This is a genomic window from Microcoleus sp. B4-C1, assembly GCF_036705285.1.
Classification (GTDB): domain Bacteria; phylum Cyanobacteriota; class Cyanobacteriia; order Cyanobacteriales; family Microcoleaceae; genus Microcoleus.
On record NZ_JAUBUC010000009.1, the window covers coordinates 1 to 57,671 of the forward strand.

The 57,671-nt window shown below is 45.5% G+C and carries 54 protein-coding genes and 1 pseudogene (1 of these 55 running past the window's edge); 26 read left to right on the top strand and 29 right to left on the bottom strand.

The genetic code is table 11. The features are described from left to right. Positions 1-448: 448 nt before the first annotated feature. The 3 genes from QUB26_RS05355 to QUB26_RS05365 form a co-directional block, all read right to left on the bottom strand. Positions 449-2,197, bottom strand: a complete 1,749-nt coding sequence (locus QUB26_RS05355) for an NFACT RNA binding domain-containing protein (protein ID WP_333317043.1) — start codon at positions 2,195-2,197, stop codon at positions 449-451. 238 nt (positions 2,198-2,435) lie between these two features. Beyond that, positions 2,436-3,989 carry an NAD(P)/FAD-dependent oxidoreductase gene (locus QUB26_RS05360; protein WP_333317093.1) on the bottom strand — a complete coding sequence of 518 codons (1,554 nt, stop codon included), beginning with the start codon at positions 3,987-3,989 and terminating at the stop codon, positions 2,436-2,438. Positions 3,990-4,018: 29 nt separating this feature from the next. Beyond that, on the bottom strand, positions 4,019-4,156 hold the full coding sequence (locus QUB26_RS05365) for a hypothetical protein (protein WP_333317045.1): 138 nt from the start codon (positions 4,154-4,156) through the stop codon (positions 4,019-4,021). Between the two features lie 59 nt (positions 4,157-4,215). On the opposite strand from QUB26_RS05365, the gene QUB26_RS05370 reads away from it, so the two are divergent. Continuing rightward, positions 4,216-4,848: a hypothetical protein gene (locus QUB26_RS05370; RefSeq protein WP_333317047.1), complete on the top strand. Its 633-nt coding sequence runs from the start codon at positions 4,216-4,218 to the stop codon at positions 4,846-4,848. 158 nt (positions 4,849-5,006) lie between these two features. Here QUB26_RS05370 and QUB26_RS05375 read toward each other — a convergent pair whose 3' ends face one another. After that, on the bottom strand, positions 5,007-8,186 hold the full coding sequence (locus QUB26_RS05375; protein WP_333302956.1) for a tetratricopeptide repeat protein: 3,180 nt from the start codon (positions 8,184-8,186) through the stop codon (positions 5,007-5,009). Positions 8,187-8,371: 185 nt separating this feature from the next. Here QUB26_RS05375 and QUB26_RS05380 point away from each other — a divergent pair, with 185 nt between their 5' ends. Then, positions 8,372-8,584: a hypothetical protein gene (locus QUB26_RS05380; RefSeq protein ID WP_333302958.1), complete on the top strand. Its 213-nt coding sequence runs from the start codon at positions 8,372-8,374 to the stop codon at positions 8,582-8,584. A 650-nt stretch (positions 8,585-9,234) separates the two neighbouring features. Here QUB26_RS05380 and QUB26_RS05385 read toward each other — a convergent pair. After that, positions 9,235-9,720 carry a hypothetical protein gene (locus QUB26_RS05385; protein WP_333237502.1) on the bottom strand — a complete coding sequence of 162 codons (486 nt, stop codon included), beginning with the start codon at positions 9,718-9,720 and terminating at the stop codon, positions 9,235-9,237. A gap of 213 nt (positions 9,721-9,933) precedes the next feature. Here QUB26_RS05385 and QUB26_RS05390 point away from each other — a divergent pair, with 213 nt between their 5' ends. Then, on the top strand, positions 9,934-10,119 hold the full coding sequence (locus QUB26_RS05390) for a ribbon-helix-helix domain-containing protein (protein ID WP_333128561.1): 186 nt from the start codon (positions 9,934-9,936) through the stop codon (positions 10,117-10,119). A 310-nt stretch (positions 10,120-10,429) separates the two neighbouring features. On the opposite strand, the gene QUB26_RS05395 is transcribed toward QUB26_RS05390, so the two are convergent. The 3 genes from QUB26_RS05395 to QUB26_RS05405 form a co-directional block, all read right to left on the bottom strand. Further along, positions 10,430-12,226 (bottom strand): HAMP domain-containing sensor histidine kinase, encoded by a 1,797-nt coding sequence (locus QUB26_RS05395; RefSeq protein ID WP_333237504.1) that lies wholly within the window; start codon positions 12,224-12,226, stop codon positions 10,430-10,432. 348 nt (positions 12,227-12,574) lie between these two features. After that, positions 12,575-12,880 carry a hypothetical protein gene (locus QUB26_RS05400; RefSeq protein ID WP_333237506.1) on the bottom strand — a complete coding sequence of 102 codons (306 nt, stop codon included), beginning with the start codon at positions 12,878-12,880 and terminating at the stop codon, positions 12,575-12,577. Between the two features lie 246 nt (positions 12,881-13,126). Continuing rightward, complete coding sequence (locus tag QUB26_RS05405; RefSeq protein WP_333317049.1) at positions 13,127-15,043, bottom strand: HEAT repeat domain-containing protein; 1,917 nt, start codon at positions 15,041-15,043, stop codon at positions 13,127-13,129. Between the two features lie 334 nt (positions 15,044-15,377). Between QUB26_RS05405 and QUB26_RS05410 the strand changes: the two genes are divergently transcribed. Continuing rightward, complete coding sequence (locus tag QUB26_RS05410) at positions 15,378-15,539, top strand: hypothetical protein (protein ID WP_333302960.1); 162 nt, start codon at positions 15,378-15,380, stop codon at positions 15,537-15,539. A gap of 54 nt (positions 15,540-15,593) precedes the next feature. On the opposite strand, the gene QUB26_RS05415 is transcribed toward QUB26_RS05410, so the two are convergent. After that, on the bottom strand, positions 15,594-16,766 hold the full coding sequence (locus QUB26_RS05415) for a family 10 glycosylhydrolase (RefSeq protein ID WP_333317050.1): 1,173 nt from the start codon (positions 16,764-16,766) through the stop codon (positions 15,594-15,596). A gap of 203 nt (positions 16,767-16,969) precedes the next feature. Further along, complete coding sequence (metK, locus tag QUB26_RS05420; RefSeq protein WP_333317052.1) at positions 16,970-18,232, bottom strand: methionine adenosyltransferase; 1,263 nt, start codon at positions 18,230-18,232, stop codon at positions 16,970-16,972. A 313-nt stretch (positions 18,233-18,545) separates the two neighbouring features. Between metK and QUB26_RS05425 the strand changes: the two genes are divergently transcribed. The 3 genes from QUB26_RS05425 to QUB26_RS05430 all read left to right on the top strand — a co-directional run bounded on the left by QUB26_RS05425 (position 18,546) and on the right by QUB26_RS05430 (position 19,532). Next, positions 18,546-19,016: an AAA-like domain-containing protein gene (locus QUB26_RS05425; RefSeq protein ID WP_333237516.1), complete on the top strand. Its 471-nt coding sequence runs from the start codon at positions 18,546-18,548 to the stop codon at positions 19,014-19,016. A 162-nt stretch (positions 19,017-19,178) separates the two neighbouring features. Beyond that, complete coding sequence (locus QUB26_RS31945) at positions 19,179-19,280, top strand: AAA-like domain-containing protein (protein WP_445299588.1); 102 nt, start codon at positions 19,179-19,181, stop codon at positions 19,278-19,280. Between the two features lie 12 nt (positions 19,281-19,292). Continuing rightward, positions 19,293-19,532: a hypothetical protein gene (locus QUB26_RS05430; protein ID WP_333237519.1), complete on the top strand. Its 240-nt coding sequence runs from the start codon at positions 19,293-19,295 to the stop codon at positions 19,530-19,532. 450 nt (positions 19,533-19,982) lie between these two features. On the opposite strand, the gene QUB26_RS05435 is transcribed toward QUB26_RS05430, so the two are convergent. Together QUB26_RS05435 and QUB26_RS05440 are read right to left on the bottom strand one after the other, a co-directional pair. Then, the gene (locus QUB26_RS05435; protein WP_333317055.1) at positions 19,983-20,330 is read right to left on the bottom strand and encodes a rhodanese-like domain-containing protein; all 348 of its coding nucleotides are present in this window, start codon (positions 20,328-20,330) and stop codon (positions 19,983-19,985) included. Between the two features lie 138 nt (positions 20,331-20,468). Continuing rightward, entirely contained in the window at positions 20,469-21,095 is a 627-nt protein-coding gene (locus QUB26_RS05440; protein WP_333317057.1) for a hypothetical protein, read from the bottom strand. 196 nt (positions 21,096-21,291) lie between these two features. On the opposite strand from QUB26_RS05440, the gene rpsD reads away from it, so the two are divergent. Then, the gene (rpsD, locus tag QUB26_RS05445) at positions 21,292-21,900 is read left to right on the top strand and encodes a 30S ribosomal protein S4 (protein ID WP_172190738.1); all 609 of its coding nucleotides are present in this window, start codon (positions 21,292-21,294) and stop codon (positions 21,898-21,900) included. Positions 21,901-22,401: 501 nt separating this feature from the next. On the opposite strand, the gene QUB26_RS05450 is transcribed toward rpsD, so the two are convergent. From QUB26_RS05450 to QUB26_RS05465, 4 genes are all read right to left on the bottom strand, one after another. Then, a complete protein-coding gene (locus tag QUB26_RS05450) occupies positions 22,402-23,604 on the bottom strand; it encodes a catalase (RefSeq protein WP_333237527.1) in 1,203 nt (400 codons plus the stop codon). A gap of 346 nt (positions 23,605-23,950) precedes the next feature. Then, on the bottom strand, positions 23,951-25,597 hold the full coding sequence (locus QUB26_RS05455; RefSeq protein WP_333237530.1) for a peroxidase family protein: 1,647 nt from the start codon (positions 25,595-25,597) through the stop codon (positions 23,951-23,953). Positions 25,598-25,681: 84 nt separating this feature from the next. After that, positions 25,682-26,725 carry a DUF2235 domain-containing protein gene (locus tag QUB26_RS05460; RefSeq protein WP_333302621.1) on the bottom strand — a complete coding sequence of 348 codons (1,044 nt, stop codon included), beginning with the start codon at positions 26,723-26,725 and terminating at the stop codon, positions 25,682-25,684. A 630-nt stretch (positions 26,726-27,355) separates the two neighbouring features. Next, positions 27,356-28,798, bottom strand: a complete 1,443-nt coding sequence (locus QUB26_RS05465) for an MFS transporter (protein ID WP_333237536.1) — start codon at positions 28,796-28,798, stop codon at positions 27,356-27,358. Positions 28,799-29,516: 718 nt separating this feature from the next. Between QUB26_RS05465 and cbiD the strand changes: the two genes are divergently transcribed. The 3 genes from cbiD (at position 29,517) to QUB26_RS05480 (ending at position 33,315) form a co-directional block, all read left to right on the top strand. Next, positions 29,517-30,638, top strand: a complete 1,122-nt coding sequence (gene cbiD / locus QUB26_RS05470) for a cobalt-precorrin-5B (C(1))-methyltransferase CbiD (RefSeq protein ID WP_333237651.1) — start codon at positions 29,517-29,519, stop codon at positions 30,636-30,638. A gap of 347 nt (positions 30,639-30,985) precedes the next feature. Further along, a complete protein-coding gene (guaA, locus tag QUB26_RS05475) occupies positions 30,986-32,587 on the top strand; it encodes a glutamine-hydrolyzing GMP synthase (RefSeq protein WP_445299589.1) in 1,602 nt (533 codons plus the stop codon). Positions 32,588-33,099: 512 nt separating this feature from the next. After that, positions 33,100-33,315: a hypothetical protein gene (locus QUB26_RS05480; protein ID WP_006631949.1), complete on the top strand. Its 216-nt coding sequence runs from the start codon at positions 33,100-33,102 to the stop codon at positions 33,313-33,315. Between the two features lie 462 nt (positions 33,316-33,777). Here QUB26_RS05480 and QUB26_RS05485 read toward each other — a convergent pair whose 3' ends face one another. The 6 genes from QUB26_RS05485 to QUB26_RS05510 form a co-directional block, all read right to left on the bottom strand. Next, positions 33,778-34,353 (bottom strand): TIGR04376 family protein, encoded by a 576-nt coding sequence (locus tag QUB26_RS05485; protein ID WP_333054634.1) that lies wholly within the window; start codon positions 34,351-34,353, stop codon positions 33,778-33,780. A 368-nt stretch (positions 34,354-34,721) separates the two neighbouring features. Beyond that, complete coding sequence (locus tag QUB26_RS05490; RefSeq protein ID WP_333237542.1) at positions 34,722-35,960, bottom strand: hypothetical protein; 1,239 nt, start codon at positions 35,958-35,960, stop codon at positions 34,722-34,724. A gap of 450 nt (positions 35,961-36,410) precedes the next feature. Then, the gene (locus tag QUB26_RS05495; protein ID WP_333237544.1) at positions 36,411-36,968 is read right to left on the bottom strand and encodes a hypothetical protein; all 558 of its coding nucleotides are present in this window, start codon (positions 36,966-36,968) and stop codon (positions 36,411-36,413) included. Further along, positions 36,955-38,073, bottom strand: a complete 1,119-nt coding sequence (locus QUB26_RS05500) for an AAA family ATPase (protein WP_333237547.1) — start codon at positions 38,071-38,073, stop codon at positions 36,955-36,957. The genes QUB26_RS05495 and QUB26_RS05500 overlap by 14 nt, the downstream gene beginning before the upstream one ends. Positions 38,074-38,150: 77 nt before the next feature. Next, positions 38,151-40,073, bottom strand: coding sequence for an ABC-F family ATP-binding cassette domain-containing protein (locus tag QUB26_RS05505; protein WP_333237549.1), 1,923 nt, complete (start codon positions 40,071-40,073; stop codon positions 38,151-38,153). Positions 40,074-40,103: 30 nt separating this feature from the next. Beyond that, positions 40,104-40,268, bottom strand: a complete 165-nt coding sequence (locus QUB26_RS05510; protein ID WP_333237551.1) for a hypothetical protein — start codon at positions 40,266-40,268, stop codon at positions 40,104-40,106. Between the two features lie 321 nt (positions 40,269-40,589). Between QUB26_RS05510 and QUB26_RS05515 the strand changes: the two genes are divergently transcribed. Together QUB26_RS05515 and QUB26_RS05520 are read left to right on the top strand one after the other, a co-directional pair. Further along, a complete protein-coding gene (locus QUB26_RS05515; protein ID WP_333237553.1) occupies positions 40,590-40,844 on the top strand; it encodes a hypothetical protein in 255 nt (84 codons plus the stop codon). After that, entirely contained in the window at positions 40,837-41,100 is a 264-nt protein-coding gene (locus QUB26_RS05520; RefSeq protein WP_333237555.1) for a type II toxin-antitoxin system RelE/ParE family toxin, read from the top strand. Before QUB26_RS05515 ends, QUB26_RS05520 begins: the two co-directional genes overlap by 8 nt. Positions 41,101-41,150: 50 nt before the next feature. On the opposite strand, the pseudogene QUB26_RS05525 reads toward QUB26_RS05520, so the two are convergent. Further along, positions 41,151-41,315, bottom strand: a pseudogene (locus QUB26_RS05525) (ATP-binding cassette domain-containing protein); the annotation flags it as partial. Between the two features lie 97 nt (positions 41,316-41,412). Here QUB26_RS05525 and QUB26_RS05530 point away from each other — a divergent pair. The 7 genes from QUB26_RS05530 to QUB26_RS05560 all read left to right on the top strand — a co-directional run bounded on the left by QUB26_RS05530 (position 41,413) and on the right by QUB26_RS05560 (position 44,830). After that, the gene (locus QUB26_RS05530; RefSeq protein WP_333237559.1) at positions 41,413-42,165 is read left to right on the top strand and encodes a hypothetical protein; all 753 of its coding nucleotides are present in this window, start codon (positions 41,413-41,415) and stop codon (positions 42,163-42,165) included. A gap of 93 nt (positions 42,166-42,258) precedes the next feature. Next, positions 42,259-42,642 (top strand): hypothetical protein, encoded by a 384-nt coding sequence (locus tag QUB26_RS05535; RefSeq protein WP_333237561.1) that lies wholly within the window; start codon positions 42,259-42,261, stop codon positions 42,640-42,642. Positions 42,643-42,650: 8 nt separating this feature from the next. Continuing rightward, positions 42,651-42,986, top strand: coding sequence for a hypothetical protein (locus tag QUB26_RS05540; protein ID WP_333237564.1), 336 nt, complete (start codon positions 42,651-42,653; stop codon positions 42,984-42,986). Positions 42,987-43,048: 62 nt separating this feature from the next. Continuing rightward, on the top strand, positions 43,049-43,432 hold the full coding sequence (locus tag QUB26_RS05545; RefSeq protein ID WP_333237567.1) for a hypothetical protein: 384 nt from the start codon (positions 43,049-43,051) through the stop codon (positions 43,430-43,432). Beyond that, the gene (locus QUB26_RS05550; RefSeq protein ID WP_333302625.1) at positions 43,410-43,769 is read left to right on the top strand and encodes a DUF5615 family PIN-like protein; all 360 of its coding nucleotides are present in this window, start codon (positions 43,410-43,412) and stop codon (positions 43,767-43,769) included. Before QUB26_RS05545 ends, QUB26_RS05550 begins: the two co-directional genes overlap by 23 nt. Positions 43,770-43,836: 67 nt before the next feature. Next, entirely contained in the window at positions 43,837-43,977 is a 141-nt protein-coding gene (locus QUB26_RS05555; protein WP_333237572.1) for a nucleotidyltransferase domain-containing protein, read from the top strand. A gap of 481 nt (positions 43,978-44,458) precedes the next feature. Next, positions 44,459-44,830, top strand: coding sequence for a DUF4342 domain-containing protein (locus tag QUB26_RS05560; RefSeq protein WP_333166918.1), 372 nt, complete (start codon positions 44,459-44,461; stop codon positions 44,828-44,830). A gap of 86 nt (positions 44,831-44,916) precedes the next feature. Here QUB26_RS05560 and QUB26_RS05565 read toward each other — a convergent pair whose 3' ends face one another. The 3 genes from QUB26_RS05565 to QUB26_RS05575 all read right to left on the bottom strand — a co-directional run bounded on the left by QUB26_RS05565 (position 44,917) and on the right by QUB26_RS05575 (position 46,241). Then, a complete protein-coding gene (locus tag QUB26_RS05565; RefSeq protein WP_333237575.1) occupies positions 44,917-45,384 on the bottom strand; it encodes a serine hydrolase in 468 nt (155 codons plus the stop codon). Between the two features lie 319 nt (positions 45,385-45,703). Then, on the bottom strand, positions 45,704-46,036 hold the full coding sequence (locus QUB26_RS05570) for a hypothetical protein (protein ID WP_333054618.1): 333 nt from the start codon (positions 46,034-46,036) through the stop codon (positions 45,704-45,706). Between the two features lie 31 nt (positions 46,037-46,067). Then, on the bottom strand, positions 46,068-46,241 hold the full coding sequence (locus QUB26_RS05575; protein ID WP_333237577.1) for a hypothetical protein: 174 nt from the start codon (positions 46,239-46,241) through the stop codon (positions 46,068-46,070). Positions 46,242-46,517: 276 nt separating this feature from the next. On the opposite strand from QUB26_RS05575, the gene QUB26_RS05580 reads away from it, so the two are divergent. The 3 genes from QUB26_RS05580 (at position 46,518) to QUB26_RS05590 (ending at position 50,674) form a co-directional block, all read left to right on the top strand. Further along, a complete protein-coding gene (locus QUB26_RS05580; protein WP_333237579.1) occupies positions 46,518-48,383 on the top strand; it encodes an AAA-like domain-containing protein in 1,866 nt (621 codons plus the stop codon). Between the two features lie 121 nt (positions 48,384-48,504). After that, positions 48,505-49,455, top strand: a complete 951-nt coding sequence (locus tag QUB26_RS05585) for a phytanoyl-CoA dioxygenase family protein (protein ID WP_333237581.1) — start codon at positions 48,505-48,507, stop codon at positions 49,453-49,455. Between the two features lie 619 nt (positions 49,456-50,074). Next, positions 50,075-50,674: a Uma2 family endonuclease gene (locus QUB26_RS05590; protein WP_333237583.1), complete on the top strand. Its 600-nt coding sequence runs from the start codon at positions 50,075-50,077 to the stop codon at positions 50,672-50,674. Between the two features lie 153 nt (positions 50,675-50,827). Here the strand turns inward: QUB26_RS05590 and QUB26_RS05595 are convergent, their stop codons facing one another. Together QUB26_RS05595 and QUB26_RS05600 are read right to left on the bottom strand one after the other, a co-directional pair. Further along, positions 50,828-51,346 carry an O-acetyl-ADP-ribose deacetylase gene (locus QUB26_RS05595; RefSeq protein WP_333237584.1) on the bottom strand — a complete coding sequence of 173 codons (519 nt, stop codon included), beginning with the start codon at positions 51,344-51,346 and terminating at the stop codon, positions 50,828-50,830. Positions 51,347-51,396: 50 nt separating this feature from the next. Then, positions 51,397-52,143, bottom strand: a complete 747-nt coding sequence (locus QUB26_RS05600) for a 5-formyltetrahydrofolate cyclo-ligase (protein ID WP_333237586.1) — start codon at positions 52,141-52,143, stop codon at positions 51,397-51,399. A gap of 148 nt (positions 52,144-52,291) precedes the next feature. On the opposite strand from QUB26_RS05600, the gene QUB26_RS05605 reads away from it, so the two are divergent. After that, on the top strand, positions 52,292-55,066 hold the full coding sequence (locus QUB26_RS05605) for an AAA-like domain-containing protein (protein WP_333237588.1): 2,775 nt from the start codon (positions 52,292-52,294) through the stop codon (positions 55,064-55,066). A 253-nt stretch (positions 55,067-55,319) separates the two neighbouring features. On the opposite strand, the gene QUB26_RS05610 is transcribed toward QUB26_RS05605, so the two are convergent. After that, positions 55,320-55,784: a COP23 domain-containing protein gene (locus QUB26_RS05610; protein WP_333054612.1), complete on the bottom strand. Its 465-nt coding sequence runs from the start codon at positions 55,782-55,784 to the stop codon at positions 55,320-55,322. A 345-nt stretch (positions 55,785-56,129) separates the two neighbouring features. On the opposite strand from QUB26_RS05610, the gene QUB26_RS05615 reads away from it, so the two are divergent. Continuing rightward, entirely contained in the window at positions 56,130-56,627 is a 498-nt protein-coding gene (locus QUB26_RS05615; protein ID WP_006633674.1) for an HNH endonuclease, read from the top strand. 238 nt (positions 56,628-56,865) lie between these two features. Next, a protein-coding gene (locus tag QUB26_RS05620) for a bifunctional oligoribonuclease/PAP phosphatase NrnA (RefSeq protein ID WP_333237592.1) crosses the window boundary here: on the top strand, positions 56,866-57,671 show its 5' portion. Its footprint extends 469 nt past the window's final position; 806 of the gene's 1,275 nt are visible here — the first part of the coding sequence; it begins with the start codon at positions 56,866-56,868; its stop codon lies beyond the right edge, outside the window.

Consider the following 57,671-nt stretch of genomic DNA (forward strand, 5'->3'; position numbering starts at 1 on the left):
CCGTCCTTTTTGGACGGGCGGGACGCCCATCCCACAATAACAATTAAAATTGTAAGTTATTTAATTCGCGATCCTAAGAGCGGGTTTAATGTTTCAACAAAAACGACCAGCTTTAGCTAAAGCTGGTCTGCACAAATAGTTAAATCCGTTGTGTTCCCACAGTGTTTTTCTCACAGTGAGGAAACCCAAGTTGCACGTTTCTTTGCAAATGGTTCTCAAACAAATATCATCTCTCTTAAGTGGTATTTAAACAACAAAATTTAATTTTTTGTAATAAAACTTTACATTACAGTGGAATATTAATTGTTAGGGGCATCGCACTTTTTCTTACTTTGTATAAAGTAAGAAGGCTTCAAAAACCCGGTTTTCGTGTAGGTTTCTGGCTACCAAACCTGTTATTTTGCCTAAAAACGCTGCTCAACCCTATTGCTCACTCACTTTGTATAAATCATGCCGGAGCTTGCTGCGGTCTTCCCCAGACAATCCGCTCCTGCTTGTATACAACCATACCAGGTTTAGCACCTTTCGGCTTGTATACATATTTCGGTTCTGTATAAACTACGGGGACTTGTTCGCTGTGGCGCGCGCGACTGTAGTAAGCAGTCATGTCAGCGGCAAATTGCAAATCGGTTTCTTCAGCAACTGTACCGGGTTTGAGACGCAGCAAAGCGTGGCTTCCGGGAATCTCTAGGGTGTGGAACCATAAGTCGTAGTCGTTGGCGGTGCGAAAAGTGAGTTGGTCGTTTTGGCGGTTGTTGCGCCCGATTAACAATTCAAAGCCGCTGGGGGTTTGGTAGCGGTGAAATTCGATCGCAGCATTTTTGTCCGTACTGCGGTAATCTGGTACGTCTAGATATTTTTGCTGGATTAGTTCTTCGCGGATTTCGGCGAGGGTTTGCAAATCTTGGGTGTTGCGGTAGGTTTCCAATACCGAAAGTGCGGCTTCAACTTGTTCTAAATAGTCGATTTCTTCCTGTACGGCGGCTAACAAAGGTTCTACTGCAATCCGAGCTCTTTTAAGTTTTTGGTGTTTTTTGTAGAGGGCTTGAGCGTTTTGAACGGCGTTTTTTTCCGGGTTTAAGGAAATGATCACTGGTTTCTCGGTTTCAAAGTCGGGGAGAGAAATTGATTTCATTCCCGGTTCCCAATGCTGCAAATTTGCCATCAGCAAATCGGCTTGGGATTTGTGGGTGTCGGCGTCTGCTGATTGCTGTAAACGTTCTTTAAATGTGTTGGCTTTGAGGCGCAGTTTGGCTAGGACGTTGTTGAGTTTTTGGGTAAGCTGATGCCGCAGTTGCGCGAATACTTCTTGATTGATTTCGCCTGTGTAGTAGCTGTTAAGTAATTCTTGAACCGAAGAAGAATCAGAGGGGGGGCACGACACCGCCCCTATATTTTCTGGTGTCGGCCAATCGATGACGGTGTAGCCTTCGGGGGTAAAACTTGGGTGAAATTTGGAGTTTTCTAGGCATTGCAGCCAGTATAGCCAGCGTTGGAATAGTTGCTGCCAGTCGTCGGGATTGAGGCTGTCGGTGGATTGTTCGGGGTCTAAAGAAGCCGATCGAATCATTGACAAAACTAAGGCTTTACTCATCCCTCGGTAATTCTTCAACAGATTGCCCTTTAATTGCCCAGGAACCAGGCTAATTCGTGATTGCCAGCGGTTTTGAGATTCGCTCAGACTCGGCACTGCATCGGTCAAAGACGGGGGCATTTCGTAGGGTTGCCCGGTTTGGATGGGGCGGACGGTGGACTGTTTGGCGCTGACTTGGTGGGCGCAGGTGACAACGAGGTTGTCTTGGGCGGTGAGGATGACGTTGCTGTACTTGCCCATGATTTCGGCGTACAGGTGCCAGAGGGCTGGTTCTCCGGGGCGTTTGGCGAATTGCAAGTCGATGACTCTTTCCCAAGATGAAACAGGGGCGATGGAAACTAAGGCTAAACCGCTGAGTTGATGCCGCAGTTGTTCGCTGAAGGTGAAGGTATCGGGAATGCGGGGCGGGGGGTCGCCGACGCAGATGCGGGCGGCCACAGGATGCCAGGAAAGGTCAATCCAGCCGCGCCCTTTCATGGTGCGGAGGGCTAGGGACACGGTAAATCGATCGCGCTGGTAGACTTGTTCTAAGCGCGCTGGCAGCCATTGGGCTCGCAGTTCGCTGCAAGCTGCGGTTAAAGTTGTAAAGTCTACGGGTTGCACGGTGGCCTCTTTGCGATCGAACTATCTATTTCTATGCTGACAGATTTAGGTCACATTTTACTAACTAATATCAAATTATTGTTTACTCTTGGGTTCGCATCCTTCGCTAGGAAAGCCCTTCAATAATCCCGTTAACAAATAACAAATAACAAATAACTAATAGACATCTCCTAAAAAGCAGGTTTTGAACAGGCAGGATGCCTGTTCCACAATAATTATGGGAGATATCTAATAACAACTAACTAATAACTTCCCGAATCAATTGCAAATGTTTGTCCAAAGGTGCGATCGTATTGGCGGCGATCGCCCCGCTAGCAGCAACCGCCGGCAAACCAATTCCCGGAAATGTCGAATCTCCGCAGCAAAACAGCCCCGCTAAAGGTGTTGTCGGGCCGGGAAACAAGCCGCTACCCGCCCGAATTCCGGGCCCGTAGGAACCGCGATGGCGGCGCAAAAACCGTTCGTGGGTGAGGGGTGTCCCAACTAAGGTGACTTCTGCGCGCGATCGAATATTGGGGATAATTCTCTCTAAGGCTTCCCACATTACCTCGGCGCGCGCTTGTTTTTGCAGCTTGTACTCTTGGCTGGTGCGATTGAGCTTTTGCCACAAATCGTAAGGCTCGTTTCCGGGCGTATATGCGTGAATGACGTGCTTTCCCGGAGGCGCGAGGTGGGGGTCGAGGAGGGAGGGAATCGAGACGAGAACGACGTTCTGAGGGGCGGAAACGCCCATTTCCCAGTCTTTGACGAAGATGTAGTGACAAGCCAAGTCCGATCGCACTCCGGCTGCATCTATTCCCAGATGCAGGTGCATGAAGCTGTCGCACTCGGGCGTCGCCTGCCTCTGTTGCCGAAACCTTTGCGGGACTGAGGTTTCAGGCAACAGTTTCAGGGTATCCCAAACGGAAGCGTTGGAGACGACGGCTTTGTGCGATCGAATTATTTTCCCCGATCGCAGCCGCACGCCTGCAGCCCGGTTGTTTTCCACCAAAACTTCTGCAACGTGGGAATTTAGCAGCAACTGCCCTCCGTGGCGCTCTAAACCGCGTACCAGGGCGTTTACCAAGGCTGCACTACCGCCGATCGGATAGTCCAAAACTGCATTGGGGCGATACCAGTCGGCGAACATGAAAGCGACTTCGGCTGCGATCGTTCCGTCGGCGGGAAGTCCAGACAGTAGGAAGCACAACAAATTCAGCCAATTTCGGACAAAGGGATCTTTGACATTTTTGTCCATTATTTTGCTGAAAGGGCCTGCAAGTGCGATCGCGTCGCCAGCACTTTTCAGGAAAGCCGGCGCAAATTGGCCGAGGGAAAAAACAGCGCCCAAATCGAAGCGCAAAGCCAGGGAGGGCAAGGCTGTGGCAGCTTTGGCGTAGGGCTCCATGATGCGCTGGAGTTGCCGCCATTCGGCGACTGCTGCCGCGCCGCGCAGTTGTGCGAGCACTTCGCCAAATTGACTCGCACCAACGGATGTGTCGAAATCGCCTTCTGGCAAACAGCAACCCCAGGTATCGTAGGTGATGCAGGGGAGTTTTTCGCCGATGGCATCCAAAACTTGCCGCAGCGGATTGGCAGACGGGCTGTAGGATAATCCTGAGTAAAGGGAGGGCCCGGAGTCGAAGCTAAATCCGTCGCGTTCAAAACCGTGTGCGGCGCCGCCCGCGATCGAATGGCTTTCGCAAACCACAACGTCAAAGCCATAGCGGGCAAGCATTGCAGCGCAAGTCAAGCCGCCAATCCCGCTGCCGATGATGATGATTTCTGTGTCTGTGGGGGCGATCGCAACCATGTTTTTTTCCGCTACTTCAGCTAATATTATCAATCACTCGGCCGCAGGCTTTCCGGCCTGCCCCACAGTCTCTCTGCTGGTGGAACAGGCCGGAAAGCCTGTTGCCCATCAGAGGCAGGCTTTCCGGCCTGCCCCACAAGCAATCTCTCTGCTGGTGGAACAGGCATCTTGCCTGTCCATTAAAATTTTGCATCAAGCCTAGTAAATTCCTGTTATTGTTAGTTCAATGGAAAACATATCAATTCTAGAACAAGCCGCTAAATCGAATACAAAACCATCTTCCAACGCCGTAGTCGCCGCCCTCCTAGAAGCTGAGAAAAACGCGAAAAAAAATAAAATTCGCTATTCTTTCGAGCAATTAATCGGCAACTGGCAACTCTGCTTTATCACCGGCACCAAAAAGACTCGACAAAAAGCGGGGATTGTGTTGGGTGCCGGACGTTACATCCCTGAGTGGATTGCGAAAATTCAAATTGCTTATTCGGCCCAAGCTGTTGCTGGAGGGGAAGAGAATAGCGAAACCGGCAGGGTGGAGAATTCGGTGCAAGTTGGGGCGATCAAACTAACTCTTTCGGGGCCGACTAAGTTTTTGGTTAATAAAAATATTTTAGCTTTTGATTTTACCAGAATTACCGTGAAATTGTTGGGTAAAACTGTGTATCAAGGATTTATTCGCGGTGGAGAAGCGCGGGAGGCGGAATTTTTTAGTTTGAGTGTGGGGAAGCAGGCATTTTTTGCATATTTTCTGGTAGAAGATGGGATAATTGCGGCTAGGGGAAGGGGCGGCGGATTGGCTTTGTGGGGGCTTGTAGGGGCGGGTTCACCAACAATTTATAATTCCCACAAACAATCTACATAAACCCGCCCCACCCAACGACAGAATGCGATCGCGTGCAATTCAACGAATATTATAAGGTGCGTCGCTATGAAATTGTCCATTTTTCATTTGGGATTTTTAATAGCGACACACCCTACAGCTACTATCAACTGTCAACTATCAATTGTCAACTTCTATAACTACCGCGCATCCCCAATTAAAATAAACGGCGACCAATAAAACGGATGCCGCTCAATTTGACTCAACTTAGCTTGCCGCAAAGCATCATTTTTACTCATCCCTTTATTGATATTTTGATAAAATTCAACCATCAAATCTTTAGTAGCGGAATCATCAACACTCCACAAACTCGCCATCACAGCTTGCGCGCCGGCACGCTCAAATATATAGGCCATTCCCGATATTTCTTCACCGTTGGAATTCGCTTGTATGGCAGTTTCACAAGCACTTAAAGTGATGAGTCTGGTGTTTCGCAATCCTAATAACGCGGCATCGCGAATATTGAACTGACTGTCAGCAAACAGCAATGTATTTTCCTCCATGCCCAAATTTTGACAGCCTCCCGGTTGGAAACAGCCGTGAGTTGCGAGGTGTAAAAAGGGAAAGCGGGGCGCTTGAGTTTTGAATCGATCGAGGGTGGCGTCATTGCCGATATAAGCTGAACTTCCTGACAATAATTGAGCGATATTTCTGACTTCTGCTTCGGAACCGGGTAGATTTTGGGGTGGACGAGGGACGGGATTTCCTAATGCTAAGACTCCACCTTTTGAAGTTGAATCGGGAATTGTTCTGGTGGAAATGCGGGTGAGATAGTTGACGGGATATTTCTGGATGAGGAATTCATTTGTTTGTTTGTCATACAGGGTTTCAAAGGGGATGTAGCGTAGTTTTTCCGTGGCGATGATGCTCAATTGTTTGGGGGAAATAGCTTTAATTTGGTCTTCGATCGGACGAATCAGGATTTCGTAAAGTTTGCTGCCTGTTACGGTGAAGTTTGTTTCGCCAATATCTTGCACTTCTTTGCGGTATTGAGTGAGGAGATTGTCGAATTCTTCGGGAGCGATCGGAACTTTTTTAACACTTAAACTGTCTTTTGTCAAGACAAATAGGGCGACGGTATTGGGGACACCTGAGATATTTGTCAGCAAGACGGGTTGAATGACAGCGGTATCTGGCGCGATATTTGCTTTCAGTTGGGCGATGTCTTTGGGTGTGGTTTCAAATAGTTCGGCGACTTCTGGGAAACTGCGGGAAATTTGTTCTGCTTGGCGGTTGACTTCTGTTTCTAATTCTCGCATTTGTCGGGAGAGATTTTCGGAGAAATTGTCTTCGAGTTGGCGGCGAAGCGTTTGGAGTTGTTGATTTTTTTGATTCCACTCGTCAATGGCTTTTTGTGCTTGGAGGTTGGCTACTTTGGCGTCAATTAAGCGGGTGTAGTCGGCGAGATCGGCGGTGGTGGCGATGTTCACCCATTGAAAAGCGCGATCGGCTTGGTTTTGATCGATGAGGATGTCAACAAGTGCAACGGCGCTTCCTCTTTCACCTTCTAAAAACTTTTGGCGGTTTTCTCGCTGTAAACCCTTTCGTATTTTTAAGGTAATTTGGACAGATTGCTGAAAATTTTCGATCGCTTGAGTTGGTTGCATCGTATCTTGATAAACTGCACCAATATTACTCAAAATAGTAGCTTCCATCATCCGATCGCCCACTTCCCGTTTAATTAGTAAAGCTTGGTTATAGTATTTTAATGCTTCTTCTGGTTGTCCAATACTGTGGTACACTCCACCAATATTATTCAATGTAGTAGCTTCCCCCGCACGATCGTCCACTTCCCGTTTAATTGGTAAAGCTTGGTTATAGTATTTCAATGCTGATTGCGGTTGTCCAATTCTGAGGTACACTCTACCTATATTATTCAATGTAGTAGATTCCCCATTGCGATCGCCAACTTGCAGCAGAATTGGTACGGCTTGGTTATAGTATTTTAACGCTTCCTGTGGTTGTCCAATGTTGGCGTATACTGCACCAATATTATTCAATGTAGTAGCTTCCCCCGCACGATCGTTCACTTCCCGTTTAATTGGTAAAGCTTGGTTATAGTATTTCAATGCTGATTGCGGTTGTCCAATGCTGAGGTACACTCCACCTATATTATTCAATGTAGTAGCTTCTATCATCCGATCGCCCACTTCCTGCAGAATTGGTAAAGCTTGGTTATAGTATTTCAATGCTGATTGCGGTTGTCCAATGTTGGCGTACACTCCACCTATATTATTCAAAGTACGAGCTTCTATCATCCGATCGCCCACAGCCAGCAAAATTGGTAAAGCTTGGTTATAGTATTTTAATGCTTCTTCTGGTTGTCCAATGCTGAGGTACACTCCACCTATATTATTCAAAGTACGAGCTTCCCCATTGCGATCGCCCAGCTTCTGCCAAATAGGTAAAGATCGGTTATAGTATTTTAATGCTGATTGCGGTTCTCCAATGGTGCTGTATACTCCACCAATATTAGTCAAAGTAGTAGCTTCCCCCTTGCGATCGCCCACTGACTGCCTAATTGGTAAAATTTGGTTATAGTATTTTAATGCTGATTGCGGCTGTCCAATACTGTGGTACACTAAACCCATATTATTCAAAGTAGTAGCTTCCCCCGCGCGATCGCCCATTTTCCGCCAGATTGGTAAAGCTTGGTTATAGTATTTCAATGCTTCTTGCGGTTTTCCAATACTGTGGTATGTTCCACCAATATTACTCAAAGTAACAGCTTCGCCGTTGCGATCGCCCACTTGCCGCCAGATTGGTAAAGCTTGGTTAAAATATTTCAACGCTGATTGCGGTTGCGAGATCGTTTTGTACACTGTACCAATATTAGTCAAAGTACGAGCTTCAATCGCCCGATAGTTTACTGCCCACAAAATTGCGAAAGCTTGCTTCAAGTATTTCAATGCTTCTTGCAGTTGTCCAATGCTTTTGTAAAGTTCACCAATATTATTCAAAGTAATAGCTTCCGAGTTGAGATCGCCCACTTCCCACCAAATTGATAAAGCTTGTTTGTAGTATTTCAATGCTTCTTGCACTTGTCCTATACCGGCGTACATTGCACCAATATTATTGAGTGCTAGAGCTTCATGTTGTCTCTCTTTAAATTGTCGTGCAGTGGCTAAAACCTGCTGCCATGTTTCTATTGCTTGTCGCGGTTGCTGTTGCCTTGCTTGCTCTATGAGTTGCTTTAATTTTTCAAGCTGTGAATTTTGACTTTGCGCCCAACTCGGTTGCACCATCACCGGCAGAGTCAGAGGAGTCAGACACACACCCAAAACCAAAACACTGCTAATAATTCGTTTCATTCTTTTCATGATTTACCACTGACGATTAATAGAATAGGCATCTGAATTTGGACTTAGGCGTATTATACTTTTACTTGCTGTTCTTGAATGCTTTGATATTGCCAAAATAATTGTTATAATTAAATAACCAAGTTGCTGTTATGTCAATTCATATTATTCAGAAGCTGTATTCATAAAAGTCATGATTTAAAGCTATGAGGTTCATCAGTCTGACGTTCTTTTTCAATTTTCGCAATAATTTCATCTATTTCAGCAAAGACTTTAGTCAATTCTTTAGCTTTTTCAAGCGATCGACCAACGGTGATGGCAAGAATTCCAACGGTTCGTCAAAATCATCAGAAATTGTAATTAGTCCTTTGTCGCTGCCAAAGCTGCTGTATTTAGGTGAGTATTATTCAATTTTATAGACAGTTTCTGGTTCTATTCCTGGTTTGATATCTTTGATTTTACTTTGTTTAGATTGCATTTTTTGTCTGAGATAAATTGCCGATATTAGGTCAGACAAAGTAAATTTTTCAGGCAGTCGATCGATTAAGTTGCGGACTTATTATTGAAGATTGATGGTTTCCATCGGTTTTAGTAAAGAGAGTTTGCTTTTTAATTGTAGTAGAAGCGAACTAGGAGCGATCGGGCTTTTTGCAAAAGTCTGGCTCCTCCCGCAGTCTGGCAGGGAATTAATTCCCTGCCTCATAGCGAAAGTCCTCGCTTCCGAGGACTGCAAGATCGATCGAGAATGATGCAAGGTATGAATTGAAACAGACAGAAATTACGCGCTCCCACCAAAGAAACCGGGTTTTTATCGAATCTGCCGACTGCAACGAATATTGTCGTAAAAAACCCGGTTTCTAGCCCCCCGCGCACAAATCTTAACTCTCCTCTTCAGTCCTCGGAAGCGAGGACTTTCGCTATGAGGCGGGGGTTTTTAACCCCCGACGGACTTAATGCGGAGTCGCTACAATTGTCACCGTCATTTTTGTTGATTAGAGCTCTCCAGAAAAGCCAGTCTTGAACAGGCTTTCCGGCCTGTTCCACAATAATTATTGGAGAGGTATATTGATTAGGTACGATCGCACATAACAACTTCAAACACACCCCCTGGAATAAACCGACACAAAGCCCTCCGCCGATCGTCCGCATCTTGGCGATTGACAAAACGCGCAATTGTATAGTGCTCAGCATTCGGTAAAATTCGGACGATCGCCCAACAATTGATCTCGCCCCCCTTTGACTTTTCAGGTGTTTTCGAGATCGAATTTGAGTTGAGTTCGATCGCGGGGCGATCGGCGATCGTCGGAGAATTTGCTTTTCTCAGAGTGTTGAGGTAGCGGGCGATCGTACTACCTTTGAGAGTCGCCCCGACGCGCAGAATCAGAAACACCGCAAAGCTTTCGATCTCTGGCCCAGTCATGCGCGCGCGATCGGCATCAAAATCCTCATCAGAGTAGCTGCGGATACCCGACAGCAGTTGCATAATGCCAAAATCATTCAAAGCTTGTTGATAGCCGCGGTTATATTCGCTGCCGTCGCTCACAGGCTTTACCATAGTAATAGTCTCCTTTTATGTGGATTGTCTCCTTGTATTTGGGGAACCATTAGCCAGCGCGGGCCCTGCAAAAGTTCAGCGCTGGCTTTTGACTCTCTAAGATTATACCACTTAAACGTTACATATGTGTGTCGAAAATGACGTGAACTCGACAAGATAGCGCAGATACAGCACAATGACGATTACCGTAGACAAGAAAATACTGAGCCTCTGATGACCAAACGCTTAACCACTTATTTGGCTGATGGAATCCATGACATCCTTGAAGAGTGGGCAAGTCAAGAACGCCGTTCAGTCAGCAGCTTGTCAGCATTCATTTTGGAGCAAGCAGCCAGAGAACGGCAAAAGGAAATGAAACAACAGCCCCAGCCATCGGATGACAAGCAGGAGAAAAGTTGAGTGGACGCATTAAAGCCGAAGAAACCGGGTTTTTTGCGGTTTTTGCCGGCTGTAACGAAGTATTTGGCAAAAAAACCCGGTTTCTGACCACCCGTGCGTCCACTATATGAAATTTATCGGAATCGATTTAGGTTGGATCTCAGCAGCAAGGGGTTTGTGCTATTTGAATTGGCAAAATAACCAATTAGAATTAATAAAGTGCGATCGCCCTCACTGACAAGACTAAAACATTTCGACATAAAGCCAGAGGTTTGAAACATAAATTTTCGCCCCTCTGCCTACCCCCTAAATCTCTCGCCCCAAAATCACATCACCCGTTTCCTGCTGGTATCCGCACAGTGAAAATAGACCCTTTTCCCTCTTCGCTTTCTACCAAAATTTCCCCACCCATCATCTGACAGTAGTAGCGGCTAAGTGTCAGCCCCAATCCGGCGCCGTCGTAAGGTCGCGCCGCTGAAGAGTCAGCTTGCACAAAAGCTTCAAACAATTTGTGTTGTTGTTCTTCCGACATTCCAATTCCGGTATCTTTAACCGATAAACAAATCCAATCGGTGTCTTGAACATTCAGCAGGGGACAAGCGATCGCCCCAGAAGGAATTTCATCGGCAGCCATTGAATCGTCAATCGCCTCACGCCCTGCTGCATTCAATTTTCCACTTCCTGCAATGCGCCTCACAGTCACTTTCACCCTACCGTTTTTGGTGAACTTCGCAGCATTACTAAGCAGATGTATCAAAACCTGGCGCACTTTTTTGAAATCTGCGTGCATTATGCCCACAGTTCGATCGCACTCAATCTCCAAAACATTGCCATTTTTCTCTACCAACGGTTTCGCGGCACTCGCAACATTGTCAATCAGGGATTCGATGTCAAACTCCTGGATTTCGAGTTTCATACTCCCCGCTTCAATTTTTGACAAATCAAGGATATCGTTAATCAAAGATAGCAGATGCGCGCCTGCTTTTTCAATCTTCTGCAAGTCGGGTACAAACTCATCAAATCCCGCATCCTGGGCATCTTCTGAAAGTAGTTGACTGTAGCCAATAATCGCATTTAAAGGCGTCCGCAATTCGTGGCTCATATTTGCTAAAAACTGGCTTTTAGCAGTGTTAGCTGCGACGGCGACTTCTTTAGCTTGTTCTAATTCTTTTGTATGTCCCGAAACCCGCTCGATTAGGTGATTGAGAGAGGCCGCCAGAGAGCCGATTTCGCCTTGTCCGGTGACGGGTGCTCGCAAGTCAAAATTTGACTCAGCGGCTACTTGTTGGGCCACCTGAGTAACGCTGATCATAGGTTGAGCGATCGCCCGACTCGTCCGGTAAGCCACCATTCCAGCTACCACTACCGACAGCAGCATACTAAAAATAATTATGGCTTTTTCCATGCCTTGGGCGTCTTCCATCACTTCACCGCCTTGGCCCTCTTGCTGCTGGGCAATATCGAGGATTTTGCTCAATTCCTCAAGGCTGCTGTTGAGCTGTTTTACACCTTCTCCGCTTTCGATTGCGAGCAATTTTCTAGCCGACTCTATCTCCCGAGGCGATAGTTGCGATTGCTGGATTTCCTGCAAAGTTGACTTGAGAGTATCGGCGTAGGATTCTAAATTTTTAGTGCAATCTTGCACTAAAAGCTTGAGAACTTCCGGTTTTGCTGCCAGCCAAGCGGGTTGGCTGTCGGCAAAATTTTCTATACGCAACCGCAGATTTTTTGCCTTAACAATACTCTTAACCAACTGCTCTTCTTGCTGTTTTAGCTTGAGCGAATTATCTACAAAAGAATCTAGCTGTGAACCCTGCAATTGGGCCGCCAGCGCTGCATCTTTAAAATTGCCTAGCAATTGCGCTTGTAGGTGAGCATCATTGAATTGCTTTAATCCTTGTCCTTGGTAATAATCGGCAATCACCAGTCCGCTCAGTGAACCCAAAAATCCGATTCCTATTGCCAGCAAATACCCGTAGCCAATTTTTTTATGGATAGGCAAACCGCCAATTTTAGATGGCAAACTTTCGCGGATTTTTAAGGATAATTCTTCTACCAAATTATCCTTGGCTTTTTTTTTATTTACGGTTTCTACAGAAGCCACTTCTTCGGCAATAAAAACTGGCATCTGTTTACCTAAATTGGTATTTGTTTGGTTAACCTTTCGCGTTTTCACGTTTTTATTCGACGGGTTAAATGGTTCTAAGTCTGAATTCAATTCCCCCTGGTTTTCACAAACGGCAACCGATAAACTTGCTTCATGTCCTGTTTTTTTTAGCAAGTTAATTTTTGACATATGCAACCCCTGTCTTCTGTTAAAATCTATCACGCTCTTAAGTTCTCCAAACGGAAAAGCTTGTCTATTTGACCGTAGACATCTGCGAAAAAGCATCTGAAACTCTGGTCGAGTCAGAGGAGAAACTTAAATTCGGTTGATGTCTAAGAGATAATTAGGCTGTTGAGGACTGTTGCCAAATTACTTTTTCGACTCGTAAAAGTCTGCAGCAGGCAAAAAAAATAAAAACTTATCCCCGCAGTGAATTATCCCTGCGTGGAAATTTACAGGCAGAAAATTGTCTCTGACCTGTTTTGCCTGTGATTCGCCCAAAGCTGATATTGTCTGTTGACAATGCACCCGATTCCTTAGCTTTGGGCTTTGGCTGCCAGCAATGCGACGATTGCTTGACGGTTTTTGTTGAGCATCCGACAACTTCATAGCACAGAATGTCACAAATGCGGCAGCCGATCGAACTTTTGCACCCTGGCGATCGACTTTTGGCATTGTTGCCCCGCAAAGACAAGTCTGAGGTGAAGTGCCGTTAGTTGAGTATAACTGTAGGGCTCGCGAAAAGAAACCCGGTTTCTGCGAGTCAATCGATGGCGCGATTTTAGATTTTAGATTTTAGATTTTAGATTTTAGAATTGAAGCATTGACCCGACGGATAAATTCGGGGGGCAAGTTTTATCGGATACAGGTTTTTTATTTCTGGACGGATGAATCCGGGGTTTGTATCCTGAATGGTTTCTGTCAATTTTTGGCGATTGCGAGTTCTGGAGTGGCGGTGGTCAATTCGATCGCCAGTGCTAGCTTACCGTCTCTACCCAAAGCTTCATCGGCCAAGTGCACCATCCAGCGATTCGGCTTGGCTTGGGGTCTGGCGGCGAGCACTAACGCCCAAGCTTCCCGTTCTTTGCCACGACCCAACAGCGCCGCACAAACAGTCAAAGCTGTGGCCGTTGAACGGCTGATCCCACTTTGGCAGCAGATCAGCAAACTGCCTCCCTGCGACGACATTTTAAGGGCGAAATCAATAATTTTCAGTACATCCTCAAGGCTAGGCAAGATTTGATCGGGGTCGTCAACGGGGGTGTCGAGGTCGTTAAACTCCATGCACATTCGGTTTGGGATTTGATCAAAAGTTTTGGGTTCGGGGACGCCTGGGCTGCCGATCGAGATCAAGTATTTAATCTCGCGTCGCGCAGGGCGCTCAACAATGTATTCGCTGGCTTCTGCTTGCGAAGCGATCAGGATTTTTGGCAGTTTTTCACCCGACAAATCTGGGGAAACAGAGGGAGCAAAATCAACTGTTTCTGCCTCAGTGCTGACATCCGCCAAGTATTGGGCAGCCAGCGCACGAACGTCAGCAAATTCGGGATTTAAAGCTGTTTCCAGAGCAACAATAGCAGCCGTGGAGCCAATGTGACCGAGGGATTTAACAGCCTTTTGGCGCACTCCAGAATTTTCGTCCCCCAGCAGCCGCACCAAACCTGCCACAGCTTCCTCAGTCCCTATTTGCCCCAAAGCTGCAGCAACTCTCCACCGCACATAAGATTCGCTGTCGCCAATTGCGCTCGCCAGTCCCGCGACCACCATTTTTGGCAATTTCGCATCTCCCTCTGTATTGATGTTCCCAAGGGCAACCGCCGCCCTGCCGCGCACGAAAATATCTCGATCCCAGAGCGACCCGATTATGGCCACCATAGCCACCTCGCTGCTGATTTCCCCCAAGGCAGAAACTGCACTGCCGCGCACGTCTGAATCCTCATGGTTGAGGGCTTGCACCAGTCCCGCCACAGCCGTTTCCGTGCCGATTTGTCCCAAGGCCTCGGCGGCCCTCAAAGAAACTGCATAGGAGTCGGGATCATCGTGAAGCAATTCTACTAAGCCGGGTACTGCTTCAGAATCGCCGATTTTCCCCAAAGCCGCCGCCGCCCTAGCGCGGACGATGTGATTTTCGTCTCTGAGGGCATTCAGCAGGCCGGGAACTACCTCAGAGACGCCGATTTTCCCGCAGTTGACTGCTGCCCGCCAGCGCACTTCGGAGTCTGGGTGTTTGAGGGCTTTCAGCAGCGCGGGGACGGCTATTTTCGGGTTAATTTTGCCCAAGGCCCAAACAGCCCAGGCGCGCACTCTGGACTCTGGGTGTTTGACGGCTTTGAGCAGTGCTACGGCGGCTGGTTTCGAGTCAATTTCTCCTAAAGCCCAAGCGGCCCAAGCTTGGATTTGGGAATCTTTGGATTCGAGCGATCGGGCTAATTCAATTACTGCTGCTTCAGATCCGATTTTCCCGATCGCCCGAATCCCATCAAGGCGCACTGCCCTTTCTTTGTGGTTCAATGCGGCCACCAGCATCGGAATTGCCATATCCGAACTTGTTAGGGCCAGGAGTTGAATTTTGAGCAGCGGCGAAGTGGGGATTTTGTCGATTAATTTTATTGTAGCTATTTGAAATTCTGGCTTTACCGTTCCTGCTAACTTGGAGCCGAGTTTTAAATTTACTTTGAGAGCTAATTTTACTGCCCGCAAAGCCAGACTTTGCTGTTCTACTTGCGGCAATATAGTCGCCAAGGTGTGCATCCCTTGTTTTTGTTTCAAATATTTTTGATGGAATTGAGCATCGCTGAGCTTGGGTAGCTGTTGGATGAGGCTTGCTGCTGAGGTCACTGATTTATCCTAATATTTTGGCGAGCGGTTGAGATTGCTCTTTTAAACTGTCTTTAAAAAATATGGCGTCTACAAAACGCTACTTCTAAAAAAAAGCTTGCACCCACTTCTAAAATATGTCTTATTCCACTGTTGTTGCAACTCCCCAATTATTAATTATCGGGTTTGTTTGGGCGATCGGCTTGACAATTAGTTGCGCTTGCTGCTTGGCATCGCTGTGCTTTTAACTAGCTTAGCTCTGCTATATCATTTTATCCTCACATCTTGCACCATTGTCAGGAACAGGCAAGATGCCTGTTCCACAAAGAGTGAATTTTCTTGTGGAACAGGCATCTTGCCTGTTCATAAAAGCTTACTGAGAATGGTGCCACATCCTAAGTTTATACCAACTTGTCTGGAAATAGCGATCGGCACGGTTGACAATCAAGCATCCAGGATACAAGCCCCCGGATTCATCCGTGGGGTCAATACTTCAATTCTAAAATCTAAAATCTAAAATCTAAAATCGGTTGACTGCAAACCGGAAACAGCTTGATTGCGGGACAATCTCTCAACGAGCATAGGGTCCTTTTTTCAAAACCTTAGCCAAAGCGTTATCGTTATCTCGCAAACCTTCGTAAAAAAACATCACTTCTCCTTGAATGCCGCAAGAGCGGTTGTAAGCAATTACTTGCAACAACAGTTCGGGAGTTATGCTATATTTGCTGCCTCGATTCGTCAACAAAATACCGGGCGACACGCACTTTACTTGCTGCCCGCTAAGCTGTCCCCCAATCATTTTATCAACCAATTGTTTGTAAGCATTAAAATCGCGACGATAAAACTGCGGGTGAAACAGATCGACCAAATTTTTGTCAACCCAAGCTTTAGAATCTTGCAAATATTCCGCCAGCCCCCAGTCATAAGGACTCGGCGACATAGATAGCAACAAATCAGGATTAATCGCTTTCACTTCTAGGTATAAACGAGCCACAAACTCAGTAATAATATCAGCACGCCACTGCAGCCAATGTTGCTCTTTACAATCCGATGGTGCTGCTTTACCGCACTCTTCTCGATAGCGTTTAACCGTTTTTTCGTCGTAACCGCCTTCTACCGGAAACGCAATGCGATCGTCTCCTTGAACGCCGTCTACCGGATAATTCTTAGCAACTTCCAGCATCAACCCCAGCACAAAGTCTTGCACTTCCGGGTCAAGAGTATTCATCCAGTCAAAGTTATTTTTCTTAAGTAAATTGCCGCTGGCATCACGGGCGCTCCACTCAGGTTTTTTCGCCAGCAAATGACCGCCGTTGAGATTGTAAGAACTCACAAAGCCGTATTCAAACCAAGGAATCACTTTTAAACCAACTCTCTTGGCCTCAACAATTAATTCTGCCAAGGGGTCGCGACCGCGATACCGCACGTCAATTTCCGCCCCAAATTGTTCGCACATAATTTGAGAAGGATAAGCCGTAAAACCCCCGTTCCAAACTACAGGAAAAATGGTATTAAATCCCGTATCGGCGAGAAAGTCCATTGCGTCAGCAATTCGCTGTTTTGATGTGAGAACTTTGCAGTCAGTGCTGGGTATCCAAACGCCGCGAATTCCACCAGGATTGTCAGCCGCTAACGAACTTGGCAGCCCTGATGGATTTGGTGCAAAAAATCCAGTCGCCAACCGCTGTTGGAACGAAGAGACCAAACTGCGAATTGCAGATTGGAAAGGTGTGAAAAATCGCATTTATTTATTCTTTTTTTTTGTAAGGTGCGGAGTACGCACGCTACGTTATTAATTTGTAGAACCCGATATTATTTATGGATAAGATGCGCCGAAGCACCGCCTATATTATTTTTGAATAAGGTGCGGAGTACGCACCCTATATTGATTGGTAGCACCCGATATTATTTATGGATAAGGTGCGCTGCGCGCACCCCAACATTGTACTATCCAGCGACAGCAGACAACTGCTGGCTCAAAGCTTCTTTCAAAAGTTCTGCCTTATCAGTTTGTTCCCAAGGCAAATCTAAATCAGTGCGTCCGAAGTGACCGTAAGCCGCCACATCTTGATAGAAACGGCCGCCTCTTTCAGCAGGCAAATTCTGCAAGTTAAATGCCTGAATGATTCCCGCAGGACGCAGTTCAAAATGCTGCTTCACAACTTCTAAAAGGCGATCGTCATCAACTTTCCCAGTGCCAAAAGTTTCGATCATCATGCTAACAGGCCGCGCAACGCCGATCGCATAACTCAACTGCACTTCGCACTTTTGGGCCAAACCAGCCGCTACGATATTTTTAGCAACGTAGCGACAAGCATAAGCCGCGCTGCGGTCTACCTTGGTGGGGTCTTTCCCAGAAAAAGCGCCGCCGCCGTGGCGGGAATAGCCTCCGTAGGTATCCACAATAATTTTGCGGCCCGTCAAACCCGAATCTCCTTGAGGCCCGCCAACCACAAATTTGCCGGTGGGGTTGACAAGGAAGCGAGTTTCTGCATCCGGCTTCACGCTAATATCGGCAAACACGGGTTGGACGACTGCAGTCCAAAGGTCTTCTTTGATTTTGGCTTGAACTGCGGCTGTTTCTGTGATGTCGCCGATCGTTTCGGTATGCTGGGTAGAAATTAAAATCGTATCTATGCCAACAGGTTTGCCGTCCTCGTAAATCACCGTAACTTGGCTTTTGCCGTCGGGACGCAGGTAAGATAACTGACCGGTTTTGCGGACTGCGGCCAGTTGACGGCAAATCCGGTGCGCTAAACTAATCGGCAGAGGCATCAATTCCGGCGTTTCGTTGCAAGCAAACCCGAACATCAAACCTTGGTCGCCTGCTCCAATGGCGTCTAATTCCTCTTCACTCGATTGTTCCCGGCTTTCGTGGGCTGTGTTCACCCCTTGAGCAATATCGGGAGACTGAGAATCAAGAGCCACCAACACTGAGCAACTATTGGCCGAAAAGCCGTTGTCAGCGTGGATGTAGCCAATATCGGCTATTTTTTTCCGGGCTAATTCTATGTAATTTACCTGAGCTTTAGTGGTAATTTCGCCCGTCAGCAGCATTAAGCCGGTGTTGACGACAACTTCGGCTGCGACGCGGCTTTTGGGGTCTGCAGTCAGTAAGGCATCTAAAATCGTATCGGAAATTTGATCGCAGATTTTATCGGGATGACCTTCAGTGACCGATTCAGAGGTAAACAGGTAGCGGCGTGACAATGATTATTTCTCCTTAGATAGCGGCTCTTCCTGCGCGACTTCGACGACCAACGAGTTATTTTTCAGGTAAAGGCCAAGAAAGATCGCGTCTGGGCTACCGTCGAATTTTTGTCGGTCTGCAGAGCCGTGTTGAAGCAGGGTTTGAGATTGGGTAAAGTGACACTACTATAGCAAAGTCAGTTCCGGGAAGTCCCTAAAAACTTAGATTTTTTAGGATTGTCGATCGATCTTGGACACCGCTCGTCTACCTCCTAACCTGACAAAGGTTGATGCACAGTAAGATACAGTCAGGGTATCGCCTTGCGGAACGACTATGGCAGGACTCCAAAAATTACCAAACTTGATCCAAACAGTTGCAGACCTAGAATTTCCCGGCGGCCCCATACCGCTTGACTCTCGATTTTATATCGATCGCTCAGGGGCCGAAGCCTTGGTCTGTGCAGAAATTAGCAAACCCGGAGGCCTTGTTCGTATTAAAGCTCCCAAAAAAATGGGCAAAAGTTCGCTGATGCTGCGGATAATTGACGCGGCAGTCGATCGTGGATACCGCACAGTAACTTTAGACTTTCAGCAAGCCGACGCAGCGGTTTTTGGTAGTTTTGATAAATTTTTGCGCTGGCTTTGTGTCAATGTCGCTCGGCAACTCAAACTCGAACCAAATATTGATGAATTCTGGGATGAAGATATGGGCAGCAAGGTAAGCTGCACTATTTACTTTGAAAACTATTTGCTCGAACAAATTGACAGTCCCCTTGTCCCATTGGGGAGCATCTCATATTTGTAAAAACACTTCTTCTGGCTTCTTCCTTCTTCCTCTTTCCTCCTGCCTACTGCCTCCTGCCTACTGCCTCAAAACTCCAATTTATAGCTAGCCTGCAAAAGTGAGATGCTCCCTCCCATTGTCTTGGTGCTCAACGAAATAAATCCAGTATTTTAACGCACCAATATTGCTCAATTTTTTTTGTCGGTGATCCGTTTTTGGTACGAACCAGGTCGCGCTAGCAAAACTTGGCAAAAATTCCGCATCGTTGTTATTCATTCAACATAAATTTATATTGCTTTGAGTCTCAATCACTCTCCAGTTGCTGTGATTTTACCTCAAACTGATGCGACGGCAATTCTGCTTGTTGCTGAACAAATTAGACCAAAAGTGAAAGCTTTGAATATTGTTTTTAACCCGCAGATTCTTGACGGTCTACCTAATTCTGTGGTAACGATTAGTTTGGGAATTGCCAGCGTTGTTCCGAGCGAGGAAAATGATTCGATAACGCTGCTACTGGCGGCTGAAGAAGCTCTTTAGGACTCGAAAAGGCAGGGGCGCGATCGGCTCACTATGAGTACGCTTTTAAATTTTGGATTGGCTACTGTTAATTAGCTAATTCCGGGGAAATATAATTCGTTTCTACACATAACCTGTTGTGCATTTAATTTGTATGTTGAGGGCGGGATTTCCTGCCCAACCCCTACTCCCCACAAAGGGAAAGATTTATTTTACTATTCAATTTACAGCATATTCGGTGGTTGATGAAGTACAGTAGCCGCTAAATTTATATTGTGTGATTTTAATATGTAGGGTGCGGATCTGCGACCTTTTAAATGGAACTTGCAGATTGTTGGTGGCGACGCACCTTACTTACTACAAGATTGTGTGTACCGCACATACATGGAATATGCTGTAAATGCGGATTAGCTTACAAAGTCCGCCCGCGCGGACTCTGAAGAAAAGGATAGTTAAGAACTGGATTTGATGTTAATAACGGGGGACGGTTCTATCAACTACCATTGAATAAGCATCGATACCGCCAACGATATTTTTAACGTTAGTAAATCCTCGATCGGTCAACCACTGGCACATTTGAGCCGATCGCACTCCGTGATGACACAGAACTAAGGTTTCTGTATCGCGATCGAGTCTAGCGTCAATTTCACCAGACCATTCGGCAAACTCGCTCAGCGGAAAAGCTACAAATCCCGGCAGCGCGGCGAGTTCAATTTCGTAAGGTTCCCGCACGTCTACAAGCTGCAATTTCTCAGCATTGGTGTCTGCTAATTGGCGCGCTAATTCTTCGACTGTAATTTGAGCAAAAATTTCTGACATTTGATTAGAAGAAAGAAGTCAGTTGGCAGTTGGCAGTTGGCAGTTGGCAGTTGGCGGTTGGTAGTTGGCGATTGGCAGTAGCTAATAGCTGTGGAATAACAAATAACAACTAACAACTAACAACTGACAACTGACAAATTAATTGACGGGCGCAGGCGGTGGAATTAGCTCCACAGGAGGGGTAGGTGCAGGGCGTCCGTCCAAGCTCACGCTGTCTCTGGGGTCAAGACAAGTGGTGATTAACCGGTCAGTGGGAAAGTCGAGCCTGCCGCTCAAACCGACTACGCATTCAGAAAACTGTTGTGGCAATAAACTGCGGCGGCATCCATCCAGCACTACCAGGGGATCAGCAGGTTGAGTTCGACTTTTGGTGTTAATATTCACTACGCAACTAGCCAATTCCTTGGGACGCCTCACCCGCCGACAGCTAGAGAGCGCTTCGACACCCGGAATATTGGTTTTGCGGTTGATTTCGAGGGCGCATTTAGATATGTCGCGGGGGCGGAGGGCGTCAGCACAAGCGGCGGCTGCGGCCTCTGCTCCCACTCCGGCGTCGATTAGTTCTAGGGCGCAGACGCGATAGGGATTCCTAGAGCGAGGAATTCTAATAGTGATGGCTGAGGCTGGCGAGATTGGCAGTGCTGTTGCCAACAAACCGAGTGCTGCTAGCTGCGTGCCGAGAGCTAATATCCAGCGCGCGGTAGGGTTTGAGCCTGTCGGTGCTGGCTTTGGGGAAGAAGTGCGGGAAAAATTGCGGTTGTGCATGGCAGATCGAGTAGTGAGTTTTTTTGGCTGATTGGGGCGATCGATCGATCGGCTTTTCCTTCAGAATTTACCTCACATTATGGCTCGCGCTGCGGTCGATCGTTTTTTTATCGATCTTTATTTGAATTTTGACCGTTACCAACATATAATATAGAGTCTGCATAAAATTGCATACAGATATTAGAGAGGAAAATAAATGTCTCGATATCGAGGCCCCCGATTGAGAATCGTCCGTCGCCTGAAAGAGTTGCCGGGTCTAACCCGCAAAACCCCCAGACGAGATTATCCGCCCGGACAGCACGGTCAAAACCGCAAAAAGCTCTCTGAGTATGCGGTTCGCTTGCAAGAAAAGCAAAAACTCCGTTTCAATTACGGTGTGACGGAACGCCAACTGCTCCGTTACGTCCGCAAAGCCCGCCGTGTCACGGGCTCCACAGGTCAAGTGTTACTGCAATTTTTGGAAATGCGCTTGGACAATACTGTGTTTCGGATGGGAATGGCTCCAACCATTCCGTCCGCTAGACAATTGGTAAATCACGGTCACATAACTGTCAATGACCGTGAAGTCAATATCGCCAGCTATCAGTGCAAGCCTGGTGATGTGGTTGCTGTGAAAAATAGAGAGCGCTCGCGCACAATGGTAGAAGCTAATCTCAAAGACCCAGGCTTGGCTCACTTGCCGAATCACTTGGAATTTGATAAGCAAAAACTGGTTGGCAAAGTTAATGGCGTTATCGAACGCGAGTGGATTGCTCTACAGATTAACGAACTGCTAGTGGTGGAATACTACTCACGGCAAGCTTAATTTATTAGTCATCAGTCGTTGGTCATTAGTCATCAGTTGGTTGCTAGCAGAATAATTAATAATTGGGTACGAACCCAGTTATTGATTAATTGCTACTGAATAATGAGGACTAAGGACTGAGGACTAAGAATTCATAATTTTCAACACTCCCACCCCCTAAAAAGGGATGGGATTTTTTGAAGGTTTCACTTGTTAATATCGTTTCCGGTTGGATGAGAATGATCACGTCAAGGTCAATAATCTTATATCTTGCACCATTTTCAATAAGCTTTTTATGGACGGGCAGGATGCCCATCCCACAATCAAATTCACTCTTTGTGGAACAGGCATCTTGCCTGTTCTTGAAAATGGTGCAAGATATGAGTAATTCTACATTCCCCACTCCCCACTCCCCATCATAAGGAGTGTAACCGGAATTGATATAACTTCTTTGAATTGCTATTTGCTCAGACGAGACCTGGTTGATGGCATTAAATGATGTCCACCCCTTAACTTTTTCCCTTAAAATGTTTCTTCTCCGGTTGGTTCTTGGTGGACAAGACCTCGCTTTTGAAGGCGATAATTCGCTACAACGGGGTATACAACACCGCGTATCCGATTGATCGCACCTACTGGACGATGAACTGCTAAGCCGTTCCAGGGAGAATATCTCAGGTTTTCGTTGAAATCAGATTGTTTTTCATAATCAATAATCTGATGCTTGACGGTGAGACGACCTACTCTCAAGAAGGGTGATTCTTTTTCCTTCCAGACATTGATGCCATCGTCGATCGGCATTTTTAGGCTGGTTTGGAACTGAATGCCAAAATCCCACCAGTATTGGGCATCAGGTTTCGCCAAGGCTTGAATTAGATCATCCCGGTAATAATTGTCTGGCTTATTAGGATCTAAACCCAAGGCTTTAGCGCGATCGACAAAAGGAATTTTAGGAATTCCCGGTCGAGATTGTTCTGGAATTATCTCGTGCGGTGGTTTGCATGAAACCGGAGTAAACCCATACTTAATTACAGCAGGATATTCGACAGGAACTACACCCGGTTTAGAGGGATCGAAATCGGGATAGAGACCCAAAGCAGAGGGTGAACCGCTCCAATATTTTGCTGTTAGCAAACTCTTCGGAGTCCGGCTACCCGTAAGCGTTGACACAGCTAAAAAGTGTCTGGGATGTCGAATTAGCCACTTCTTCAATGTCTCTGGTGATTCAACCAGAGCAGAAAAAAAGCCGTAGTAATCTTTGATCGTTTGGCTCACAAATATCTCTGAATTGTGAACAATGATGTCCTGGGTTTTTGACTCGTGGCTTTGCGTGAGTCGTTCCCCTTCCACCCCGATGACTTTCACTGAAATTGAGCGCGAATCTTTTTGGTAATCAGGGTATACTTTGGTAGCTCCGTTAGCAAATCGCAACCAAACAGGATATTCTTTGGGTTTTGCTAGCAAACCTTGCTTAAGGGAAATAGCATTGAGTTGTGAAGAACTTAACGAAGCGCGTTTGCCCAATTCCCGTTTAATCGCTTCCTCATCAAAGTCAAAAATTTCCAGAGTTCCTTTAACGCAAGCATGAGTTTTGGCGTGAGTATCTCGCAGCGCCCGCTCTTTATCCCCGTAAAGATTATCCATCCGAAGCTTGGCCTGCTCAACCAAAAGATCGTAATATTTGCGTTCGTCCTGTTCGGGATATTCGGTAAATAACTTTTTGTTCATAACATAACCTTCTGTTAATCGCTAAAAAAGGTTCTACACAAACCGTTGGCTCTGTTAAATAGTATAACTGCTGGTGCAATTGCTCCCGAATTGCCGTAGGCGATCGCTTGCGAAAATATCGCCTTTTTCTTCCAATACGGTTCAGTTAAGCCTGATCCCCCCTAGCCCCCCTTAATAAGGGGGGGACAAGAACTTACTCTTGCGTCCCCCTTATTAAGGGGGATTTAGGGGGATCTCCGGGGAATAAACAGTTTTAACTAAACCGTATTGCTTTTTCTTCCTCATTTTTGAGGGCGCAGGTGTCTTTGCGCCCCCACTACTTTGAGTCTTAGTTGTCAGCTACAACTTAAAGATCGAAGGAGACTTTGTACTTAGGATCGCTTGGAGGAACATTACGATTCACTAAATCAGAGACTGTTTTGGTATTTTGGATAATTTCCCAACCAACCTCAGAAAAAGTTTCCTTATTGAAGACTTTAGGCGATAACAAAGGATTAGTTAAAGCTTGGGAGAAAGCATCAATGCCAATTATCCGTGCTACTAAAGGCGGAATTGCTGAATTTTTGCGAACATCTTCAGCGTACAATCCCACAAATAATTCAATCTTATCAACATGACCGTACAACTCTTTTAATTTCTGTTGAGCGTATTCGTCACCCGTAATTTGATTGAAATCAGTCACCCTGGGATAACCACACATTTCGCGGTAATCGTTATAACTGGCTAACTGCGCCTGCCGTCCGAGTTTAACAGATGCTAGTTCGGTAGCATCAATAAATGTATAGGGTGTTCCTGCGATCTTAAAATCAGGTGTGTTAAACAAACCAATTCTAGTGCCTGGTTGGGAACAACTTTCTTCCATCAATGCACCCAACCCTTTATCGATTAACATCTGATTATTCCAGAGGGAATCGTACATGGATTGTTCTTTACCGTCATAGATAAAGGTTTCCGGAATCGCACTATGCCAGCGATAGACAAAACTAAACTCAATCGCCATCCAATTTTCTCGATACCAACTTTCGTTGGTAAAGGCTTCAGGATCGGCAAAGAACCTAAAATTATAGGGCGTAATGTGGAAAATGTACTCTTCCATAATGATATTGAGAACAATCACCATGAGAATATTTCTCGCGGTTTGGAAGAGCCTCTCATCGTCCCATTCCGGATAGCTTTTGGACAAAACATCACAAATTCGATTATGCTCCCTGATACATAAAGTGTTGAGCATGACATAGCCAACTTGGACGTTTGCCCGTTCAACTCCCATTGCAAATAGCTTGCTTTTCTTTTCGGGGGGTTGTCTTTTCTCATCATTAAGGGGTGCATGAAGACCTTCAAATTGAGGATCGATAATACCCTGCTCAGGATCGGCATAATAAAAGAGTGGATACTCTTCTTCTACGCCATCTTTGCGCTTGAGTTTTTGGGTTTTAAATTTACCGTCTTTGAAAGCTCTGAGCATATTTGTTTGTTTGCGGGTCAACCCGTAAACATTACACATATCAATCTGATGGTTGGAGGTATTTTTGAAGCGGTTTTCCTGATCGATCCGGAGAAAACTATCTGTAAACCACTGCACCCAATAGGGAAAGAGCAGAGTCGATTTTTCCGAATAAATGGTTTTTCCGTCTCTTTTTTGGAATAATGTCTTTACTTTGTCGAGTGGTGGTAAATTCCCTTCTTTGTTGAATTCTGGGTCTGGAGGTAAATGTCGCCCAGTATAAGTCTTGTCTGTAAGTGAATCCCAAGAGATGTAGGTATCAGTTTTCTTGGGATTATCTGTCCCTGGAATTTTGGGATCTAAGCCCATTAAGCTATAGGGAAGCGGGCGAGTCGGAAGTTTGTAAATGATGCTATTGAGAAAAAATTTGTTTAGTTTACGTTTCAGAGGCTCGTAACTTTGAACTAAGTCCCAAATTGGTTTGAAATGAGTCAACGTATATGCCAAAGCTTTGTTGCTGAATCCATCTCTAGATGTATCTCTTGTCATGATTGCTTTTCCTTTCGATTGTTGTAGATTAGGTAGATTACAAAGTCTTCTTATGTTCGCTTCTGAGAGATTGATAAAGTTCGATCATTTTTCTATATTTTCAATTACTTTGGAGAGAATTTTTTGCAGATTCTTAGGCCGATAGTCTTGGCGTTTTTTCAATCGCTCGATCGCGCTTTCATGAATATCCTCAAGGGTCTCCCCCACCTCGCGCCACTTGATTCCTGCCAATTTGAAGAACCCAGGATTGTTTTGAAATGGAGCCTTATAATCAGGCTGGATATCCTTAATGGCATCTGGGTGGAATTCAAGCTTCAATTCAAAGTCACTGATTTGATCCAACATCCACTTCAAGACAGCATCTGATAACCCGCGGTATTCTGGCGTACCACCGCCGATGCAGCCATGCTCGCCTGGAAACCAAACTTGACGAAGCTTCTGGTTCGGGGCATCAGGATTTTTCTTCATCAGGGTAACATCAAAGATTTCGCGAATTTCGTCGATCGCAACGGCGTGCAACGCATTCTCAATATCCTTATTTAAAGTGGTGTCGTGGAATTTGTACCTTGTTTTGATCTGTCCCTCAAACTTCTTCAAGGCGGGTACAAGAGGAATACCAAGGGCTCCAACGGTGTCGAAACAACCAAGCAAGGTAATCGGGACGCGATCGCCCTTATCTTTGCCGAATTTTTCGCGGAAACTCTTTGCTTCCGAATGCTTTGGTGAAATCTCTCGCTTACGGTAAAGCTCGTAAGCTTGTGATGCCATGGTAACGTTACGGCGGGATAGGAGACCGGAGCAATAGATCATCCCCGCTAGACTCCTGACTGTGTAAGCACCGCGACTGAACCCGAATAGATAGATTTCGTCACCCTGATCGTAGTTGAAAGAAAGAAAACGATAGGCATCTTGTATATTTTTATCGATTCCCAGCCCAGTGACTCCGCCCACAATCTTGTTACTGTCTACTCCAATTCCCTCGTCATAAAACACAATCTGCGGAACCCCGTCACTGGCTGTCCGTTTGACGGCCTGGGCAAGCCTAACCACATTAGTTGGGCAATGAGTATCTAGTTTGTTCCAAGTTCCATCACAGCAAACTATCAGACGTTTCCCTGGTTTCGTCATTTTTATATTCTCTCTTTGAATTTGAAATTGGAGAGCGAGCTGTCTTTGGTAATCGGTTACAAGAGAATTGCCAATTCCGGTGTTTCTATCGCCTGACAGCGATCGCTGATTATTGATTGCTGGAAATCGATATTTTGGTGGCAATCTTTAGCTTTTTCGATTCTCAGGATAGTAGTCTCAAAACACCATCAAGTCTAGTTGGCTGTATTAAAATGTTAATTTTATTTATATTTCTTAACTAAAAATTATAGTGTGAAATAGTAGGTTGGGTTCTGGGAAAGTCCTCGATTTACCTAAAACGTAAAAAATTCAGAGCGTGAAATAGTAGGATGGGTTCTGGGAAAATCCTCAATTCTCCTAACAGAAGTAGCGATCCGACGCCCTAGCTAACACACCTTTAAACACATTTACGCTCTGCCTTGTCAGCTTGTCAAACAGCTATATCTGATCGATTTGTCCGTTGGCTGCAAGATAATAGTGAGGTATTGGCTACAGAGGTATCAGGTTGGATGCTCTGTTGAGGTTAAAATTTGTTTCAATCACTCTCAGGTTTTCTGCGATGTGGTTGAAGTTTTTAACAATCTGTGGGTTTTTCTGGTTTCTCGATCGGCAAATTTGTGCGAAAACTTCCTAGCCCCGGTTAAATTTGAAACTTCCAAAAGTGGGGACGATCGACCGCAGCGACTGGCTACGAGGTTCTCGCACCAAAACCAAAGGCACAAGAGCAATCAGCCGCACAGTAGCCGAGAGGGCAAACACTGCTCCCAAACTCATGCCCGGAAGTTCGGCAAGAAAGCCGCCGGCGGTAGTTCCCAAAGCCCCAGCTAATCCCGAAACCGCTGCGCCGATCGCAAAATAAGTCGAAGGTTGCTCGATCGACGCTATCTCCATTTGAATATTGTTAGTACACAGCGCGATCGCCCCTAAAGTCGTTCCCCCCAGCAAGTGCAGCAGCGGCAGCCATACCCATAGGGCAAACGGGTAATTCCCCGTACCCAACCACAGCAAAGGCGTTATCGCCACCACCAGCCCAACCGCAATTAGCAGGGGGCGATTTCCCCAGCGATCGGCCAACTTACCCCAAAACATCAGCAGCACTAGATTTGCGCCGGAACTTAAGCTGGTGTAAATCGTTACCAAACTCACATCCAAGCTTAAATTTTTCAGCAGGTAGATATTAAAAAAAGGCGCGCTGAGATTAACAGCAAATGTCCACACACTGAAGTAAAGAATAAATATTAAAAAATTAGAATCTTTCAGCACAGAAGGCACAAAATCTGTTACTTGCTTTGCTTTTTTCTCTGTAAGTCGATCGCTCTGTGCATTTTTTTTGTATACCTGCGGATTCACATCAACCATCAAGGATTGACACCCCAAACTAATCATTCCCGCCAAAACACCCACCAATAAAACAATACCGTAGCCCAAAATTGGGCCGCCGTCCCAAGTTGACACTCCCAATCCCATCAACGGCACTGCCAGCAAAGTGATGAGGCTGACAGCACTGTTGCGAAAGCCAAAATAGCGTCCCCGCAAGCGCTGAGGAACCACAGCAGCCATCCAACTGAACCAGCTAGAATTGGCCAAAGCTGCCAGCATACTAGCTGCTACGACTGTTACCAGTGTCCATTGCAGCAGTTGGTCGAGGTCTGCGTGCTGGGAACCCCAAACAATTGCCACCGCCAGCACCAGCCACAGCAGCCGCGAAATGCTGAATACAAATAGGTTGTAGCAGCGGCGGCTGGTTGTCCGATCTGCGATGTAGGCTCCTAATGGTTGCAGGAGATTTACCACCATCGGAATAGCAAAGAATATACCTATTTCCACGCTACTCGCGCCGAGTTGCAGCAAGAAGTTGCTCAGCAGCACGCCGGTGGTCGCCGACTCGAAGATAGTGGCAAAAACGCCGTCTAGAGTTGAGGCTTTCAGGGTCGATCGAACGTCTTTTTTGGAAAATTTGAGAGCTATTTTTGGAGAGAGAACGAGCTGAAATATTTTCGGGTCTACTATTTCTACTATTTCTGCAGTCTGAAGAGATAGAGGTTCATTTAACTCTGCAACTGGTTCAACCATAGTCAATCGATTTTAGATTTTAGGTTTTAGATTGTAGATTGGATAATTGAAGTAACAGGGTTAGATAAAACCAGCCCCACCTTCAAGAGGCTAACTCGAAAGTAGGACTGGCACGTCCGGGTAATTCAGATCAATATAAATGACTTGCGATCGCTAGGACATCAACCGGTTGGGAGATATAAATTTGCTAATTGTGAAAAAGTAGGTTTTAGGGCTTAACCAGGAAGCGAGCGCAGCATTTGGCATACCAAAAATTTCTCGAATTCCGCCTCAAACAAGTGTCCCCAAGGGCAAAAGCAAATTTCGCGCGAGCTCATCGACTCGGCTCTGACACCTTTACGGCTAGGTAAATTTATAGAAGGAAAGACGATCGACTTGCCGAGTATCGCTGCTAACGATTTGTACCTAATTGCTGGAATCCGTTTGTTCAGTGCCAGCGCTCGCGATCGAGATTCCGAGTTTTTTGTGAAAATCGCCCCCAGGTGCCGGTAAAGCTTCGGAGTGGGTTATTGGCGATCCTCTACGGGGGCTCCGCTAACGCACCTCCACAAAAGTGTGGCTGCGATCGGCAACTGGTAGGACAAAATTATTACTTGACAAAAATCACCCTAACTGACGATAATAGCAAACCCTAAAATTAAGCTTAAATGTTTAAGGGGTATCAGTGCTAAGGCGTGATGTCGATCGCCAGCAAATTTACGTATTTCTGCATTTGATCGTGACTAAAACTCAACCTTTATCGGGGTATACACTGCCAGTATTTGCCTGTGCGGCCGCACTTGCAGCTTTGCGGTGCTTACGCGCAGGTATTCAGTCTCTAGATAGCGTATCAGTCAATTTACTGGAACCGCCAATAACGGCAGAAATTCCGATCGAACAGGCGTCTGTACTCAAAACTGATACCGCTTTAGGAGTGACTCGCTCCGATCCGGGGGACAATCTCGATCTGACTCGCAATACCCCCGTTTGGGCAATGGTGGAATTGGGGAATTGCGAAGAGGGAGAGCAGATTGTGATTCTCGGCGGTGAAGGTATAGGGCGTCACACAGTCGGTGGAGGGGCGGCGATCTATGATTACGCAATGCGGCTGCTGCGATCGAATCTGACCCTAAAACTCGCACGGGGCGAAAAAATTACTGTCACCCTGATTCTGCCGTCTGGGCGGCAACTAGCCACCCGCACTTCTAACGAAGCTTTCGGCGTGGTAGAAGGACTTTCGCTGCTGGGTACAACTGGCATTTCTCAACCGCTGAGTGCCCCTGGACAGTTGGAAGTTTACCGCGAACAACTGCAACAAAAAGCCGAATTGTTTGACTGTTTGGTTTTCTGCATCGGCGAAAACGGCTTGGATTTAGCGCGACAACTGGGGATTAATCCTGATAGGCTCGTCAAAACCGCTAACTGGCTCGGCCCGCTGCTGGTAGAAGCCGGATATCAGGGCGTGCAGTCAATTTTGCTGTTTGGCTATCACGGGAAACTGATGAAATTGGCGGCGGGGATTTTTCACACTCACCACCACCTCGCTGACGGGCGCAGGGAAATTCTCACAGCTTACTGTGCTAAAGCTGGAATGCCCGCCGATGCGTGTTCCGCAATTTTTGCCGCAGCGACAGCCGAAGAGGCTCTTGGGCAACTGCGGGCTTTAGACGCCGAGTTTGGGAGCAATTGGGTCGATCGAATTTATGGCGACATCGCCCGACAAATAGACTTGCGCTCATCGGATTGCATTTTTACTCACACTAACTTGCACATCCCCGTGGGCTCGGTAATGTTCGGGCGCGATCGCAAAATTATTGTTAAAAGTGATATAGGAGATACATTTTTGACCCAAATTTGTTAATCTAGTGTGAATATCCCTGAATTCTGTTTAAAACATCGCTCAGGGATAATATTTAACAAGTAATAATTCTTTGTCCCTAGACCTTAATTATACTAGGTTGCTTCGGGAAGCTATTTCTGAAGCAATAATTCAATTAATTAGGGTAAGGCTCGAAGTAAATCTATGCTTGCCCTGTGCCCGATTAATCGACTAACATCGCTGACTGCAATCTAGTATGAATAAGATTTATTCCTAGCGACTAATGGTTCCTCGCCTTCCTTAGAATTGTACTGAGACCGCGACAGATACCTCCGCTACTTTCGACCCAATTAGCAATTAGCAATTACGCAATAACCGTGACTACTCAAATAGAAACTGAATCCGTTCTCACAAACTCTTTTGTGGAGCAGATAGAGCGCCAGATAATCGTGATTCTCGACTTCGGTTCGCAATATTCCGAACTGATTGCTCGTCGAATTCGCGAAACTCAAGTATATTCAGAAGTTATTTCTTACCGCACTACGGCAGAACAGTTAAAAGCTATCAATCCTAAAGGAATTATTCTGTCAGGAGGCCCGAGTTCTGTATACGATGAAAGAGCTCCCCACTGCGACCCAGAAATTTGGAATTTGGGAATACCGGTGTTGGGAGTGTGTTACGGGATGCAGTTGATGGTAAAGCAGCTCGGAGGCACGGTTGAGCGGGCTAAGTTAGCCGAATACGGCAAGGCGTCGCTATTTATTGACGATCCTACGGATTTGCTGACAAATGTCGAAGAAGGCAGCACGATGTGGATGAGCCACGGAGACTCCTGTTCCGAGTTGCCGTCGGGTTTTGAGATCCTCGCTCACACAGACAATACTCCGTGTGCTGCTGTGGCTCACCACGAGAAAAATTTGTACGGGGTTCAGTTTCACCCCGAAGTAGTTCACTCGATCGGGGGAATAGCTTTAATTCGCAATTTTGTTTACCACATTTGCGAGTGCGAACCGACTTGGACGACTGCTACTTTTGTTGAGGAATCGATTCGCGAAATTCGCGCACAAGTGGGAGACAAACGAGTTTTGCTGGCTCTATCCGGCGGTGTAGATTCTTCTACTTTGGCTTTCTTGCTGCACAAGGCGATCGGCGACCAACTTACCTGTATGTTTATCGACCAAGGGTTTATGCGGAAGTATGAACCAGAACGGTTGGTAAAATTATTTAAAGAGCAATTCCACATTGACGTTGAGTATGTTAATGCTCGCGAACGCTTTTTAGCTCAACTTGAAGGGATTACCGATCCTGAAGTAAAACGTAAGCGGATCGGTCACGAATTTATCAACGTATTTGAAGAAGAATCGAAGCGTCTGGGCCCCTTTGACTACCTCGCCCAAGGTACTCTTTATCCTGATGTGATTGAGTCGGCTGACACTAATGCAGACCCGAAAAGTGGTGAGCGAGTTGCTGTTAAAATTAAAAGCCACCACAACGTCGGCGGTTTGCCGAAAGATTTGCGATTTAAGCTGATTGAACCGCTGCGAAAACTGTTTAAGGATGAGGTGCGAAAAGTCGGCCGGTCGATCGGGCTTCCTGAAGAAATCGTAAACCGACAACCTTTCCCCGGCCCGGGATTGGCGATTCGGATTATCGGAGAAGTTACCGCAGAGAGACTAAATATTTTGCGGGATGCTGACTTCATTGTTCGCCAAGAAATTAATCGGCACGGATTGTACGGTGAACTTTGGCAAGCTTTTGCAGTTTTGCTGCCGATTCGCAGTGTAGGCGTGATGGGCGATCAGCGCACTTATGCTTATCCCATAGTCTTGCGATTTATTAAGAGTGAAGACGGGATGACGGCTGACTGGGCGCGGGTTCCTTACGATTTGTTGGAACTGATCTCGAATCGGATTGTGAATGAGGTTAAGGGGGTGAACCGGGTGGTTTACGATATTACTTCTAAGCCGCCGGGAACGATCGAGTGGGAGTGATTTCTAGTTAGCGATTAAGTAGGCGGACTAATTTTTTTGTCTGTCTACTTATTTGGATTTTGGATAAAAAGTCAACAGTCGTTACTTGTTGACAAGTGATTGAAGAAGAGGTAGTTCTTCCTATGAAGGTCTGAAACATTTGCACAGCAAGAGGTTCAGACTCGTGAAAAACGAAAATTATCACTGTGACACTTGAAGGGCCGAAGGTTGGTTCTAACTGACATCTTGCACCATTCTCGATAAGCATTTTAGGAACAGGCTTTTCGGCCTGTTCCACAAGAAAATTCACTCTTTGTGGAACAGGCCGAAAAGCCTGTTCTTGAGAAGGGTGCAAGATGTGGGTTCTAATTGTTCCACCGCTGCATTGGTTTCAATGTTGTGACTTCGATCACTGGTAACACGGACTTGGTTCACCGAATATTTTCAGTATTATCACGGAAAAAAACTAGCACCATCACTTGCTCTTAGAAGAAACCACGAGATGATTAAGGTGTCGAGTTCAAAACAATTTCATGTCTCCAGTTAATCTTCTCCCCGGCGCTATCAACGAATTAATTGCCACTGTCACCGATACTCACCGCGTTACCAAAGCTGACCGCTACGGCATGATGGCCGCCATCCTCGATGAGTCTATCAGTGAAGAAGAACGTGGCTCACTCGATCGTCTGATTCGCTCCCTGGTCAAAGGTAGGATTCAAGTCAGTGATGAACTCTCCATCGTCTCCTAAGCAGAAAGCTCGTTGAGAACTCGACACTCTACAAGAGCTTTCGATTGGGAAAGTTTAGGCAAGTCACTGATACAACTCTCTAGGGATAGCTTTTTGTATAATGCACTTTTGAGATAGACGATTAGCATTCACAACGTCATAAACATTATGACGGATAGCTGTATTCAGCAACGCCGAAAAAATATATAGAACATCCACACCATTCGGCTAACTAAGAAAGAAAGAACACGGGGGCTGAAGTCCGCCGTGTCGCTTCCCTCTGGGGACTAAAGTCTCGCTCGTTTCCCACATCCCGTATTATTTTTAGGATTTATTAATTTGCCCTCTAATTTTAGGATGGTAATTATATCAAGTCTGAGCGATCGATCGCCATACCGCAGCCTATGGGGGTTGACGAATATTTGCATTAGGAATCCGAGTTCCGGGTGAATCCGTCCCTAAAGGATTGGAATGCTTTCCTAACTATCGGCCTATATTGCGCTTCATGCGATCGAGTTCTTCGTCTGCTTCCCAGCGTTGAAACTTTTCTTCTAAAGGATCTGCCGCATTAAAACTGTTATAATTTGAACTCTGATTCCAACCCTTTGTATCCCAATTTGGCTCTGTTTTAGTGGTAGGGCGAGTTGCGGCTTCTGCCGCTTTGGCTCGGACTTCTTTTCGCCGTACTTGAATTTGGCGGTACAGTTCTTTTGCTTTTTCAATCCGTTCTTTGCAGCCTTGCATTTGACCCCAGCGCTGATTTCCCTGACGCAGCAAAGCGGCTTGTCGCTCTTGGGCGGCTTGAGCTAAATCGAGCCTTTGAGCAGCTTTAGCTTTGTTGATCCGATCGTTCCAGCGCTGAATTTCTTGGGCGGCCGAGAGGATTTCGGCTTGCAGTTTTTTCTCTTGTTTTTGGATATCGAGAATCAGCCGCAGAGTGTCTTCTTCTTGTTCCTTCAGTTGTTCTTCTATTGCCTGCAATTCCAGATGGGGATTGCTACGCAAAAATTCTTCTAATCTGGTTTCTAGAAAGCGGCTGAAATCATCAAATAAGCCCATTTTTTATAATTCCTCAGTCAATCGATTTTAGATTTTAGATTTTAGATTTTAGATTTTAGATTTTAGCATTGACCCCACGGATAAATTCGGGGGGCAAGTTTCTCGGATACAGGTTTTTTATTTCTGGACGGATGAATCCGGGGGCTTGTATCCTGGATGCTTTCGGTCATTAGTCATTGGTCATTAGTCATTGGTCATTAGTTATTAGTCATTGGTTCTTAGTCACTGGCGATCGATCATCGGTCATTAGTTGTCGGTTATTATAACTGTTTTCACTGCTCGTGATATACAGCCCGATCGCTGCCCATTACCGATTACCGATGATCTAACTCATAACTAATGACTAATGACTCATAACTGATGACTGATTAGAACTTTTGTCCTACAAAAACCGATCGCACATCTCCTCCCTTGCGAATCACTGCTTCTTGATTTTTGATTTCTGCCAGCGTCCAACCGCTAGCGCCGATGCTTTCGCCGACATAAATTCTGCGGGCTACGCCGTCTACTTCAAACAAAGCAGCCGATCGATCGCCCAACTCCAAAATCCCAACCAACGTGTGCGCGGAAGTCGGGGCGCTGCTGACGGCCGGTGCCGATTGCTCGGGCGCGGGCGCGGATTGCTGGGCTGGGGGCGCTGGTGCCGGTTCGGTTTCGCGAGCCAAAATCTTTGGCTGGGGAGACTCCGAGGGGGAAGGGGAAGCGGCGAGGGGATCTCGATTGCCTGCAGCGGCGATCGCACGACCCGAGGCTGGAGCAGCCGGTGAGGGGGAAACTGCGCCGGTTTGAGGAGCCGCCGGAGCCGCCGGAGCCGCCGGAGCCGCAGCCACCTGAGCAGGCGGAGCCACAGTCACCTGAGCGGGGGGAGGGATGACTACGATTTGGGGTGCTGGTGCTCCCGGCTGTGCGCCGGCTTGTTCTAGGGCATCAGCGATGCGGTTGACTGCTGAAGACAGACCTGCGGTTGCGGGCGGCGCGCCGGAAATTTGAATGCTCGGCAGCGTCCCTGGGGTGGGGGCTGCGGGAACTCCTGCAAGTTGCGGGTTAGCTTGGGGTGCTTTTTTTTGTTCGATCGCTTCTAGGGAGCGCTGCACGTATTCCACAAACTGGGTATCTGGTGCTGTTTTGCCACTTGCTGCGGGTGTCTCTGGTGCGGGGGCGGCGGGCAAGCGCACGAGTCCCGACCTGCTTGCGAGCCATAACCCCATGACTAGCAGCAGCGACCCAAATGCTGCTCCCAGCAGCATTCTGTCGAATGATTGTTTGGACTGCTGTTTTTTGGTTGTTTCTAGGGCGACTTGGCGGGCGATCGCTTCTACGTCTTTTTCGCCCTGCTGCGACTGGGGGGGTGCCAACTGCGACAAAACTATTTGAGGTACCGAGATCGACTTGAGCGCCACGAATTCTGGCTGCACTGGTTCCGATGGCAGTCCGCTGCTGCCGTCGAATGCTCGATCGACTCCTTCAAACAGTTCGTCCATCAACCGATCGGCGTAGGACTCTACTGCCACTGCTTCGGCTGGCACTGTTTCCACCGTCGCCCTCACGGCGATCGGCTCTGACGCTGATTCCAAAGACATCTGTTCGGCGATTACTTTTTGAGGCATAGTTTTCTGTTTGCTCCCGCTCCTCGACAACCCTGAGATTCTCAACTATCAGACTTCTACAGGATACTTGTGATGTTGACCAATTCTTGGCTCAGAACAGGTCAATTGTATCTCACCCATCACCATATTTTTAGTCCTCGGCCAACTTACTTTGCCCGATCGACTTTTGTTTTACCTGTTTTGGGACTTTTCGCCCCTGTTTTCTGCTGCCAGTCTTATTTGCTTACCCTGACTTTTACTGCATATTCTACTGCTTTTGTCAACCCCACCCTCCGGGTCTTCACAGTTTTTGACATACAGCTTTACTTTATGCTCTCGAAAAAAAGCGGGTTTTTTGTCGCTGTTTCCGATCTCATTGCTGCTTTGACAAGGATTTCAGACTTTTACTCGTCTTAAGTTTGTTAGTCAGCTTGCTTGACAGTAGTAACAGGTTGCAGATTTTCTCATAAGTCATGGCTGCAACAGTGGTAACAACCGCTGTAATTCCCCACAAGCTGCCTGAAGCGATCGCGGCGCATCTTCTGGTAAGCTCTGAGAATAACATCGATCGGCTAAATCCTCAACAGCGGTTTTGCAAACAGCCTCATTATTCTCAAATTTTGCATAAGCAGCCTCCTCATTCACAGCTTCTCCCTGCAAATAGTGTATCCAAGTCTCAATATTGCGCTTGGGAACAAAAATCGCGATCGCCTCATTCGGTTCCCTAATTTCCTGCTTATGTTCATCAAGCACACTAGCTAACCAATTAAGTCTTGCTGCCAGCGTACCCGTATCTGCATCAATTAACACAACTAATCCAATCGCCACCCGGTTTTTATTCTGGCGATAAGCTTTCACTTCCTCCGGATACTGACTGCGTACATACTGTTCTCCAGATTGGCTACCTTTCGGACAAATATTAGCTCTAAATTGACCTGTAAAACCTCGCTTTTTTAGGAAATAACGAGCAAAAACTTCCTGCTGTCTGTCCTCGCAGAGAATGACAATCTGAACTCTACGCTGACTCATTCAACCATCCCCGTGCAATCAGTTCAGAAACTGGCAATCCCGAATTGTCCGCTACTTCCTTGCTAATTCGTTTGAGTCGAACAGCAGCATTGCTTTGACGCTCAAACCAATAGCCAATCGGTGAAGCTAAAAGATAGTTAATTAACTCAGGATGGTGAGAAATTAGTAATGTTTGAAGTTTTCCCTCGCTACAAAGGTCATAAAGCTCAATCAGCCAGGGTTGAATTTCTGGCAAGGCTAAAAAGTTTTCCGGTTCATCAATCCACAAGGTATAATCTTCAGATTTAGTACCGTAAATCAGCGCGTATAAAGCAACTAATGTTTTTTGTCCGTCCGACAATTCTCTGAGACGATATTCAATTGGCTTGCTGTTATCTGTTTGTCCTGAAAACCGCAGTTTTAACACCACATTATCTTCGCTTACTCGCTCAAACTTAAAATTGTTGAATCCATCCAACACATCTCTTAAAATATTTCCAATCTCAGCAACTTTACCTTGGTCTTCAGATAAGTAGCGATACCAAGAAACAAAATTTTCCATCTTAGGAGTCAAACGCCTTTGTTCTTGGCTACTTTCATCAACCATCAAGCTGGGTACAACTTGCACGATGATAAATCGCGCCATCCGTTCTCTAAACCAAGTTAACTTCGTGTTGTCGTTTCTTGGCATTAATGAAGGCAGAATAGATTGCGACCAGTCAAACTGGTATTTCGGGCCCGGTGAATAATCATCTCGATAGAGTTGAACTTCGCCGAATTCAAATTGTAGTAAAGGCTGGTTATCAAAGAGCAGACTCTCGTACCTAACACGACATTTATCTCCATACTCATCGATTTGTAATTGATATGTGTAGCAGCCGTCATTACCGAGAATTTCTAGCTCGAAACGCTGAATTTGTAAGGTTTGCCAGCGGGTGAAGTCCGCAGGTCTGAAAATTCCTTCTACCTTACTCTCACCGCTGACTAATGCTTGGATTTTCTGCAAGACTTCAAAAACTGTTGATTTACCCGATCCGTTAGAACCCAGAAATAGATTAATGGCATCAAAATCTAGTTCAAAATTTACCAAACAGCGAAAATTGTCAATATATATTCGTTTCAGCATGGGATTTTTTCACTCATAATTCCTCTAGCTCCTGTCATTGTTAACAGGAGCTAAACACAACACTCGGACAGCCCAAATTAACCAACCCGTTCGGCTAACTCCAACCAGCGCTCAGTCGCATTATCGATCTCCTGCGTCAACTGAGCCAAACGATCCGATAACTTCTTCATCTCTGCAAACTCGCTCGGAGCATTGTGAGACAAAATCTTCTCAATGTCTTCTTTTTCAGCTTCCATCTTCGGAATTTGACTTTCTAATTGTTCGTATTCCCGCTTCTCATTGAAGGAAACTTTGGTTGATTTTTGAGTGGAATTTGTAGATTTTGAATTGTTAGATTCAACGGTGCGTGTAAGTTTTTCTTTTTCTTTTTGTTCTTTGATTTCTTTGTCTTCTTCGGCTTTCTTGTAGTCTAAATACACCGAATAATTGCCGGGATACAAGCGCAAATTGCCCCCAGGCTCCAAGGCGAAAACCATGTCTATCGTGCGATCGAGAAAATAGCGATCGTGCGACACCACAATCACGCAGCCGTTAAAATCTTCGAGATAATCCTCCAAAACCGCCAAAGTCTGCACGTCCAGGTCGTTTGTCGGTTCGTCCAAAATCAGCACGTTTGGCGCACTCATCAGCACCTTCAACAGAAATAATCGGCGCTTTTCCCCGCCCGAAAGTTTGTTAATCGGTGCATACTGTTGGTTCGGTGGAAACAGAAACTTTTCCAACATTTGAGAAGCGGTAATGATTTCGCCGTCCGCCGTTTGCACCAACTCTGCCACACTTTTCAAGTATTCAATAACTCGCTGGTCTTCGTTCGGTGTCAAATCCTCCGAATGCTGGTCAAAATAACCGATATGAATGGTTGTGCCAATTTCGACAGTACCCGAATCCGGCTGAATGCGTCCGGTGATGATATCCATCAGCGTCGATTTTCCCGCACCGTTGCAGCCAATAATTCCTATCCGGTCTTCGGGAGTGAAATTGTAGGTAAAATCTTTAATTAAAGTGCGATCGCCGTAAGCTTTACAGATATTCAGTAACTCAATCACCTTCTTACCAATCCGGCGGCCCGCTGTGGCAATTTCGACTTTGCCGTTGGCTGTTTTGAACTCCTGGGCTCGCATATCTTTAATGCGATCGATCCGAGCTTTTTGCTTGGTACTCCGCGCTTTTGGCCCGCGTTTGAGCCATTCCAATTCGCGCCGCAATACTCCCGCGTGTTTGCGAACACTGCTGGCGGCGGATTCTTCAGCTAGGGCTTTTTTCTCCAAGTAATAAGCGTAATTGCCAGCATAATTGTAAAGGTCGCCGCGATCGATCTCCAGGATGCGATTGGTGACGCGATCGAGAAAATAGCGATCGTGCGTAATCAGCAGCAAAGCACCGCGATAGCCGTTCAAATAATTCTGCAACCACTCCACAGACAGCGCATCCAAGTGGTTTGTCGGTTCATCCATCAGCAACACATCGGGCTCGGACAACAAAGCCGTTGCTAAGGCAATTCGCTTGCGGTAGCCGCCCGACAAGTCGGCAATTTTCGCATCAAAATCCTCAATCCCCAACTTGGTCAAAATCAATTTCGCCTTGGTTTCCAAGTCCCACGCATCCACCTCATCAATGCGTTCAGACACCGCAGACAGACGCGCCATCAACTTGTCTGTATCGCCTTTGCCGTGGGACAGTTGATCGGAAATTTCCTCGTATTCTCGCACTAAAGCCATTTGTTCGCCGCTGTCGGCAAATACTTGCTCTAAGACAGTGTGATTTTCGTCTAAATCCGGCTGTTGGGGGAGATAGACAATTGTAGACCCTGGATTGACCCAGCGATCGCCAGAGTCGATCGACTCCATACCCGCAATCATTTTCAGCAGGGTTGATTTGCCCGAACCGTTGGTGCCGATGAGTCCGACTTTATCGCCTTCATCCAGGCTGAAGCTGGCATCTGTCAAGAGTTCCTTGATGCCGAAGTCTTTTTTGATCGATCGCAGAGTAAAAATAGTCATGAGTATAGAAAGTCATTTACCTGACTTAGTTTAACGCAAGTTCGATCGAGTCCGGTTGCATCCGTATGGTCTGTCATTCGGATGGTAAGTCATTGTGGGGCGATCGATGGAAAACTCAGATTGTTGGCTACGCAGCAAGGAAGTGATTTTAGGTTGAGCGTTTCTAAGACGTTTTGCTGCTTCGATGTGGGTCAATAAAATTGAGAATTGATAATTACTACCAGGTCAAAAATAGACTAACTATTATATTTAAAATAAGTTATAAAAGTTTTTCAAATTACTATCCCCAGCAACTCCATGCTTTCCTACTTAATACTTCTTAAAGTGTTGTTTATTTGGGTTTATTTTTGATTTTTTTAGGTATTTATTGTATTCAGTAGGAATTCAAATAAAAATACTACGGAAACAACTTTTTTTACTTTATTTTTTATCAAACATTAACTTGGGTATGACGAGGAGATTGACAAACAAAAACCCTCTAGGTAAAATGAGGAAAAAAGCACGGATAATTCCCAAATGAACGATCGATCCTCAGCAGATTTGATATCACCCGCAGAGTTACACCGCCAGCTTAATGACTTACTCAAGCAACTATCACCAGAACGATTACAAGTGCTTGCTGATTTTGCGGCTTACTTAGCAAATGCTGAAAGCGAAGCTGCAACTCAAGAACTTTTGGAAATTTCTGGATTGCTAGAGCGAGTTAAGCAAAATCAAGCAACTCCTAAAACTGATTACACAACCTGGAGAAGTCTTCGCTCCGATGTATGAAGTTGTTCTCCATCCTGATGCTCAAAAGGTTTATGTCAATGCTGACAAAGCCCTAGCGAAGAAAATTGCCCGATGTTTGGAGCAGTTAGAACAAACTCCTCAGTTGCACCCTAACATTAAAGCCCTCAAAGGAGATTATGCAGGGTACTATCGCTACCGAATCGGGGACTACAGAGTGATTTACTCGATCGACGATGAAGTGGTGCAGGTATTTGTTGTGGCGATCGCTCATCGCAGTCAAGTCTATGAACCGTGAGGGCGAGTTAGTCAGCCCAGCAACAAGAGCGATCGATTTAATCAGTAAACGATCGACTCCATATCGGCAATCATTTTCAGCAGGGCTGATTTGCCGGAACCGTTGGTGCCGATGAGTCCGACTTTATCGCCTTCATCGAGGCTGAAACTGGCATCTGTCAAGAGTTCCTTGATGCCGAAGTCTTTTTTGATCGATCGTAGAGTAAAAATAGTCATGAGTATATAAGATGATTCACCTAATTTTAGGGTAGCATTCATTAGGGAATTTGAAATAATCCCCTAAATTAAATCTAATAATACTAGGAGATGTGCAATGCAGCAAATATTACTTTTCGGCAAGGATCACAAGTTTTTTCCTTGGTGTGATGGGTTTGAAATTAAGGGTAACGGTAGCATTGATTTTAGTGTATCTGGAGTTAATAAACTTCAGATACAAGAGGGTAAAGATATTAACTGGATGAATCTTATAGACTCACAATTACATAATTTGGCTAGCCAAGAAGAAATAATTGACCTAGGATATCGTCATAGTGGGGGAGATGAATTTGCATTTTACGACAAATACATATCAAGGCTTTGGAAGAAACTAGAGACTTACTGTAATCAGGAGTCCACTGCCGAAAGAGATTTTTTTAATTTATATTGTCATTTGTGCTGTCGAGATTATCATGGGGGAGCATCGTTACCAGCCCTAATTCCTCATGTTTACGTTAATTGGAATTTTTCCAAAGAAGAAAGAGCGAATAGAAAAAAGCCCTTTATTGTAGACTTCATATTCAAGAGTTCTGCGTTCGGAACCAACGACATAGTTGTTGTTGAGATTGATGGTCAATCTCACTACGCTAGGTATGATGATACTAAGAGACCAAAATATGAGCTTTCTGAAGATGTATATGCTGAACATTTAAAGAAGGATCGATGGTTGAGGAAGCAGGGATTTAAAGTTTTTAGAATTGGAAATAGTGAAATTAAGACTATCACATCATCGCCGGAAAAGGATAAACTCGATATTTTTCATGATTTCTTTACCGAAGTATTTGGAGAAATTGTTTTTATTGCGCGATAGGGGATTTGATTATAATCCATACTCTCCCTCGCATAACCGCAGTAGAACAGCGCTATAATAGACATAATCATAATCAGACTGGCGGTTTGTAAAGTGGATATTCTAATTGAGTCAACAAAGGGCTTTGAGAAAGATATTGCTAAGTTGAGTGAAGACGAAAGAGCAGCAGTGATTAAAAAAATCAACGATTGCGCTAGCCTCTTTCCAACTAAAAAATCTGATGTCTATCGTAAGCTGCGCCGCCTGCGCTTACCGACAAATCTTAATGGTTACGAATCTTCACTCTACACACTACGGATTTCTCGAACACTAAGGGTGATTTGGGCAGTTGACGAAGATCCAATTTTTGGGCAAGTTATTTTTACTCTTTTTCGAGCCGTCAAACACGAAGAACTCGATCGAGCATATCACGGTGTAGCAGAGTCTCTATATCAAGATATGCTTCACCACACTCTAGAAGCTGCCCAGATATCGTAAGCTTATTTATGGCACAGACTATTACACTCTGCGATGAATATGGCATTATTTACGAAGCCCTGAAGATTTGGCCAGATGATGAGCTAAAGATTTGTTTTCTTGAAGCTTTGGCAGAATTGGAAGACAACGAATGTCACAGAACGAGAAAATTTCCAAAGACGAGACTGCACAAAGTAAAGGGTGTGAAGCAGGCAATTTATCGTGCTGATATGGATAAAGTCTCAGGCTGGCGTATCCACGTTCAATACATTAATGGACAAATTCATCTCAAGGATATTATTGAGGGGCAAAGGCACGATGATGTAATTGAGGTGATAAAATTTAAGAAGGTACGCTATGAGTAGTTCTCAGTAAAACGACATTTGTACTATAATTCAAATACCAACCTTTGTTGGAGTATTTTTTTATGTCCTTGCAAGAGCTTAAAGAAAAAGCCAGCCAACTATCAGTCAGCGATCGCCTTGCCCTGCTAGGTGCGATCGTTCAATCCCTGCAAAGTACACCAGAAATCGAGAATTGGCAATATTTAATTGCACGCCCTCATGCTTGGCGCAAACAACTTTACATTAAGGGGCGTAAATTACTGGCATCGACTATTTGGCGAGACATGACTGCCAATCAGATGTCACCCGAACAAGCTGCCGAAAATTGGGATTTACCGTTGTCTGCTATCTATGAGGCGATTGATTACTGTCAGAAACATCAAGAAATTTTAAAATTAGAAGCAGACGAGGAACGCTATCGATTGGAAGTAAAAGGAGTGCAAGTTGAGCCTACGAATGCTGCTTGACGAAGATTCTCAAGCAAAGTATTTAGTCAATCTTCTTGAGGCAGCCGGTCACGATGTAGCCACAGTCAATACATTGGATTTAATGAATCATCCAGATTCAGTCGTGCTAGACGCTGCCAGAGAAAATCAGAGAGTGCTGCTTACACGCAATTGTGATGACTTTCAGCAATTGCATCAAGCGAACCCAGAACATTCAGGAATTTTGGCAGTTTATCAAGATCCTGAAGCTTCTAAGAATATGAGTTACCAGGCGATTGTGAAGGCAATTGATAATTTAGAGACGGCAGAATATGACCTCAATAATCAGTTTGTGGTTCTCAATCAATGGAGTTATTAATTTATCAGAAACCAGGAAGAGATTCTAGTTGTTCACTTAGAATCTGCATAGATGACGAGGAAGCTGAATGAAAACCCCGATCGCCCTACCAATTGACCAAATCACCAAATTCTGTCAACATTGGCAAATCATCGAACTCTCCCTCTTTGGTTCGATCCTTCGCGACGACTTTCATGCACACAGCGACATCGATATCTGGCGTTGCTGATTTACGGTATGAAAGGCTAAATATGCCAGTCATAGAAACCAGTATCGACAAAGCTTGAGGATTTTCAACTGATTTTTTTCATACCCTGATTAAGCAACGCCCTCAAGCATTCTATTAAGTTATTAATACATTACTTGAAGTTTGACGATATTCCCATTCCTGGGGCATTCATACCTTGATTCAGCAACGCCGAAAGTTTCAACAAAAAATTCAACAGACACCAGCCACCAAGACGCGGGCTAGCAGTACGCACCTTACTTGTATCTAGAGACGGGTTGTTTCAACAATATCTTCTCTACCTTTAGGCATAGATAAACCCGCCCCTATCTAACCAGACAAAAATAAAGTTTTGAGTAAGAAGGCGGGGGTGGAAAGTACGAATGCAGATTGTAGGGTTTCCTTGCCTGTCATTCCCAAGTGCGATCGCCGAAGATAAGGGTATAGAAATTAAACGGCTGGTTTTCACCCGCCCTTACACAAAATGAACTCACAACTAGAACAACAAGTAACAATTCTACAAGACGAAACAGCAGCGGCCGGAAATTCAGCCAACCCAACAGTTGAAACTCATGTATTCGCCTCAGAATTTGCCACAGAGGAAAAAGTCAGAGTGGAAGAATTTAAGATTAGCGGCGACAGCCTAATTGGTAAAGTCAAAGAACTAATTCAGCAAGGAAAACTCCGCCGCCTCGTCATCAAAAACTCGCAAGGGCGGACTTTGGCAGACATTCCGCTGATGGCGGGATTAGTAGGCGGCGTTGCGGGCTCAGTAGTATTTCCAATTGCTGCTGTACTTGCTACAGTGGGGGCAGTTGCCGCTCATTTGACTGTAGCAATCGAGCGCAAAGAATAGTCATTAGTAATTAAAAATCTTCTCTTCAAGTCCGCGAAGGCGGACTTTGTTTGTTTAGTAGCGATTTCAATCGCCGAATTGTCTGATCAACGCAAATTATCCGGTACCCTCGCCGCAGGTGGGTCTAAATAATTGTAAACAATGCGCGAAATTCGACGGACAAAATCTCTCACAATCCGGTCATTGTAAGGCCGCTTGACAAAGATTGCGGCTAAATAACGCTTACCGTTGGGCATATCAATAATTCCCGCATCGCCAACCACAAAGCCGATATCTCCGGTTTTGTCAGCAATAACTGCACCGGGACCCAAACCGGAGGGCAACAGCGTTCTAGTTGTATTATGCCGCAATAATTCTAAAGCTTGTTCGCGACTGGATTCAGAGACTAATTTATCGCAAGACAGCATCGCCAGCAACTTTACCATATCCACAGAACTTGTGGTATTTGTTCCTTGAAAATCGCCGAGCCAATTGCGAATTCTGGTGTCAGTTAATCCCCAACTGCGAAAACGTTCGTTGAGTTGACCCATTCCCCCCAAACGTTCAATAATCATGTTGGTGGCTGTGCACTTTTAGAGTCATGTTTAAAGAGAAAGAGTTGAACGGCTGCAACGATAAAGCGGCTGAAAAAACGTTTTCAACCGCTTTCGAGACGAAGCACCTAGCATGATACAGTCAACTCTTGCCCGCAGCCGTATTTTTTTTATTTTCTTTGAGAGTATTCCGTTTCCGGGACTCCTATCAAATCCGGTTCTCTTACCCCTTTTTCTTCGAGTCTCGCGCAGGCGGACGAAACTTTGTACAATGGCGAATTCTCTTGGGAGAATTCTTGTTTTGTAGGCACTAATTTTCTTCACATGAGATGAATTCAAATTAGGCCACTTCCCGATTTCTAGCATCTTCGAGGGAGTCGATCGCGGCTTTGAGAAAAACTTTTCCTTTAGCAACAAATCGGCGATCGCTCAAAGGATCGTAAGCTTCCCAATTACCGCTAACTTCGCGATCGCACCACAAAAACCAGCAGCGGTAGATTTCCCCGCTATCTATATCATCGCACAAAGCCAGCCAATCATCCCCCGTGAGAGCGCTGGCATCTAATGCTACCAATTCCACCCATGCAAGTGCAGTGCAGGCATCGATCGCCTCAGCGTCAACCGAGTCAGATTTGGTAGCTATAGGTTGTGGCGAACACAGTGTAGACTTCATAATTTCTCCTTAATTAAATGAATGAATTTGCCTATTTATGGAACTGACCCGGTACGCCAAGTGGAAAAACTGTGTTTTGAGAAATTTCTGGTTCGTCAAATTTACCAGCGGCTGATGCTTCTGTTAAATTATTAAGTGTATTAATTGTGAAAATGGCGGCGGTTCCCAAAGCGGCCATTGCCAGTCTGTGTAAGATTTTGCTCATTTGGCTGCTCCTTTTTTGCTTGGTGTATCTACTCTAAAAAGTTAAGTGGTGATTAGCGGCGGAGATTGGGGAGTTAAGAAAAACTTTTTATCCTAAAATATATTCAACTGTTGAAGCCGTTATCAGGACAGAGTTTGAGGAGTCGATCGCCCAAAAACCCTCTCGCAGTAAAATCCCTTAAATTCCGGCTGGCTGATTATCTTCCTTAAAATCGCCTAAAATAGGGACTTAAGGCGTTAAAATTTCTAGATTCGTTCCCCTTTCACTGCAAGCGAAGTGCTCAAGTCAAAACGCGATCGCGGTCGCATTCTCACTGCCTCTGGCTTAAAGAAACTTAACGAGGCGCTCCAAGAATGGTCTGACCGATATAACCTTAGAGGTACTCTGACTGAAATCGAGGCCGAGTCGGGCGTCGGTGCCGATACAGTCAGCAAAATTAAGCAGGGTAGAGAAGGTGCGGATTTGAGTAAAATTCGGCAGTTGTTCGCGGCTTTTGAAATGAATCTGGCGAATGGCGACCACCGATCGGCTAAACTTGAGGAAGCGGAAAATTTAGACGAGCTGGACAATTTGCCGCCAGCGGGAGAAACAGCCACCAGCAGCAGAATTGTTAAAGTATTTGTGAGTTATCGCAGCGCCGAACCCGATCGCGAGTTGGGAAAACACTTAGAAACGGCCTTAAGCGCGATCGGTCATACAGTTTTCACAGCAGAAAATAACATTAGATTAGGAGATAATTGGTTCGATCGCATTAATTTCTTTCTCCAAGAATGCGATTATTTGCTGCTACTGTTGCCGCCAACGGAAACCCAAAGCGAACTACTAACATATCAAGTTCAGAAAGCAAAAGAACTGCAAGACTCCCGCCCTGACAAAAAACCAATAATTCTCCCCATCCGCGTCGGTTTTCCCCTGAACGCGCCTCTAAATCACGATTTGCGTGGCTATCTGTACCGCATCAAACAGAGGGAATGGAAAACCACCGCCGACACTCCAATTATTATCGAAGAAGTTCTGAACTTGCTAGCAGAAACTCCCGCACCAGTCACGGAGGAAACGGAAGATTTAACACAAAAACAACTATTAGAAATTAGCAGCGACGAAATACCTCTACCCGCCGCCGAACCGGAATTACCGGGAGGACAAGTCGATGTCGCTTCTCAATTTTATGTAGAACGCCAGCCCATCGAAGAACGCTGCTATCAAACTATTGTGCAGCCCAGCGCGTTAATTAGAATTAAAGCGCCGAGACAAATGGGCAAAACTTCCTTGATGGCAAGAATTTTGCATCACGGAGCCCGTCAAGGCTATTGCACCGTGCCGCTAACTTTTCAGTTAGTAGATAAAGCCGTATTTGCAAACTTAGATAAATTCTTAAAGTGGTTTTGCGCTTACGTCGGCCGCGAGTTGCACTTACCCAATCAATTAGACGATTATTGGGACGAGATTTTTGGCAGCAAAGTCAACTGCAAAGATTACTTTGAAAAATACATTTTGCCGCAAATCGACAGTCCTTTAATTTTAGGATTAGACGAGATCGATCGCGTTTTCCAATATCCCGACATTGCCGAAGACTTTTTAGGACTGCTGCGGGCGTGGCACGAAGAATCGAAGCGGCGCGACATCTGGAAAAAACTGCGATTAATTGTAGTTCACTCCACCGAAGTTTACATCCCGATGAACATCAATCAATCGCCTTTCAACGTCGGACTTCCCGTAGATTTGCCCGAATTCAACTCTCAGCAAATACAAGATTTAGCAGCGCGCCACAACTTGAATTGGTCGGAGGCAGAAGTTGAGGAATTGATGGCAATTGTCGGCGGTCATCCGTATTTAGTGCGAGTTGCATTATATCACATTTCGCGATCGGATTTGACACTCGATGAATTAAAAGAAAGTGCGATCGCAGATGCGGGAATTTACAGCGACCATTTGCGCCGGCAATTGTGGAATTTGGAAGAATATCCAGAGTTGGCGCAGGGGATGAGAGAGATTGTGGCGGCGGACTCTCCGGTGCAATTAAAGGCGATGCAGGCGTTTAAGTTGGACAGTTTGGGGTTGGTGAAATTGCAGGGGAACGAGTGCGTGCCGAGGTGCGAACTGTACCGACAATACTTTACAACACATTTAGGAGTTAATTAATTGGATATTTTAGCTCGTTAATGACGTAGAATTAGCAGTATGGGGAAAGAGCAGCACAAATATCGCAAAAGAGCGATCGCCCCGGCTTTCCCCTGTGCAGTATCAACGTAAAATAGGATCGATGACTGAAGAAACTGTCACTCTGAGAAAGTCTCTTGACTTAGATAAATTAATTCCACTTTTGCCACAAGCAGAAGATATTAACTACTGGCGCGATATCAACCCCAATTCAACTATTTCTGATCGACCATTTGAAGGCTTTTCAGAAGTTTCGGGAATCCCAAAAGCAGAAATTGACGAGTACAGGCTGCAACTGCGAGAAGAAGGCTATTTCCAAACACCTAGCGTCATACCTGCTGCGACTATTCACCAGATGCGCGACTGTATAGAAAATGTCCGAAAAGCCGGGTTTCCGACAATGTTTGCCCTCGTCTACGATGTCTTCTATCAAGCATTTGGTTACTTTAACTCAACCTTGACAGGAATTTTGGGGAACGGCTACAAGCTAGTTCCCAATTTTTGGGTTTATTACATAGAAACTTCTGACAGCGGCAAAGGATTTGAGCCACACCGCGACGCCGAGTACGAAAATACTATAGACTCCAACGGTATGCCGACAGTGCTTACTCTCTGGGTGACAATTACTGAGGCGAATCCCCTCAATTCATGTATGTACATGATTCCGGCAAACCGCGATCCAGAGTATGCTGAAGCTATCAAAAATCTCAAGACGAAAGCTACTAAATTTGCCTTGGAAGATATCCGGGCTTTACCTACACAAGCTGGTACTCTATCGTGCTGGGATCAATACGTTTTTCACTGGGGAAGCCGCAGCAGCAGTCGGGCTAAATCGCCTCGAATTAGCTATGCCGTATATTGTCAGCGAGGGGATATTCCACCAGTTGATGATGTGATTGTCGATATCCCATCAGTGCTTGATTTCCCAACGCGGTTATCTCTGATTTGCAGAGGTTTGTATCGCTATTCTTACGCCAGTTTACAGCCATCCCCAGAGGCGGAAGCACTGTTAGATTTCTTGACGAAGCATCGGGAAAATCTGAAAAAGACTTAATATAATTTTCCTAAAAAGCCAGTCAATCGATTTTAGATTTTAGATTTTAGATTTTAGATTGAAGCCTTGACCCCACGGATAAATACGTTCGGCAAGTTTCTCGGATACAGGTTTTTTATTTCTCCCCAGATTCATCCGGGGGCTTGTATCCTGGATGCTTTCGGTCTTCTCAATTCCGGTTGCATAGGAATGATTTAACCGCAGAGGACGCAGAGTACGCAGAGTCTCCACAAGAGAGAGATGGGAATAACTAACCTAGATTTGGTATAATTTCTGTAAGTAATAATCAGGTGAATGATACCCATGAACGATATTTTTTTGATAACATCCGATAATTGGCTAGATTGGATAGCCGTATTTGGTTAAGCTGTCACGCATTTAAATTGCATATTCAGGGCGGGCGAGACGCCCACCCCACAAGAATTAGATTGTTTTTTGACATTCTATTTAAATGCACAACAGCTTATCTAGCCTTTACAGCTTTCATTGCATGGCGCGTGTTCACCACAAAGTAGATATATCATCAGCTTATAGTCTTCTTCTTCTGTCTTGCTTCGCGCCTTCGCGGTTCGTTAAAGAAACAGTAAAATAAAACAATAATCAACTAGCCCAGACAGTTATGCCGCCCGTCGAAAGTGTTGCAGCAATTCCGAACGATCTGATTTTGCGCTTGAGCATCGAGCAGTATCATGCGATAATTAAAGCTGGCATTCTCACGGATGATGACTCTGTAGAATTGCTGGAAGGTTGGCTGGTTTTCAAAATGCCAAAAAATCCACCGCATCGAGTCACAACTCGTCTTGTCAGAACAGCTTTAGAGAATATTTTACCCCCTGGTTGGTATGTCGATTCTCAAGAACCGATCACGCTATCCAACAGCGAACCAGAACCTGATATAGTGGTTGTTCGAGGGGATACAAGACAGTATCTCGATCGCCATCCGGGTGCTGAAGATATTGCCCTGATTATTGAAGTATCTGATACGACACTTCAGCGCGATCGCACTGTCAAAAAACGGATTTATGCCCGCGCTGGAATTGCGATTTATTGGATTGTGAATCTTGTTGAAGGACTGGTTGAGGTGTACTCTCAACCTCTTGTTGAAGTTGAGCAGCCAGATTATAGTCAAAGGTTGGATTTCGGGCGATCTGCTGTTATACCGATTATTATTGAAGGAATAGAAATTGGGGCGATCGCTGTGAATTCTCTTTTGCCTTAAGATAAAATGAGTAATATCGTTTACGGTTTTTTTTGAATGATTGAACCGCAGAGGCCGCAGAGAGCGCAGAGGAAGAGAAGAGAGAGATGAATAATTCCGATAGCAACGGATTTGATATAAATCCTAAACTTGTAGGGTGCGTCAGATGAAGTTTTAGAGAGATTTTTTAGGGTTGTATTTAGATAGAATCCTCTCATAAATTTCATAATTCTCTCGATCGAAGCAGCAAAAAATTACTTTTGGAGAACCACCATTATTTTGTATATATTCCGAGCATACCTTCACTGCAATCTCACCTGCTAGAGCTTTAGGATATTTGTAAATCCCGGTGCTAATGCCAGGAAATGCCAAACTCTCTAACTCTTGATCTGCGGCGATTTGCATACACTTGCGGTAACACTCGGCCAGGAGTTCAGGTTCTCCATGATTACCTCCCCGCCATACTGGCCCTACTGTGTGGATGATGAACCGTGCAGGCAAGTTATATCCTTTAGTTAGCTTAGCATCCCCAATCTTACATCCTCCAAGCAATCGGCACTCGTGAACAAGTTCTGAACCTGCTGCTTTGTGTATTGCTCCATCTACTCCACCACCACCCAGTAAGCTGCTATTTGCAGCATTCACGATCGCATCAACTTCGAGTTTTGTGATGTCGCCCAAAATAACTTTCATATTTTTTGGAATAGTAAACTATAGGCAAGTTTAGCAAAGAAACTCGTTATCTAGTCTTGCTCTCTCAACTTTCGCAAAATTGGAATTTTTTCCAACTGTTCCGGCCGTATACTATCCCAGTTTAACCCAATTGGACGCGGATAACTTGTATTAGTCTCAATTACCCCCTCAGCAGTAACAATCCTATTCAGCGCCCAATCGTGAGCTTGCATCGGTAAACGCGAATCTTCGACTATTTGCAAAGGATGCACTGTTGTCACAATTGGCGTATCGCTTTGTACTAACCCGAATTCGGTCAACATCGCCAATTCCAAATCGGCAAAACCGGCACCTTTCCCGGTTCTTCCACCGTTGCGCGTTACTGCTACACAGCCGACTATTACTAAATCAATGGGCTCCATTTCTTCAAAACTTACCAATCTTCCGCAATCGAGTGCTTTGCGGGCGATCGCACTTTCGGCAATTGATATATTTTGTCTCTGCAAATCCTCAGCAGTCAACTCAACAAAACAGCGATCGTCTGTCAATCGCGGTACTGCCATATACAGGCGTTTTCCATCTTGCAAAGCTCGCATCCGCACCGGATTTTGCGCCGCATCTGGATTGCACTTAATCGTTTTTGCTTGTTGCCAAATTGGTAAATTTGCCAATTTTTCGGCCGCCAAGTGGGCCCCAACAAAGTTGGGAATATGACCAAACGGATCGCCAATAGATGCGGCTTGCTGCTTGAGCAAAGACCAAATTTCAGCTCTTAAGTTGTCTTTGTCGTCGTTATATCCAGTCCAATCAGTTTTCATGTTGTATTATGGTACAATATATGATACAAAAGATTCCTTTAATACGCCTCATTTCTTCAGTCTCGCGAGGGCGGACTTTGTTCGTGTAGTAGCGGTTTTAACCGCAGAATGACCCCAATATATTTTTTTGATTTTACCATTTTATCCTATGGATTATACCACAAAGCCTAGTTACTATCAAGTCGGTGGGAGTTTGACAAATAACGCTCCCAATTATGTGAAGCGGCAAGCAGACGACGATTTATATAACGGATTGAAGGCGGGGGAATTTTGCTATGTTTTGAATTCCCGGCAAATGGGCAAATCTAGCTTGCAGGTGCGGACAATTCAGCGGCTGAGAAATGAAGGAATTGCTTGTGCTGCGATCGACATTTCGGAAATTGGCAATCGCGGCGTAACTCCCGAACAGTGGTATGCTGGTTTGCTACGCATTCTCGAAAATAATTTTAACCTGTCGGATATTGTCAACGTGCGGACTTGGTGGCGCGATCGCAATTTTTTAACTCCGGTTCAAAGATTGAGCGAATTCATCGAAACCGTACTGTTACCGAACATTTCCAGCAATATTGTCATTTTTATTGACGAAATCGACAGCATTCTCGCCCTAGATTTTCCCGCCGATGATTTTTTAGCGTTAATTCGATCGTGCTACAACAAGCGCGCCAACAATTCAGAGTTCGATCGCCTAACTTGGGCCCTTTTAGGTGTAGCATCGCCGACGGATTTGTGCCGCGAGCAAAATGCCACCAGCAATACCCCTTTTAATATTGGCAAGGCGATCGAATTAACTGGTTTTGACGAAACAGAAGCTCAACCGCTAGCAGCGGGGTTGGCAGAGCTGACAGACAGCCCTAACCAAGTTTTGAGAGAGGTTTTGTATTGGACTGGCGGGCAACCTTTTTTGACTCAAAAGCTGTGCAAACTTCTGCTAGAAAATGCCGAATTAATCCCGAATTTACCCCCCCCAGCCCCCCCTTGCCAAGGGGGGGAGGATGATCCAGCCCCTGCTTGGCAAGGGGAGGAGAAAGATAACATTCACCCTTCTAAAGAGTGGGTTGAAAAGGTAGTGCACTTGAAAATAGTGGAGAATTGGGAATCTCAGGATGTCCCAGAACATTTGTCCACAATTCGCGATCGGCTTTTCAAAGAAAACCAGCGCATTGTCAGGAGACTAGGATTATATCAGCAAATTTTAGAACAAGCTGAAATTGTCCCCGATGGCAGTGCCGAACAAATGGAATTACGATTAAGCGGATTAATCGTTAAACGCCGGGAAAAATTAACAATTTCTAATCCTATTTATCAAGCTGTATTTAACCAAGACTTAATTGAACACAAATTAGAAAAACTCTCGCCTTACTCCGAAGCCATCAAACTCTGGCTAAATTCTAGCTGTGAAGATGATTCCCAACTGTTGCGAGGAGATGATTTGCAGTCAGCATTAGTTTGGGCGGCCGGAAAAAGTTTGAGAAACGAAGATTTTCAATTTTTGACTGCCAGCCAGAAAGTTATTTTGAGCGACCAAAATCAACTGCTGCATTCAGCTACACTAGAAACTAAAAAAGCTGTCTGCGATGCCGAAAAAGCTTGGAGTGAAGCTGACTCTGCCAAACAAAAAGCCAAACAGTGGATCGGCATCGGTTCTGCGGTACTGGCAGCATCGTTAGTGACAGCGATCGGCTTTTCAACTCTCGCTTACCAGCGGTTTAAACTAGCACAAGCAAGTATTGAAATCGAACAAAATGGCAGCGATGCTTTACTGTTGGCGGTATCTCAAAAAACCGAAAACACCGAAGCTTTATCAGAAGCTTTACTGAGGGCGATCGCCTCCGGGAAAAAATTAAAAACCTTGGTTAAAAACAAACCTAAGCTAGAACAATATCCGGCAACTAGACCGCTGTTAGCATTACAAATAATCCTCGATAGAATTAGCGAAACACACCAGACAAAAGCCTCATCACTTCCGCAAACAAAGATAAATTGGCAAGCTCATAAAGGTGCAGTTACCAGCGTCAGTTTTAGCCCACACAGGCAGATTTTAGCAACCGCAGGAATAGACGATAGAGTTCGGATTTGGAACTTTTCCGGGCAAAAAATTGCTGAATGGAAAGCTTTGCAGCAGTCAGTTAATATGGTAAACTTTAGCCCGAATGGTAAATTTTTAGCGACCGCCGGAAGGGACAGCACAGTTAAAATATGGAATTTATCAGGGAAAAATATTTCTACTTTGAAAGGAATTAAAGGCTCTGTTACCAGCATCACTTTTAGCCCTGAAGGAAAGTTATTAGCGGCGGCAGGGATAGACAGCTATGCTGCAATTTGGGATTTGTCTAAACTGCCACAATTAGTATCGCCTAGCCAGAAACTCCCAGGTCACAACGGCTTAGTGAGAAGCGTAAATTTTAGCCCAAAGGGTGATTTCATAACGACTTTAGATGGCAAATCTACAGTGCGACTTTGGAATTTGTCGGGCAAGCTAAAAAAAACACTGCCTATTCAGGCAATTGGGATCAGTTTCACTCCGGCTCAACACCAGTATCGCTTTGCTACAGTAACATTAAATGGCAAAGTTGGGCTGTGGAATCTGTCAGAAAAAGAATTAGTTAAGGAATTTCAAACCTTGCATTTTGATGCGAAATCAATTAGTTTTAGTCCCGACGGAGAACGGCTTGCTACAGTGGGAATTGACAAGACTGTACGGCTGTGGAATTTAGCGGGGCGGCAGGTTGCTCAATTTGAGTTCGAGGAGAATGTTGTTAGTGTCAGTTGGAGTGGAGACGGAAAACAAATTGCTGTAGCTGGAAGCAACGGCACTGTATGGTTGAGGCAGGTTGAAGGGTTAGAAGAATTGCTGAAGCAAAGCTGCAATTTTTTCGCCACTCAACCGAAGTATTTTACAAGAGTTTCAACTATCTGCAAGTAGGGACACCGCACCGTGCCCTTCTTCGTGTCAACTTAACGTTAAACCGATAGTCCGACAGGGGTTGAAACCCCTGCCTCAAAGCTAAAGTCCTCTTGCATAGGACTAATGAGTTCTTCAGTCCTCTTTGAGAGGACTTTAGCTATTAGACAGGGAATTCATTCCCTGGCGGACTGCCGGGTGAGCGGGAGGACTGGCAGACGAAAAGCTTAAGTTGACACCTATGGGCACGGTGCGGTGTCCCTACTAATGATTATCAATTTACTTTAACAGGCGAAACACTTACATTAGGATTTGTAACTCTTTTTAAGAGTTCTTGTCGGGCTTGTTCGGGATTTTGACCTTTGGGTACTTGATATAATAATCTACAGGAACCGTCTTGAGGATTAGCTGCACAAATAATTAATTGACCGTTGCTAGATGCACCTGCTGTGACAATATTATCCCAGCTTCCTTGCGGTTGCGAGTTGTTGAGAATTCCTGAGACTCTGGTGCACCGAGTAATCGCATCTTCTCCTGATTCATTGAAATAGTTATCAGCTAGCCACAAAATAACGGGAATATTTTTGCCTTGTTGGACAGCAATTGTAGCGGGGCGGCCACCAGTAGCGCCACAGAAGAATGAAGGCGCTTGGGCGAAGGCTGGACTGTTTGCTAAAATCGGAGCAGCAAGGGCAATAATTGACGCGCTAAAAACTGACTTTAAGAGCCGAAATTTCATGAGCAGTAATAAGCTTTTTCATTTAAGGTTACTAATAGTCTAAAAATTTAAACTGTTTGTTGCCGGGAAGATTAGGCATTTAGAGAAAAAAATAAAATTTATTCGGCAAATTTTTGCGATCGCACACACTGGCCTCATCTGGGCCAAAACTCCGGGAAAAAAGCTCGCTGACAAACACCAAAGGCAGAAAATAGATGCAGCCCTAGGGGGCGCAGGCGCGAAGGTATAGGGTAAAGGATTGGTTTTTCAGCGTTTTTTGCGATCGCCTCGCTCTTCCCGATCCCGCCCCACCTAAAGTGGAACCTGTGTTACCATCGGGAAAAATATTCTCTTTAATAATCAACAATGGGCAATGTTCTGGTGCTGAACGCCTCCTACGAACCCCTTAACATCACCAATTGGCGAAGGGCGGTAGTTTTGTTGCTGAAAGGAAAAGCAGAACAGGTAGAACACAACGGGAAATTTATTGCGCCAAACTTCCCGCTACCAACTGTGATCCGACTGCGGCATTACGTCCGAGTTCCCTATAAGGATATTCCGCTAACCCGCCGGAACATCTTGCACCGGGACGCACACTCTTGTCAATACTGTAGTTATACGGGGGACGATTTAACCCTCGATCATGTAATTCCCCGATCGCGCGGAGGAGGGGACAGTTGGGAAAACCTCGTCACCGCTTGCGTGCGCTGCAATGTCAATAAAGGCAGCCGCACGCCGAAAGAAGCGGGAATGTCGCTGCGCTATCCGCCTAGGAAACCTCACAGCGGTCTTTATTTTGAAGTGACTAAACACGTTAAGAGCGGTATGCACAAAGAATGGCAAAAATATGTAATAGGCCTTTAAAACCCCTGTCAGCGCAAGCGCGGGGGTTTTTTGCGGGAGTTATTAGTTCTGAGATTGCTTCGTTCCTGGCAACACGCACTCTCTCCATGAATTAAAAAAGTAAACAGAGAATTTACCATCTTAAATCAGGTTTCTCGTAAAAAGTATGGGCTTTGACAAACAGGCATCTACAAAGAAACCGGGTTTAAGATCGAATGTCGTGCAAATCTTGAAATAGTTAAATTGTTAATTTTCAACGATGAAAGACCATCCCCCTAACAATTCCGATGAAACATCCGGCAACCGCGAAGGTGAACTTGAGGCCAGCAGCGAGGTTGTAGCCGGAGTGACTGCGCCTGGGAAACGGCGCAGCAAAGCCGAAGTTGCTTCCGAAGAGAATCGCGGCCGTCTCCGCGAGGAATTGCACGATCGCAAAGTCGAGCAATTGCGCCAAATGTTCGATCGGCACAAAGGCACTCGCCAGTTAATCTTGCTGCAAGATTTTCCCGATCCCGACGCACTTTCCAGCGCTTGGACTTACAAATTAATCGCCGAACAATACGATATCCAATGCGAGATTATCTACGCCGGCGCCCTCAGCCACCAAGAAAATATTGCCTTAGTTAAATTGACAGGGTTGCCGTTGCAGCGCTGGACGGTGGAAACACTAAAAACTAAGGATTTGTCGGTGTTTCAGGGCTGCGCTTTCATCGACAATCAAGGGACGACTTGTAACTTAACCCAGTATATTTTAGCCGCTGGAGTTCCGATCGCCGCCGTCATCGATCATCACAATTTGCAGGGGGAAATGAACGCAGAATTTACCGATTTGCGCCCTCAAATCCGTGCTACAGCCACGATTTTTGCCGAGTATTTACAGTCTGGACTCCTAACTCTCGACGCCAGCGTCAGTCTGCACATCAAGTGTGCTACAGCTTTGATGCACGGTTTGCGATCAGATACGATCGCCCTCAGACAAGCTCAGGAAGAGGACTTTTTAGCTGCAGCTTATTTGAGCAGGTTTTACGACCCGCAGTTGCTGAATGCCGTGTTACAGTCGTCTCG

What these genes read in the sequence shown, in the direction of transcription:
- QUB26_RS05490 (WP_333237542.1), bottom strand. Translation starts at nt 35,960, where the DNA reads ATGCCTCAAAAAGTAATCGCCGAACAGATGTCTTTGGAATCAGCGTCA.
- QUB26_RS05595 (WP_333237584.1), bottom strand. Translation starts at nt 51,346, where the DNA reads ATGAAAGTTATTTTGGGCGACATCACAAAACTCGAAGTTGATGCGATC.
- QUB26_RS05455 (WP_333237530.1), bottom strand. Translation starts at nt 25,597, where the DNA reads ATGACAAGAGATACATCTAGAGATGGATTCAGCAACAAAGCTTTGGCA.
- QUB26_RS05380 (WP_333302958.1), top strand. Translation starts at nt 8,372, where the DNA reads ATGAGGTTCATCAGTCTGACGTTCTTTTTCAATTTTCGCAATAATTTC.
- QUB26_RS05370 (WP_333317047.1), top strand. Translation starts at nt 4,216, where the DNA reads ATGGAAAACATATCAATTCTAGAACAAGCCGCTAAATCGAATACAAAA.
- QUB26_RS05600 (WP_333237586.1), bottom strand. Translation starts at nt 52,143, where the DNA reads ATGAAAACTGATTGGACTGGATATAACGACGACAAAGACAACTTAAGA.
- QUB26_RS05435 (WP_333317055.1), bottom strand. Translation starts at nt 20,330, where the DNA reads ATGTCAGAAATTTTTGCTCAAATTACAGTCGAAGAATTAGCGCGCCAA.
- QUB26_RS05605 (WP_333237588.1), top strand. Translation starts at nt 52,292, where the DNA reads ATGGATTATACCACAAAGCCTAGTTACTATCAAGTCGGTGGGAGTTTG.
- QUB26_RS05395 (WP_333237504.1), bottom strand. Translation starts at nt 12,226, where the DNA reads ATGCCAGTTTTTATTGCCGAAGAAGTGGCTTCTGTAGAAACCGTAAAT.
- QUB26_RS05520 (WP_333237555.1), top strand. Translation starts at nt 40,837, where the DNA reads ATGTATGAAGTTGTTCTCCATCCTGATGCTCAAAAGGTTTATGTCAAT.
- QUB26_RS05400 (WP_333237506.1), bottom strand. Translation starts at nt 12,880, where the DNA reads ATGCCAAAAGTCGATCGCCAGGGTGCAAAAGTTCGATCGGCTGCCGCA.
- QUB26_RS05415 (WP_333317050.1), bottom strand. Translation starts at nt 16,766, where the DNA reads ATGCGATTTTTCACACCTTTCCAATCTGCAATTCGCAGTTTGGTCTCT.
- QUB26_RS05585 (WP_333237581.1), top strand. Translation starts at nt 48,505, where the DNA reads ATGACTGAAGAAACTGTCACTCTGAGAAAGTCTCTTGACTTAGATAAA.
- QUB26_RS05575 (WP_333237577.1), bottom strand. Translation starts at nt 46,241, where the DNA reads ATGAGCAAAATCTTACACAGACTGGCAATGGCCGCTTTGGGAACCGCC.
- QUB26_RS05515 (WP_333237553.1), top strand. Translation starts at nt 40,590, where the DNA reads ATGAACGATCGATCCTCAGCAGATTTGATATCACCCGCAGAGTTACAC.
- QUB26_RS05590 (WP_333237583.1), top strand. Translation starts at nt 50,075, where the DNA reads ATGCCGCCCGTCGAAAGTGTTGCAGCAATTCCGAACGATCTGATTTTG.
- QUB26_RS05425 (WP_333237516.1), top strand. Translation starts at nt 18,546, where the DNA reads ATGGCAGGACTCCAAAAATTACCAAACTTGATCCAAACAGTTGCAGAC.
- QUB26_RS05480 (WP_006631949.1), top strand. Translation starts at nt 33,100, where the DNA reads ATGTCTCCAGTTAATCTTCTCCCCGGCGCTATCAACGAATTAATTGCC.
- QUB26_RS05555 (WP_333237572.1), top strand. Translation starts at nt 43,837, where the DNA reads ATGAAAACCCCGATCGCCCTACCAATTGACCAAATCACCAAATTCTGT.
- QUB26_RS05540 (WP_333237564.1), top strand. Translation starts at nt 42,651, where the DNA reads ATGGCACAGACTATTACACTCTGCGATGAATATGGCATTATTTACGAA.
- QUB26_RS05365 (WP_333317045.1), bottom strand. Translation starts at nt 4,156, where the DNA reads ATGCCTGTTCCACCAGCAGAGAGATTGCTTGTGGGGCAGGCCGGAAAG.
- QUB26_RS05565 (WP_333237575.1), bottom strand. Translation starts at nt 45,384, where the DNA reads ATGATTATTGAACGTTTGGGGGGAATGGGTCAACTCAACGAACGTTTT.
- QUB26_RS05545 (WP_333237567.1), top strand. Translation starts at nt 43,049, where the DNA reads ATGTCCTTGCAAGAGCTTAAAGAAAAAGCCAGCCAACTATCAGTCAGC.
- QUB26_RS05615 (WP_006633674.1), top strand. Translation starts at nt 56,130, where the DNA reads ATGGGCAATGTTCTGGTGCTGAACGCCTCCTACGAACCCCTTAACATC.
- QUB26_RS05360 (WP_333317093.1), bottom strand. Translation starts at nt 3,989, where the DNA reads ATGGTTGCGATCGCCCCCACAGACACAGAAATCATCATCATCGGCAGC.
- QUB26_RS05560 (WP_333166918.1), top strand. Translation starts at nt 44,459, where the DNA reads ATGAACTCACAACTAGAACAACAAGTAACAATTCTACAAGACGAAACA.
- QUB26_RS05385 (WP_333237502.1), bottom strand. Translation starts at nt 9,720, where the DNA reads ATGGTAAAGCCTGTGAGCGACGGCAGCGAATATAACCGCGGCTATCAA.
- QUB26_RS05485 (WP_333054634.1), bottom strand. Translation starts at nt 34,353, where the DNA reads ATGGGCTTATTTGATGATTTCAGCCGCTTTCTAGAAACCAGATTAGAA.
- QUB26_RS05440 (WP_333317057.1), bottom strand. Translation starts at nt 21,095, where the DNA reads ATGCACAACCGCAATTTTTCCCGCACTTCTTCCCCAAAGCCAGCACCG.
- rpsD (WP_172190738.1), top strand. Translation starts at nt 21,292, where the DNA reads ATGTCTCGATATCGAGGCCCCCGATTGAGAATCGTCCGTCGCCTGAAA.
- QUB26_RS05460 (WP_333302621.1), bottom strand. Translation starts at nt 26,725, where the DNA reads ATGACGAAACCAGGGAAACGTCTGATAGTTTGCTGTGATGGAACTTGG.
- QUB26_RS05375 (WP_333302956.1), bottom strand. Translation starts at nt 8,186, where the DNA reads ATGAAAAGAATGAAACGAATTATTAGCAGTGTTTTGGTTTTGGGTGTG.
- QUB26_RS05530 (WP_333237559.1), top strand. Translation starts at nt 41,413, where the DNA reads ATGCAGCAAATATTACTTTTCGGCAAGGATCACAAGTTTTTTCCTTGG.
- QUB26_RS05495 (WP_333237544.1), bottom strand. Translation starts at nt 36,968, where the DNA reads ATGAGTCAGCGTAGAGTTCAGATTGTCATTCTCTGCGAGGACAGACAG.
- QUB26_RS05505 (WP_333237549.1), bottom strand. Translation starts at nt 40,073, where the DNA reads ATGACTATTTTTACTCTGCGATCGATCAAAAAAGACTTCGGCATCAAG.
- QUB26_RS05390 (WP_333128561.1), top strand. Translation starts at nt 9,934, where the DNA reads ATGACCAAACGCTTAACCACTTATTTGGCTGATGGAATCCATGACATC.
- QUB26_RS05465 (WP_333237536.1), bottom strand. Translation starts at nt 28,798, where the DNA reads ATGGTTGAACCAGTTGCAGAGTTAAATGAACCTCTATCTCTTCAGACT.
- QUB26_RS05500 (WP_333237547.1), bottom strand. Translation starts at nt 38,073, where the DNA reads ATGCTGAAACGAATATATATTGACAATTTTCGCTGTTTGGTAAATTTT.
- QUB26_RS05610 (WP_333054612.1), bottom strand. Translation starts at nt 55,784, where the DNA reads ATGAAATTTCGGCTCTTAAAGTCAGTTTTTAGCGCGTCAATTATTGCC.
- QUB26_RS05570 (WP_333054618.1), bottom strand. Translation starts at nt 46,036, where the DNA reads ATGAAGTCTACACTGTGTTCGCCACAACCTATAGCTACCAAATCTGAC.
- QUB26_RS05450 (WP_333237527.1), bottom strand. Translation starts at nt 23,604, where the DNA reads ATGAACAAAAAGTTATTTACCGAATATCCCGAACAGGACGAACGCAAA.